Consider the following 57,671-nt stretch of genomic DNA (forward strand, 5'->3'; position numbering starts at 1 on the left):
TTGGGCAGGATAAGCATGGCAACCTGATGGTGTTGGGTGGTAACCAGGGCGATGCGGTCAATATCAAACCGTTTGCCAAGAGCCGCGCAGTGGCCTATCTGTGGCCGAACAAAGGCGGCAAGCCAGCCTACCCTGCCGATGGGCGTTATACGCTGCCGCTGTTGCAGAGTGATGGGAAAGTGAGCAGGAACGAGGCGTAGTTTTAAGAGGAAACTAATCGATACCGCCAATAAATCCTTGTTCTTTCAGCGAACTAATAATACCACGTATAAGATAGGAGTTTATAAAATTGGGTTCATAGGAGCGAAGACCTTTCCCTTTTGGGGAGATAAATTTTTTATCTACTAATTTTTTAATTTGGTATGTTCGTTGATTGGGGGACATGCTTGGGAACAACACCTTAAGATCGCCAGCTTTAATTTCTCCCTTTTTTATCAACATCCGTAATATTTGCTCTTCCTCTACGGTAATATGTTTTCTATCAATGGAGTATCTTAAGGCAGGATAAAGAATTTTTTCACTCAGAAAGCTAAATTGAGTTAGTTGATCTACTTTTTTCAACTCCTGAGAGATACCTGATAACACGTAGATGCACCACTGCTCTAAATCTTGGGGCTTCCCTGAGTCAGCGGCACCAAGCATCGCATAATATTGACTACGATCATTGCAAAAGACCGCGGTTGGGTTCAAAACCCGACCACCTACCTTTACGTTAAACCCGTATTTAACCAGTAAAGCATATGTTAATAATCTGACTGTTCTACCATTGCCATTACAGAAGGGGTGAATCCAACCAAAGCGATGATGAGCCAAAGCTATTTTCATCAGATCATACTTAGGTTTATCTTGTTGGTTGATAAATTTGACAAGTTCCTTCATATAATCAGGAACAAGCAGTTGATCAGGAGGCAGGTGAAAAGATTGGGAAATACTAACAGGTATTTGACGATAGGCACCTGGTGTCTTATCCCCTTCACGCTCTAGATTCTGAACAGCAAGAACATGAAGCTCTCGGATAAAATGTTCGGAAATCATATCCCCTGCCTGCAAATGGTCATCAATATACCGCATGGCTGTTTCAATATTACGTATTTCACTAAGCTGATCCTCTGGCAGAGAAACAGAATCAAGCCTGCTTTCAACATAGTCAGCAAGGGTAGTATGGTTGCCTTCAATCCGCGCAGAGCCGAGGCTCTCAAGCATATGGAATACGGCCTTTAGCTGTAAAAAGATTAAAGGTGGAACATCCCCTTGGAGCTGAAGATGTCTCAACACCTCAAGCTCGTTGAGGACATCAACCAGCTCGGAGTCAAAACTAGGGTTGATCAGTCGAAGGTCAAAATGTTTGAAAGAAGGCGCCATGATCTTGATCGGCTGATTTGTAAAAACTGGAATTTAACATTTTTTTTATGTTGTATTCAATGCTTTTTGCACTATGCCAAGCAGAATATATCTTGAATTGATCTATTGAAACATCTTGAAAAGGGTCTCTATGATGTGGTTTTTTAAATACTGGAAGCCGCTGCTTGGCGGCGTACTGCTGATAGCCGTAATCGGCGGTGAAATCTACTACGGCAAACTGCGCTATCAGGCGGGCTACGATGCGGCCACGTCGGCCATCACCGCCAAGATGATAGAGCAGCATCAGCAGCATCAAAAAACCGCCCGGGCGGCGAGTGTGGAATATCAACAAGGAAAGTCCGAACGGGACGAGAAAGCGAGAGTGCAGCGTGAAGTGGTACAACAAATTATCGAGCGGCCTGTGTTTGCTGGCGATTGTGTGGATGCAAGCGGGGTGTCAGTCCTCAACGCCGCCATTGCCGAGCGCCATTGAGCCGCCCGCAGACTTGGCTACGCCCTGCCCTAGGCTACCTGAATTGTCCGGCACCACGGGCAAGGTCATGCTGCCGTGGGCGCTGGAGGTGGTGCATCTGTATAACGACTGCGCGGCTCGGCATGACGGGTTAATAAAGGCATGGCCAAGGTAGGGAATCCGTTCCGCAAAAAATTTCCAGCCTTTGATTATATTGGATAAAAATTAACTTCAAACGCAACGATTGCGGAACGGAAATATAGCCGAAAGCCTTATAAATGCTTGGTTTGTTATATTCTACCGAATAATAGGCTTCGGCCAGCACTTGTGCGGGGCTGTCGTGGTCGGTATTGCCAATCCGCCATTCGTCAAACGCTTCGCCAAGCAGCTCTGCCGTTTCGTTGTATTCGTCGTCGGGCTCGCCGAAGTGTATTTCTTTAACGGCGGCGAGTGCGGCCAGCAATGCTTCGTCTTCGGCAAAGCGGGCAAATTCTTGCAGGCCGGCCAACAGCTTCTCGCCGGTTTTTTGCGCTTCGGTCTCACTTTGCGCGGGCGGGCAGAAATAGCCGGGGGCATAGCCGCTTTCGAGGATTGCCGAGTTGCGCTCGGAAGTGCTTTGATACACGGGCAGAATACGCGCCAGCAGTTCCTGCCCGCGTTCCAGCGGTTCGAACACGGTAGCCACGCCTTCTCCGCCGGGCATGAAGCTTTGGAACAGGCCGTAGAAGAAATCTTCCCAGCCGTCGTATTGGTCGGGGGGTTGGGGCTCTTCGCCTAAGAGTTTGAACAGATATTCCGCGTATTCTTGTTGCGTCATCATACTTTCCTTTTGGCTGATATTTTTCAGGTAGCCTTTAGGCAGCAGGCTACCTGAAAACTCAATCCTGCCAGCCGCCCAGCAGCGCCACCAGCTCCTGCAACAGCGCCGACAAGCCCTCGGCCATCAGCACCTGCGAAGCGAAAGCCAGGCTGGGCGCATCATCGCCGTGGCTTTCCGCCTCTTCCTGCAACACATCCAAATACTGAATGCGCTTGAGCGTGAAATCCTGAGTGAGCACAAAGGCAATCTGCTCGCGCCACACCAGGCCAAGCTGGGTAACCGTTTTGCCGTTTTTCACGTGCTGCACCACTTCTTCGGCAGTCAAATCCTGCTTCGACACGCGCACCGTGGGCGCCGCGTCGCCCGCGCCCTTGAGTTCGCACATATCGTCCAGCTCGAAGCCGCCGCCGCACGCGCCTTGCAGCAGCCATTCGGTCATCAGCGAAGAGGGCGACTGCTTGGTGTTTGGCAGCTTGGCCTCTAGCCCGCCCAAAGCCTCGCGCAGCTTGGCCAGCAGGTTTTCCGCGCGGGTGGCGGAAGCTTGGTTGACCAACAGGAAGCCGCTGCGCGTGTCGCACACGGCTTCGGTTTTGCTGCTGCGGGTAAAGGCGCGGGGCAGCAGGTCGTCGGTAATCTGCTCTTTCAGTTCCTGCTTTTCCTTGCGCCCCACCGTGCGCGCCTCCGCTTCCTGGATTTCGGCCACTTTCTCTTCCAAAATCTCGCGGATCACGCTGGCCGGCAGCACCTTTTCCGATTTTTTTAGCGCCACGCCCCAAGTGAAATCGGCGGGAAACACCCATTCCGGCGAAAAAACCTGCGGCGGCGCAAAGCCCTCGCCAAACCAGTCCAAGCCCTGCGGCGGCGCAAACGCGGCCTCCTCCAGCTTGGCAGACAGGGTTTCCGCATCCGGCAGTTTGTCTTTATTCAGGGGGTAAAAGCTGACTTGTTTAAACCACATTTTGCTTGCTGCTTCCGTTTGTTTCAAAGCGTGGCATTATACCGCCAATCCCGTCCGTTTGCCGTTTTCGCCCCGCCCGCGCCACCCGTTGCCGCCACAGGCTACCTGAAAGCGCCAGCCGCCGTGCAAGTTTAAGCGCAAGCGCCCCAAGCCGCCGCGCTTGACAGCCTGCCGCGCATCAGTATAATGCGCGCCTCTCATACGAATGCGCCCATCGTCTAGAGGCCTAGGACACTGCCCTTTCACGGCGGCAACCGGGGTTCGAATCCCCCTGGGCGTGCCAATTTTCTGTACTATGAACCCCTGTTGGGTCGTTAATGATTCGTTCGGGGTTGTAGTGAATGACCACTTCGGTGGGATTTATATCAATTTTTCTGATAAAGCTCTGCAATAAAATGCGGAGTTTTTTTTCGTTTGTAGTATTCAAAATGATGTTTTTCAGTGTGTGCAGGGCACTATCGACATCTATCTCCGGTATCGCTTCAACATCGGGCGCGGCAGCCAGTTTGTCGAGTTCAACGAGCAGGGTTTGTTCCCGCTCGTCATAGCTGGCCACGCGCTCGAGTAGAGAGCGGCTGTCCGAACCTGCCTGCCCGGATTCCACTAATTCGAATAGGGCATTGCGCCGGCGACGCAGATCGGCGAGTTCACTTTGCAGCAATTTGCGCTGCTCGGCATCGCTGCTGCGTTTCTCGGTGTATTTTCGGTAGGCTTCGCCGATAAAGTCGCTGACCACTTCTTGGGTGAGCAGTTTATCGACCACGATGTTCAGCAGGTAGCCATCCAATTTTTCAGCCGAAATGCGGCGTGAGATGCAGTTGCAGCCTTTTTTGAAGCCGCTGCAGTTGTAGTAGTTGTAGCGGCGTTTGGTTTTGCTGGTGGCGGTTTCAATGCTCATCGCTTTGCCACAATGGCCGCACCGCAGCAGGCCGGTGAATAGGAAATGGCTGGACGGGCTGCCGGTTTGCTTGTAGTCGGGGCGGTAGCGCTTCTGCACGGCCTCAAAATCCTGTTCCGAAACCAGCGGTTCGTGGGTTTGCCGGATGATCCATTCTTCTGGTGGATTGTTTTTGTTGCCGCTACGCTTGTTGTAGACGGTCTGCCCGATATAAACGCGGTTTTTCAGCATATGTGACAGGCTGGCCGCCTGCCACTCCGCCCCGCGCCGAGTGTAACCGCGGCTGGTAAAACTGCGGGCGATGGCAATGGCGCCTTCACCGGCAGCAAAGCGGCGGAAGGCTTCCTGTACCAGTGTCTTCTCGACATTGTTCGGTACCAGTTTGCGCCGTTTCCCGTGGCTGGCGATTTGGTAGCCGAACGGTGCGCGACCACCGTTAAACCAGCCTTCTTCCGCGTTTTTCAGCATGGCGCGGCGGGTGTCGCGGCTGATTTGGCGCGACACCTGTTCATCCATAATTTCCATAATCGAATCAGTGAACCAGCCTTCGTCGGTATCGCTATCGATATTCATTGAGGCATACACTAGGCGGGTGCCGCTTTCGCGCAGCAGCAGTTTGTAGCTGGCGGCATCCAGTTTGTTGCGGGCGAAGCGCGAGGTGGACCACACAATAAAATAGTCCACATCGTTTACCGCACAGTAATGGATGGCGCGCTGGAACGCCTGGCGTTTCATGGCCGAAGTGCCGGTGACGCCTTCGTCGCGGAATATCTGCAGCACGCTGGCGCCGAGCTCCTTGGCCTTCTTTTTGCATTGGTCGGTTTGGGCATCAATGGAAATGCCCTCGTCGGCTTGGCGGGCGGTACTGACTCGCACGTAGATAATTGCTCGTTTCATAGTTTCCTTCCCTGTGCAGGGTGGATTTTACTGCCTATCCTGTGCCAAAAATACCCCTGTTTTGTTCTTGTCTTTGGTCGTTTAATGCCCGTATGGTCGACCATTCTTCCCAATCCCTCGATACCGTTGTTTTCCGATGCGCCGCCTGCAAGCACACCTTCGAGTGCGCCCCGCAGACGGTGCAGGATGCGCCTGAATGCGAATGGCATCCATTTACCTATCAGGCCGCCTGCCCGAAATGCGGGGAGACCTGCGCCCAGGCGGCCTGGCACCGCAATCTGATGAAGGGCTGGGCAAATGCCACCGGGCCGAAGACGCCGGAAGGCAAAGCGGCGGTGCGCAAGAATCTGGAAGGGCACCCAACGCCGGAGGAAACGCGGCGTACCCGCTTCAACGCGCTCAAGCACGGTATGAATGCCCGCACTGCCACTTATTTCCCCGCCAAGCCGGACGGCTACCCGGCTTGCCGCACCTGCACGGTGGACCGCGAATACTGCCGCAACCAGCCGGCCTGTGTGAAACAGACGCAGCTGTTTATGCTGCACCACGCCGCGTTCGAGCAGCGCGACCCGCGGTATTTGACCGAGATTTATGCCGATATGCAGGCGGCTATCACCGCCATTATCCAGCAGATATTGCAGACGATTGTGGCGGACGGGGTGGCCTTGCGCTCCCCCGCTTGGAAGGTGGATCAGGAAGGCAATGTGGTGATCGGCGAATACCTCGACCCGGCCAGCGGCGAGATGAAGGTGATTTACGAAGTTCACTCCCATCCGCTGATTCGCAGCCTGCAGGATTTCTTGAGCAAAAACGGTCTGTCGTTGGCCGATATGGGTATGACACCGAAAGTCATCGAGCAGGAAGAGCAGGCGTTGGGCCACCTGAAACAGGATGCCGCCACCCAGCAGTCGCTTTTGGAATACTCCGAGCGCAGCGCCAAAGCGCTGGAAAATTTATCGGTACTGGCACAACGCGCTAACGAACGCAAACAGCAAGACCCGGTATTGATTGAATACCGGCAGCAGAACGGGGATAAATCATGAAAGAGTTTGCAATCAGCGCCCTGTTTCTGGGTAGCAAGGTGGCAATCGTGTATTTAGCCTATCTATCGGCGAAAGAACGGGTAGCTGAACGCGGCGGATACGGCAAACGCGGCCGCCAGCACCAAATTGTCTTTCTTGCCTTTGAGCAGCATGCCGGAAATAAAGCCGCTGATTGGCGAGCCGACGGCGAAGGCGATGGCGTAGTAGAACATCAAATCAGCGCCGGCCAGCTGCCCCATGTGCAGCTCGTCGCCGATAAAGCTCGAACCGATGGAGTTCACCGACTGCTGCAGCCAAGTGCCGCCGAAGAAACACAGCCTGCCCAGAATGACCAAAGGCTGAAGCATTTTGAATTTTTCCGGCGGCGGGGAGGCAGCGTCGGGCGCGGCGCCGGTGTGTTGCGCAACAGCCGGTTTCGGGCCGAGCATCACCGCAAAGGTGAGCACGATGCCCAGCGCATTGATGCCGGAAAGAGTAAGATACGACTGCGTCCAGTTGCCGGCAGCGGCTTCCACCAAGCGCGGCACCAGCAGGAAGCCCGCTGCAATCCCCACCGACACCGCCATGCCCTGCAAGCCGGCCACGATGCCGTGTTCGTTTTCCTTAAACCACTGGTGCGAAAGTACGGCCACCGACACCATAATCGGCCCCGTGCCCAAGCCCTGCAAGGCGCGGCTGACAAACAAGCCCACGGGCGAATTGCCCGCCATCAGGCCTACCAGATTGCCGACAATCGCCAGCAGCAGGCCGCCGATATAGATTTTGTTCACGCCGAATTTGTCCACCAGCATCCCGCCGAGCATCACGGCGGCCACAATGAACAGATTGAAGGTGCTCATGGCGATGGTGATGATGGTGGGCGGCGCCATGCCCGAAGACTGCGCGATGCTCCCCACCACCGTTACCGGCGCGATCAAAAGAAGCGAGGTGGACGCGGTAACGATAAACATCACCAAGGCCACAAACCATCTGAAATTCGTATGCATAACAACCTCCTTACCGGATTGCTCCGCAGTTAATCGGGTGCTTCCGAATATAGAGGGGGAGGGGATAGCGGCGGAAATTCTTTATTTAACGACGGTCATGCAATTTGGACATAATCAAAAAAACAAATAGGGATGGATGCCGCTCAAGCAGCCTATCCCGTATCAACAAAGGCTACCTGAAAAAAGTTCAGGTAGCCTTTTGCTGCCGGATTGATGGGTGGAATGATTGCATATCCTTCCGCCATCATTGGCAGGAAACAGACTAGTATTTGCCAGTTAAACAGATCTTGCCGTTCAACTTGTGCGCTTACAAAATATCCATTGCCGCACAGAATCCTTCATAAGTGGCTTCTTTTACCGTTCTAGCCTGCCGGGCATCGCCAACTACAATAAATCTCGGGCAAACGCCTTCCAACCGTTTGACCAAATCTTTATTTGAACGGCTGCCGCAGCAATGCAGCACCAGGTCGGCAGCAATTTGCTGTTGCTTGCCTTCTTTATTGAGATAAATCACACTGTCTTCTGTGATTTCCTGTATTTGCACGGAACAAAGAAGGTTCATCCCTACTTTGGCCATTCGCGGCATCAAGGCAGTGCGTTGGGAAGGCAGGGCATCCAGCATCACATCTTTCCGCCTTTCCAGAATCGAAACATGCGCACCCCATTCGGCGGCAAAGAAATAACCCGACTCACAGCCGATATCGCCGCCGCCGATAATCACCACACGTTTGTTTCTCACCTCATCCGGATGGGTATAGGCATAAAGCGCGTGTTTGGCATGTTCGATACCCTTGATATCGGGCACATAAGCCCGCCCACCCACGGCACAGATCACATAATCCGGCTGCATCTCTGCAAGCAATTCTCTGGTTGCTTCCGTATTTAGCCGAATATCCACATTGTGGTATTTGCAGCGGGCAACCATAGAATCTTTAAACCGCTTCAACGACTCTTTGTCGTTGTCAATATCGGTAAACCACAACACGCCGCCCAAGTTGTTTGATTTTTCCAGCAAAGTTACCTGATGGCCGCGTTCCGCAGCGGTAACGGCCGCATACATGCCGCCAACCCCGCCGCCTACCACGACCACATGGCGGCGGCCTTTCGGCTGTGGTGCATTCCGCCAGCGCAATTCCCGTTGTCCGCGAGGGTTTACTGTGCAATGCCAAAGTGCCGGAATCGGGCGGGCATCGGGGTCAGAGCTCAGCGGGTTGAAGCAAGAACAACGCAGACATGGCGCTATCTGGTCTTCAATGCCGTCGCGGGTTTTGTTGACAAAATCGGGATCGGCAAATTGTTGGCGCCCCATGGCGACAATATCGCATTTCCCCGATGCAATGGCTTTTTCAATCTGTTCCGGCGAATTAAACCCGCCCACTGAAATAACCGGAACATCAACATGTTTTTTAATGGCTTCGGCCAAATCCAAGTTGCAGCCGTGCGGATCAAACATGGAGCTGAAAGCCTTGGTATTGACGTGATCCTGATAAGAACCGGACGTTACATGGATCAAATCCACATGGTGTTGGATAATCTTTGCAAACTCGATGCCGTCCTCCAGCGTCATCCCGCCTTCCATCCGTTCCGAACCGGACAAACGGTATTCGATGAGCAAATCATTGCCGCACACTTCGCGAATCTTTTTACACACCATAATCGGAAATTTCGCCCGGTTTTCCATACTGCCGCCGAATTCGTCGGTACGGTGGTTGAATTTGGGGGAGATAAACTGGTTCAGCAGCCAGCCGTGTCCGCCATGCAGGTTGATGACTTGGAAACCTAAAGATTTGCATACCCAAGCTACTTCTGCCCATTGTGCGGCTGTTTTTTCCATCATTTCCACCGTCATCTCCTCTACCTGCACCCCGTCTTCACGGACAAATGCAGATGGGCCGATGGGATTTTTATGGCCGGGGATGGTATCAGGGTGGTTCATTGCCCCGACGTGGTTGAGCTGAATGGTGGCCACCGCGCCGTGCGCCTTGATTGCTTCGGTCAGTATCATGATAGCTTCCATGTGGATGGTGGACATCGGGTTTTCCCACAGGTTCAAACCATGCTCATGCCGCCAAGAATATTCATGGTCGATGAAGCTTTCGGTGATTGTTACTTCTGCAAAGCCTCCTCTGGCTTTGGTTTCATATACATCAATGGCTTCCGGAGTCGGGTAGCCTTGTTCGGTAACAACACGGTTGGTGGTGATCGGGGAGGCGAACACCCGATTTTTGAAGGTAACGCCTTTGATGGTTAAAGGTTGAAACATGTGGGGGTATTTGCTGTTCATGACATAACTCCTTGCTGGTAGTAGCGGGAATGTATCGGAACCTCTTATGTAGTCAGTGGTAATCCGTCCGACGGATGGGCTGTGCGTTTTGGAAAGCTTGAAATTTTTTGGTATCTGTCCGGATGAAAACAATAGATGCAGATTGCTTTAGAGGCTACCTGAAAACGCAATGCAGCGCAGTTTCTGTGAAGCTGAATTTTTCAGGTAGCCTTTTGTTGATGCCGAACGAGGGAAAAGCATGCGGTTCAATCCGATAGGCCTGCTCGCTCAAATTGTGCGGAGAAAAGTTGGCTGCCGATTGGTGTTTCGGCCGCGAGGATGATTAAGTGCATCTGAATATAGAGAGGGAGGCTCGGCGTTGGAAATTCTTTATTTAGTGGCGGTCATGCATTTTGGGTATAATCAAAAAAACAAACGGGAATATGCTGCTGCCGGTTGAGCAGCATATTCCCGCAAAGTTATACTTTGTCCGCTTGAAACTGGCGCACTACAAGCAGTAAAACTCCAGTTTCAAGCGGCAATACAAAGGAGACAGCACATGAAAATCCACCTGTTCCGCGAGTTCATCACTTTGGCCGAAACCCTCAATTTCACCAAAGCCGCCGAGAAATCCCACATCACCCAGCCGGTATTAAGCCGGCACATCAAAGAATTGGAAGATTTTTTCGGCACGCCGCTGTTTCTGCGCGATACCCACGGCGTGAAGCTCACCAGCGCGGGCGAGATGCTGCTCTCCGAAGCGAGAAAAATCGTTTGGCAGTATGAGCACACCCTTTCCATGATCCGACAATTCACCGGGCAGAGCCGGCGCAGCATCGCCATCGCCTACCTCGGCGAAGCCTTTGCCCAGCTGCTGATCGGCGTGTTGGAGCAATTCAATCTGGATTATCCCGACATCGCCGTGCACTACCGCGACGTGGAATTAGACGAGCTGCTGGAACTCTTGGAAGGCGGCGAGGCCGACATCGGCTTCATCGTCCGCCCCAATCTGATGGAGCAATGGCAGGGTTTCGACACCCTGCCCTTCCACACCGACCCGCTGTGCGTGGCCGTGCACCGCTCGCACGAGCTGGCGCAGAAAGGCGGCAAACCCTCGCTGCACGATATCGCCCGCTATCCGCTCATCCGCGAAAACCCGCAAACCTTCACCCATTCCGACCAATTCAGCACACACTTCCTCTCCGCCTACCGCCTGCAATACACGCTGTATAAGGAATACCCCAACCTGCGCACCTGCTTTTTCAACCTGGAGCGCAACAAAAACACCGTCTTGCTGCTGCCCAAACACCGCGCCCGCTCGCTCGGCAGCGAAACTGTGCTGCTGGAAGTGGCCGAGCAAGACTATTTCTACAATATGGAACTGATTTGGAGCCGGAAAAACAGCAACCCCGCCACCGCGCTGTTTGTGAAAACCTTCCGGCAGCATTGGCAGGATTCGCGCGACAGGCTGGAAGAAGCCATCCCCGTGGCCACATAAGCCCCGTGCCCATCCACCCCCAATTGAGGCTACCTGAAAAAGACATTGCGTTTTTCAGGTAGCCTCTTTCCATTGCCGCGCCTCTCCGGTTATCCCGAAAACACATAGCCCGCCACACAAAAAGCATTTCAGTTCCGCTGTCGCCTGCGCTTTAATCCTTGGCAGAGACGGCATAGCAGGCCGCCATGGAATCGGGAGCAGGCTCCCGCAGCGAACAAATTTTAAGGATACTGGATATGGAAAATGTGGTGATTGTGAGCGCGGCGCGTACCGCCATCGGCAGTTTTAACGGCTCTCTGGCGGATGTGCCCGCCGTGGATTTGGGCGCCACCGTTATCCGCGAAGTGTTGCAGCGCGCCAAAGTGGGCGCGGAGCAGGTAAACGAAGTGATTATGGGCAACGTGTTGCAGGCCGGCCTCGGGCAAAACCCCACCCGCCAGGCCGCGCTGAAAGCCGGCATCGGCGAAGAAGCCGAATCGTTCACCATCAGCAAAGTGTGCGGCTCGGGGCTCAAAAGCGTTGCCTTGGCCGCGCAGGCCATCGTGGCCGGCGATGCCGAAATCGTGGTGGCCGGCGGCATGGAAAACATGAGCCAGGCGCCCTATGTGCTCGATGGCAGGGTGCGGCGCGGCGTGAAAATGGGCAACCTCACCCTGCGCGACACCATGCTGGAAGACGGCCTCACCTGCGCCATGAACCGCTACCACATGGGCATCACCGCCGAAAACGTGGCCGAGCGCTACGGCTTGAGCCGCGAAGAGCAAGACGCCTTTGCCCTGCGCTCGCAAACCCTGGCCGCACAGGCCATCCAATCCGGCGCGTTTGCAAAAGAAATCGTGCCGGTTACCATCCCCACGCGCAAAGGCGACATCGTATTCGCCCAAGACGAACACCCCAAAGCCACTTCCGCCGAATCGCTGGCCAAACTCAAAACCGCCTTCAAGAAAGAAGGCGGCACGGTTACCGCCGGCAATGCCTCCGGTATCAACGACGGCGCGGCCGCCCTGCTGCTGATGAGCGAGGGCAAGGCCAAAGAGCTGGGCTTGGCGCCGCTGGCACGCATCCGCGGCTACGCCAGCGCCGGCGTGGATCCGCAAGTAATGGGCCTGGGGCCGATTCCGGCGGTGAAAAAAGCCTTGAAAAAAGCCGGCCTGGATTTGGCCGACATCGATTTGATCGAGGCTAACGAAGCCTTTGCCGCCCAAGCGCTGGGCGTGAGCAAAGAGCTGGGCTTGGATATGAACAAAGTCAACCTGAACGGCGGCGCCATCGCCCTGGGCCACCCCATCGGCGCCAGCGGCGCCCGCATTCTGGTGAGCCTGCTCTACGGCATGCAGGCGCGCCAAGCCAAAACTGGCCTGGCCACCCTCTGCATCGGCGGCGGGCAGGGCATCGCCATGATTGTGGAACGGGTTTAGCCTGCTTGCCGGCATTAATCAAAACCCCACCGCCCGTGCAGATTGCAGGCGGTGGGGTTTGCTGCTGCTGTAAAGGGCTAAAGGCTACCTGAAAACCATCCGAGCATTTTTCAGGTAGCCTTTGCGCTTGTGCCGAAAGCGTTACGCCGTTGCAGCTTGCGTTTTAGCTTTGCAGAAACTCAGCCTTGCTTCGCAAGACATCGTTTTAACTTCGTTGAAGCTGACGCTTTCAGGTAGCTCCTACCAACGCTTGAATATCAGCGAGGTATTCACGCCGCCGAAGGCGAAGTTGTTGTTCATCACGTATTCGGTGTCGATGCGGCGGCCTTGGCCGGTGAGGTAGTCGGCTTCGCCGCAGCGGGGGTCGATGTTGTCCAGATTCAGCGTGGGGGCAAACCAGCCATTGCGCATCATTTCGACGGCAAACCAGGACTCGAGTGCACCACACGCGCCGAGGGTGTGGCCGAGGTAGCTTTTTTGCGAGCTGAGCGGGATGTGGCCGAACACGGCGGCGGTGGCTTGGGTTTCGGCGATGTCGCCCTGTTCGGTGGCGGTGCCGTGGCCGCTCACATAGCCGACGGCGGAGGGCGGCAGGGCGGCGTCTTCGAGGGCGAGCTCCATGCAGCGCTGCATGGTGCGCATTTCGGGGCGGGTGATGTGGCTGCCGTCGCAGTTGGCGCCGTATCCCACGATTTCGGCGATGATGTGCGCACCGCGCGCTTGGGCGTGTTCCAATTCTTCCAGCACCATCATGCAGCCGCCTTCGCCGAGCACGAGGCCGTCGCGCGCGGCATCATAAGGGCGCGGGGTGAGTTCGGGCTCGCCGTTGCGGAGGCTGGCGGCATAAAGGCTGTCGAACACATAGGCTTCGGAGGGGCAGAGCTGGTCGGCGCCGCCGGCCAGCATCATGGGGATTTTGCCGTATTTGATCGCTTCGTAGGCATAGCCGATGCCTTGGCTGCCGGAGGTGCAGGCGCTGGAAGTGGGGATCAGGCGGCCGGTGAGGCCGAAGAAGATGGCCACGTTGGCAGCGGTGGTGTGCGGCATCATGCGCACATAGGTGTTGGCGCTGAAATTGTTGGGCTGATGGGCGAGCAGCAGGCCGATGTCGAGCACGTCGGCGGTGCTGCCGCTGGACGAGCCGGCGGCCACGCCCATGCTGCCGTTGCGGATGACGGGGTCGCCGAGTAAACCGGCCTGTTTCAGGGCCTGTTCGGCGGCGTCGGTGCAGTATTGCGCCAGCGGGCCCATGCTGCGCAGCTGTTTGCGCGTCCAATGTGCGGGCGGGGCATAGGCGGGCAGCGGCGCGCCGAGGCGGGTTTCCATTTCGGGGAAGGCGTCCCACGCCTCCATGTGGCGCACAGCGTTTTTGCCCGCGCGGAAGGCGGCTTCGATTTCGTGCCACTCGCGGCCGAAGGCGCACACCGCGCCCACGCCGGTAATCACCACCCGTTTCGTTTTCATCAGCACAATCCTCCGTTTACCGCAATCACCTGCCGCGTGATGTAGGCGGCGTGTTCGCTCATTAAGAAGCGCACGGCATGCGCCACTTCTTCCGGCCGCCCCATACGCTGCGCCGGAATCGCCTTCAAAATCTCTTCCACCGGCACGTTTTCATCCAAAATTTCCGTATCAATCAAACCGGGCGCAACGCAGTTTACCGTAATTTTGCGTTTGGCCAGCTCCACCGCCAAAGCCTTGGCCGCGCCGATTAGCCCCGCTTTCGACGCGCTGTAGTTCACCTGCCCGCGGTTGCCGATCAGGCCGGACACGGAGGCCATGCACACAATCCGCCCCGGCGCGCGGCGGCGGATCATCGGCATGATGAGCGGGTGCAGCACGTTGTAGAAGCCGTCGAGATTGGTGCGCAGCACGCGATCCCAATCTTCGTCTTCCAGCGCGGGGAAGGCATTGTCGCGCGTCAGCCCCGCATTGAGCACCACGCCGTAATACGCGCCGTGTGCTTCAATATCCACTTCCAGCACGCGGCGGCATTCGGCGCGGTCGGCCACGTCAAACTGCAACACCCGCGCCTGCCGCCCCAGCGCACGGATTTGTTCCGCTACCGCTTCGGCTTCCGCCATGCGGCTGCGGCCGTGCACCACGATGTCGAAGCCGTCTTGCGCCAAGGCCAAAGCCGCCGCACGGCCGATGCCGCGCGTGGAGCCGGTGATGAGGATGGTTTGGGTCATGATGGGGTTCCTTGTGTAGAAGGCAGCCTGCTCCGGTTGAGGCTACCTGAAAAATAAGAAAGGCTAACTTAGGCGGCTTCATCTTGGCCTAGGCAGGAAAGCTGATAAAACTAGGGAAACTGCCACGCCGCATTTGATGAATATCCATATGTCGTCGCCTGTTGCACTTAATGAAAAAAAGCAAACTAGGGTCGTGCTTAATGTGCCAAGGATGACCATAATACATATGCCGAGCCAATTTCGCTGCAAATTCAAAATCATGATCAATACCCCAACCAATAAAGCAGGCAGGCCGCCGTAAATATAGCTGAATGGTACGGCGAGAGGGAAAAACATTAATGTTATCAACAGCCCTGAAGTATGGCTGCCATCAATGCTCCAACCAATCACACACATCAAAAAGAACAGCCCCAGCGGAGGACCGAGTGCTAGACAAACTGCGGGAAATCCCCAGTCATATGCCGGCTTGGCTGAGCCCCTATTGCGCCTATTTTGTGCCATTGTAATCTCAAATTTTCGCCTATTAGTGAGGCTACCTGAAAAATCGGGGAAAGCAGATTGTGCCACGCCTGCGCCGGTTGGGAAACGGGGAGGGCGCAGGCGGGGCGGTTTAACTTCGTTTTAACTGCGTTGAAGCTGACGCTTTCAGGTAGCCTTTTGGGCTGGAGGCCGCTGGAAAAGGCCTATCGGCAATAATTGACGACAATCCGTGCGCCGCCGTCTTGCGGGTGGTAATACGCCCCTGCGTCGCCCCATGTAAAGCGGCGGCATTGCCCTGCTGCCGATGGGTGAATGGTGCACGGAGTATCGCCCAGCTGCCGATCCAGCCATTGCTCAAACTGCTTTCTGCGCTGCCATTCGTGCGCCTCCGACCATGCCTCCCAGCCCGTGTCTTTGCCTATCGGGCAGAAAAATAGGGATAGCCTGGCCAGCCGCTGCTGCTCGAACCAAGCGGTAAGGGCATATTGTGTGGATTGCTCGGTAAACGACACGCCGAAAGAGGTGATCCCGGCCTGCGGATGATGCGGGCAGGATTCGGGAAACAGGGCAAGCCAGTTATCCAAAGTGGTGTGCGCTGTGATGGCGTGGCCGCCGGGCAGAATGATGCTGCCGTCTTCGGGCTTGATTTTCATATTTGAAGTTCCCCATGCGGTTGGCAGGTAATCTGCAAACAGACTGGCGGATGGGAGAGGCTACCTGAAAAAGAAAGGCTGTGTAATCATCTGGTTGGCGGTTTTTGGGCGTGTCCGTTATGGGTGCAGATAATATTGGTGGCGGGCATTGAGCTGGCGGATGTCGAGTTTGCAGCTGGCTGCGCCGCTGTGGCGGCAGCGGTTCAGGGCTTCCTGCTCCACCCTGCCGCACACGCCGGAAGCGGAGAAGTGGAAATTTGCGCCGCCGGTTGGGTTGGGCGAGGAGGCCATGGCGAGGCAGCCGTTGCGCTGGAAGGCAGCGGCGCGGCATCCGCCCCGGCCGGATTGTTCGCAGTTCATCACGGCGTCAGCCTGCGCGGCTTCTTGGCCGAAAAAGCCGGTAGACCAGCCCCATGCGCCGGTTTGGGCATTGACGGCGATGGCGGCATAATAATCGGTGCGGCGGGAGAAGTCGGGGGCAGGTTTGCTTGCGCTTTGATTGGGTGAGCAATTCGGATTGTAGCCATAGCCGCATAATGCCGGGTTGGTTTGTAACGGCCCTTGTGTCGGGTTTTGGGCATAGGCATGGGCGGACAGCACGGCGGCGAAGGCAAGCAGGTATTGTTTCATGGGGTTTCCTTGTGGTGTGCGGCAGGCTGGGCTTTCAGGCTGCGGCTGTTTTGCCCGCGGATTGTACCTGCGAACCGGTTTGGCCGGAATGGTGTTGGCCGTTTTCAGGTAGCCTCTTCAGGGCTGAAGGCTGCGGGAAAGGCTACCTGAAAAATCATGCGGCCTCCGCAAACCGTTCTGCAGCCGCCGGGGGAAACGTGATAAATTTGAATATATTGTTTGATGGTACAATCATCCCGTTTCATGAACCGTCTGGAGGGGCAAATGCTGAAAGAATTCACCGACCCAAACGAAAACATCCTGTGGCAGGGCAAGCCGCACCGCCTGCTGTATGTGATGGGCAACCCGCTGATTTACCCTTTCGCCCTGTGCTGGGGGCTGTTCGACCTGTTTTTCATCACTAAGTTCAACGCCGCCTCGCACGGGATGTTTCCGCATGCCAACCTCTTTGTGCTGTTGCATATGGCGCCGGTGTGGTATGCGATATTTTCGCCAATCTACCGCTTTTTTAACTGGTACCGCATCGATTACGCGCTCACCGACAAGCGCCTCTATTTCACCGCCGGCGTGATCGGGCTGGATATTGCCAGCCTGGAGCTGCCGGAAGTGCATAATTTGCGGGTGTATGTGGGCGTGCTGGAAGCCTTGTTTAAGCGCGGCACGATACGCTTCGGCAACCGCAATGCCCTGTATGCGATTGAAAAACCATACGAAGTATATAAGCTGATTCAGCAAACCGCGGTGGATATTACCACCGACCGCCAGTTCCCCAACCAGCTGCGCCCCGAAGAAAACCCGGGCTACCATACCCGCTATAAGCCTTAATAGCGGAAGCCGATAAAACAGGCCGTTTGAAAACAGATTTTGCTGCTTTCAAACGGCCTCTTTCTTTCCAAACTAGAGCGGAAACCTAGCTCCCCAGCTGCGTGGTTTTGTTCACAATAATCTCCACGCGGCGGTTTTGGGCACGGCCTTCCGGATTGTCGCTGCCGTCGGGGTGGGTGTTGGGCGCGATGGGGCGCGTGGCGCCGAGGCCTTCGATTTGGTAGTTCTGGTGCAGACCTTGTGCTTCAAACCAGCTTTTCACCGCCTGAGCTCGTGCCAGAGACAAACGCTGGTTGTAGGCATCGGAGCCTTTGCTGTCGGTATGGCCGGTGATCAGAATCAGCCCTTGGCCTTTGCGGCGGATCACTTCGGCGGCTTTTTGCAGCTCGGCATCGGCTTCGGGCTTGAGATCGGCCTTGTCGAAATCAAACAGCACATCGGAAGATAGATTGATTTCGATGTTAAACCCGGTTTCGGTGCCGCTCAAACCGCTGCCTTGCGCCGAGAGGCCGCTGCCCTGGGAAGATAAGCCGCTGCCTTGAGAAGATAGGCCGCTGCCCTGCGCCGACAGGGCAGAAGAGGCGGCTGCGGCAGAAGAGGCGGGCGATGCCTGCTCAGAAGCGGCGGCGGGCGCGGGTTGCTGCAAATCGGCCGCGCTGGCGGCAAGGGTTTGCTCCTGCTGCGATTGCTGGTCGGCGGGAGTAGGCTCCTGCCCGCAGGCGCACAGGGCGGAAACGGCCGCCACACAGGCAAGGAAACGCAATGTTTTCATAAAGCAAGCTCCTTCAGGGGCGGCGGGGCGGCGCTAGGCCGCCCATATGCCGCCGGGTGGAAATCAGCGGCTCACCGGCACCGAATCAAACGAGCCCGCACCGGGGAAATCGATGGTGATGGTGGGCGTGGTGGCGGCCGGGGCGGGGAATTTCAGCGCGATGATTTTGGGCGAACTGCCTGTGAGACTTATTGTATTGCTCACGCCGGGGGTAGGGTCGGTCATGTATTTGCCGCTTTCGTCTTGCAGCAGGCTGATGCGTTTGCTGGTGCTTTCGTCGATATAGGCAAAATCGGCAACCTTGCCAGAATGCTCATTAGTGAATTTATAATTGCCGCTTTCATTTTTGGGCGGAATATACATAAATTCCACATTCAGAATCTGGCCGACCACCTTCACTTTGGTTAAAGCCAGCGTGCCTCCTTCGCCAAACGGTTTGGACTGGATGGCATTTGCTGCCGGGTCTTGCTGCTGCTGCGGGGCGGCCGGCTCGCGGATTAGGCTGGTGCTGGAAGCGGGCTCGGGGGCAGGCGGCGCGGGATTGGGGTTGGGGGCTTGTTCTTGCGCCTGCGGCGGCGGGGTGGGCTCGGGATCTTTTTGGCAGGCGGCGAGCAGGGCCAAAGCAGACAACACAACAAGGGCAGATTGGGAAACACGCATTTTGGATACCTCTTTCAGGGTTGGGATATTTCTAATGAAAACACGATCAGACTGCTGGCCGTGTATACCAAAAATCCCGATAAAATTCAAGTGAGCCGCAGCTGGAACAAACACTCAACTCAAGATATAAACGGCAGCCCGCCCATGCTGTTGCTGCGCAGCCGGTTTGTTGCATCGGTGTTGGCTATTTTCAGGTAGCCTTTGCTCAGAAGAGGCTACCTGAAAATGAGCAAAGCGGCTTTCGCTGCCACGATGTTTTGCACAGCCGAAAAACCCGCCGCCCGCCCGCTCACGCCTTGGGCAGAAACCGCGATAGCACCAAGGCTGCCGCCGCGCCGCAGCCGGCAAATGCCGCCACCGCCAGCAGCCGCATCTGCATATCGACCTGCGGCCAATCCACCAGCACCACAAATGTGCCGAAGGCCGCCGCAATGGCCGCGCCGATCAGCGTCATGGCTGCCGCGCCTTTTTTGTTGCGCCGCAATCCGAGCTGCGACACGGCCAGGCCGGTGAGCGCGCCCGGCACGGCGCCGTAGAGGAAGCCCCACAGCAGCAGGCGGGGCAGCAGCCCGCCGCCCGCCGCTTTGCCCGCGAGCAGCAAATACGCAGCCAAGGGCAGCACGCCGCCGAGCAGGCCGCAAATCAAGGGCATACGCCAGCGCCGCCATTCCGCGCCGAAGGCGGCGGCGGGGGAATGCGGGCGGGGCGGCGGGGGCGTGTGTTGTTGCGTCATGAGGGTTCCTTGGGGTGGTTTGAATTGCGTTGAAGCTTGCGTTTTCAGGTAGCCTTTTGGTGCTTGGGCGTTGGGGCAACGGTTGCCATGCGGCCTGCACGGGCGCTGAGGGCGGCCGTCTTGCCGTGCCAAGCTCCGCTCGCCCTTGCAAGCCGGGCAAGCGGAAGGCTACCTGAAAAAGGCTGCAACGCAGTGGGAACAGGGCACGGCAAAGTTTCTGCGAAGCCGGGATTTTCAGGTAGCCTTTTCGTGCGGCGGCTTAGGCGGCAAACGGGTGTTGCAGCACGATGGTTTCCACGCGGTCGGGGCCGGTGGAAACGATGGCGATGGGGGCGCCGCACACTTCGGCGATGCGTTTCAGGTAGCCTTTGGCGTTGGCCGGCAAGGCGTCGAAGCTTTGCACGCCGAAGGTGGATTCGCTCCAGCCGGGCAGGGTTTCGTAGATGGGGGTGCAGCCGGCCACGGCGTCGCTGCCGAAGGGCAGGATGTCGGTGGTGCTGCCGTCGGGCAGGGTGTAGCCGGTGCAGATTTTGATCTCGGGGATGCCGTCCATCACATCGAGCTTAGTGATGCACAGGCCGCTGATGCCGTTGATTTGGATGGCGCGTTTGAGGGCGGCAGCATCAAACCAGCCGCAGCGGCGGGCGCGACCGGTTACCGAGCCGAATTCATTGCCGCGTTCGGCCAGACCTTTGCCGGTGTCGTCAAACAGTTCGGTGGGGAAGGGGCCGGAGCCGACACGAGTGGTGTAGGCTTTCACGATCCCGAGCACATAATCCAATGCCTGAGGCGGTACGCCTGCACCAGCGGAAGCGGCACCTGCCAAACAGTTGGACGAGGTAACAAAGGGATAAGTGCCGTAGTCGATATCCAGCAGCGTGCCTTGTGCCCCTTCAAACAGCAGGCGTTCACCACGCTGGATGGTGTCATGCAGGCTGCGCGACACATCGGCGAGCATCGGTAGAATACGTTCTTTGAAGGCGTTGATTTTGGCCATCACATCATCAAACTGCACGGGCTCGGCGCCGTGCAGATGCTGCAGCTGCACGTTGTACACTTCGAGATTGGCGCGCAGTTTGTTGGCCAACAGTTTGGCATCGGCTAAATCGCCCAAACGGATGGCGCGGCGGGATACCTTGTCTTCATAAGCCGGGCCGATGCCGCGGCCGGTAGTGCCGATTTTGCCAGCGCCTTTGGAGGCTTCGCGGGCGTGGTCGAGCGCCACGTGGTAGGGCAGGATCATGGGGCAGGTGGGGGCGATGTGCAGGCGGCCAGCCACGTTTTTTACGCTGGCGGCGGTGAGCTCATCAATTTCGCTGAGCAGGGCTTCGGGGGAGACCACCACGCCGGAGCCGATGTAGCAATGCAGGTTTTCATGCAGGATGCCGCTGGGGATGAGGCGCAGCACGGTTTTCTTGCCGTTCACCACCAACGTGTGCCCGGCATTGTGGCCACCTTGGAAACGCACCACGCCGGCGCATTCTTCAGCTAGCCAGTCTACGATTTTGCCTTTGCCTTCGTCGCCCCATTGCGCGCCGATTACTACGATATTTTTTGCCATAATGTTGTTGCCTTTATTTGTTAATTGGTAGAAATGGTTTTTTGTACTTCTGCCTACATTAGCATCTTAATGTGCTCAGGTAGCATGGGCAGGGTCAGAAATGTTAATTCATACATACTGCTGAAAGCCTTAGCCTGTGCTTCGTCTATGTCGGTAACCAGTAAGATAAAGTTTTCGGCAGGAATATTCAGCCGTTTACGTAGGGTAAGGTATTTATCCAAATCACGACGGTATTCACCGGTTTTGCATTCGATTACCAAAGGCTGCCTGCCAGCAGGCAGAAAAACGACATCCAGTTCATGCAGGTCTTCATTCGCGAAACGAATTTCCAAGCTTCTGGCGCAAGAGAAAGAATAAGTTTTCCCCCGTTGTTTGGCTTCTTTTAATATCTGCCCGAGCGCGTACCATTCCAGCCATTCACCGCTAAAAAATTGGCGGATAGGTGAGGCACTTTGTAACTTTAAGTGAATGAGCTTATCCTGCTTCTGGTAAGAATAACGGGAAAACAGAGTATGGCTATAAAACTCGCGGCAGATGTTGTTAATTTGCTGTGCTTCTTTTTGCGAATATTTCTTCAAATCCACATTCAGCCCACTATGGCTGTTGCGGTATGACCAAGTAATTCTGCTGATAATGTCTTTGAATACGTTGTAATGCTGCCCGATACGCTCAGCAGCCTCATCGTAATAGCCACTCATATCTACAGCAGAATAGTCAAAATTTGGGGCAATTTGTTTGTCGGCGAACCATTGTGCCAATCCGAAATGCTGTTGTGCCGTACTTAGAACCTCGGTATCAGACAATTTAATACCATGCAGCGGATTGGTATCACTTGATTGTGTGGATTCATTGACTGAATCAGAGGCCTGTTCGCTTTCCTGCTCTTTCAACGCATTTAGTTCGCGCATAACAGCAGCGTAGCGGTTAATCAACTGACTGATGAAATACACGGTATCGTAAACGGTAACGGGCTGCCCACATTTTTGGCATATGGCTCCTTCTTGTACAGAATGTTCCCCTAGCTGTTTACAATGGTTGCAGCGATAGACGCCCATTGCTTCCCCTTGTTAATCATAATAAATAAGAGATGCTTGGATTTTTCAGGTAGCCTATCCATCCTAACAAATAGGCTACCTGAAACTATTTATGCCACCTGCGTTTGATGTTCGCTTCCCGCGCGTTCGCGGATTATGCCCAGGAGGTATACGGTTTCGCCTTGTTCGGCGAGGAAGGCCTGCGCTGCATCAGCCTGCTCGGCAGGCACGATAACGGCCATGCCGATGCCGCAGTTGAAGGTGCGGTACATTTCCTGTTGCCCCACGTTGCCGGCCTGTTGCAGCCATTGGAACAGCTTGGGCAGCGGCCAGGAGTGAGCGTCGATTTGCGCCACGCAGTTTTCAGGCAGTACGCGCGGGATATTTTCGGTGAGGCCACCGCCGGTAATGTGTGCCATGCCTTTGATTTCAAATTTTTCCAGCGCGGCCAAAATCGGTTTCACATACAGGCGGGTGGGGGCGATAACGGCTTGGCGTAGGGTTTTGCCGCCGTCGAACTCGGCATCCAAATCGGGATTGCTGCGTTCGATGATTTTGCGGATGAGGGAATAGCCGTTGGAGTGCGCGCCGTTAGAGGCAAGGCCGAGCACTACGTCGCCGGGCCGGATGCTGCGGCCGTTGATGACTTTGCTTTTTTCCACCACACCCACGGCGAAACCGGCCAAATCATATTCGCCTTCGGGATACATGCCGGGCATTTCGGCCGTTTCGCCGCCAATCAGGGCGCAGCCGGATTGTTCGCAGCCCGCGGCGATGCCTTTAATCACATCGGTGGCGCGCGCCACGTCGAGCTTGCCGCAGGCGAAATAGTCGAGGAAAAACAGCGGTTCTGCTCCCTGCACCAGGATGTCGTTCACGCTCATGGCCACCAGGTCGATGCCCACAGTGTGGTGAATATCCCATTCAAATGCCAGTTTCAGCTTGGTGCCCACGCCGTCGGTGCCGCTCACCAGCACGGGGTTTTGATACTTCTTGCTGATTTCCACCAGCGCGCCGAAGCCGCCCAAGCCGCCCAACACTTCGGGGCGCAGGGTGCGCTTGGCAAAGGGTTTGATGTTTTCGACCAGTTGGTCGCCCGCATCGATATCGACACCGGCATCGCGGTAGCTGAGGGATTGGGTCATGTTCGGGCTTTCGGGAAAGGGAAACGGAAAGCGCTATTTTACCTGATTTTAAGGCGGCTAACGATTGAATCGGGCAAGCCTAGCCCAGCAGGTCGTCCAGTGCGCTGCCGATATTGGTGAAACAGAAGCGGAAACCCTGCTGCAACAAGGCTTGCGGCAGCACCTGCTGCCCGTCGAGCAGCAAATCGGCCTGCTCGCCCAGCATCAGGCGCAAGGGCTTTTCGGGAATGGGGAACAGCAGCGGGCGGTGCAGCCGTTTGGCGGCGGCGCGGGCGAAATCGAGCTGGCTGGCGGGCTCGGGCGCGGTGAGGTTGTAGGCCTGCCAGCCGCTGTGTTGTTGCCCGGCCAAAAAGCGGATGGCGGCCACCGCGTCGCCCAAATGAATCCACGCCATAGGCTGCCGCCCGCTGCCGATTTTGCCGGCACACCAGCGCACGAGCTGGAGCAGCCGCGGCAAGATGCCGCCGCCTTCGCCCAGCACCACGCCGAAGCGGCACACGGCCACGGGGATGCCGCTGCTCTGCTGCAATTGCCGCGAAGCCGCTTCCCATTGCTGGCACAGCTGCGACACAAACACCTTCTGCGGCGGGCTGGCTTCGGTGCAGGGCGGCCAGCCTTGGGCGCTGCCGTAGCCATAGTAGCCCACGGCGGAGGCTTGGATGATAAGGCGCGGTGGCTGCGGATGCTTGGGCAGCCAGCCGGCCAGCGCGCGCAGGGCTTGCAGGCGGCTGTGCAGCAGCGCTTGTTTGCGTTCGGGCGTCCAGCGGCCTTCGCCTATGGAAGCGCCGGCCAGGTTGACGAGCACGTCGGGGCGGATGGTTTCGTAGAGGTGGTGCAGCGCGGCGATGTATTCGAAGCGCGGGTCTGCTTGGCGGGCGCGGGCGGGATCGCGGCTCACGATGAGCACACGGTCTCCGCTTGCCTGATAGGAAGCGGCCAGCGCGCGGCCGATGAAGCCGCTGCCGCCGATGATAATGATGGTTTGGCGGCTCATGCGCATCTCCGGCGGGTAAAAGAAGGGGCTACCTGAAACATGGTTGATCCTCGGAAAGATTTTTCAGGTAGCCTGCCATGTTCTCGGGCGGCGTGCAACTGTGTGGCCGGGGGCGAAAGATTTTCAGGTAGCCTTTTGCTGTGGAAAGGCTACCTGAAAACGGATAGTTTGAATGGGCAGACAAGCCGGATTATTGATGCCGGCGCAATTCCTGCCGCAGCGAATGCAGGCCGGAGCGGCGGTCGGCGATTTGGATTTGCAGGTTGCCGGCGCGGTCGGCCTGGTTGTGGCGGCGGGCGTTGGCCAGCTCGCGTTCGGCCTGGGCGAGGGCGCGCTCTTCGCGTTGGATGTCGCGGGTGATGATTTGTTTGGGAGTGAGCGGTTTGGCGGCGGCCATCACGGGCGCGGGGCGGATGGCGGCGGCTCGCACGGGCTGCTGGCGCAGGGTAACGCGCATCGGCACGGGCTGGGCGAGCTGCACATCGCTGGCGGCGGCCACGGCTTCCTGCCACACGGCGGGCAGCTCGCCGTTGTCGGCCTGCTCTTTGGCGGGGCGGCCGTTGGGGATGGCCACGGCGTCGGCTGCGGCGGGCGCGGAAGCGGCGGCTTCGGCATATTGGCTGCTGGCGCGGACGGGGCGGCAGCGGCCTTGCGGCAGGGCGGTGCGCACGCTTTGGCCGTTGGGCAGCTGGCAGAGGTAGGCGATATCGGCGGGCGCTTTGGGCTCGGTGCTGGGGGTTTCGGTGGCGGCGCTGATGCCGAAGGCGGCCAGCAGCAGGGCGGGGAGGAGGAAACGGGCGGTTTTTTCAAACATGGTATGGGTGTGGCGTTCGTTCATGCGGGCAGATTATAGCAAGCGGCAGGTAGCCTGCCGTTGGCTTGGGTTTAAACAGGTAAATGGATTTTAAAAGCTGCCTGAAAGCGTTATAGCGAACCAACTTAACTTTCGCTACGGCGTTAGCTCGCCTTGCCGTACTCCTGTATTGCCTGCGGCTCGCTGCCTAGTATCGAAAGCCAATTTGATTCGCTACAGCTTCAGCGCGGTTAAAAAACACCGCCGGCGTGAAGCGTGCCCCAAGCGCAGGGGCGTGTTCTTTCCAGGTAGCCTCCCGCCCGCGCAAAAGCAAGACAAGCCGCCCGCCGAAGGATTAAAATACGCCCTTTCGCACCCACCGATTTGCAGGAGGCCGCCATGGCACAGTTTTTCGCAATCCACCCTGAAAACCCGCAAGAGCGGCTGGTGAAGCAGGCCGCCGAAATCGTGCGCCAGGGCGGCGTTATCGTGTATCCCACCGATTCCTGCTACGCGCTCGGCTGCCAGATGGGCAACAAAGAAGCGATGGAGCGCATCCTCGCCATCCGCCAGATCGACTTGCGCCACCACCTCACCCTGATGTGTGCCGACCTCAGCGAGCTGGGTACCTATGCCAAGGTGGACAACAGCCAATTCCGGCAGCTCAAAGCCGCCACCCCGGGCGCCTACACCTTCATCCTGCCCGCTACCAAAGAAGTGCCCAACCGCACCCTGCACCCCAAGCGCAAAACCATCGGCCTGCGCGTGCCGGATAACCACATCGCCCTCGCGCTCTTGGCCGAGCTGGGCGAGCCCATGCTCTCCTGCACCCTGATGCTGCCCGGCGACACCGAGCCGCAAACCGACCCCTACGAAATCCGCGACCGCCTCGAGCACGCCGTGGATTTGGTGATAGACGGCGGCTGGTGCGGCACCGAGCCCACCACGGTGATCGACATGACCAACGGCACCGAGCTCATCCGCCAGGGCGCGGGCGATACGGGTGTGTTCGGCTTATAAGCCCGGATGCTTGGCACAGCAAAAGGCTACCTGAAAAACGGTTTGCGGTTTTTCAGGTAGCCTTTTCGCCTTCAGCCGACGGCAGCGTGGTTGGATTGGCGCTGGGCGGCGGGCGGTTTGGCGGCGCAGCAATCTTGCCCGGGCTATGCTCGCACGCCGTTTTCAGGTAGGATTTATCATTAATTTTAGGTAAATCAAATATTCATGTTTACTGAACAGGATTTCCTCTTTGTTTATAACCTGCTTCATTGGGGCGGGATAATATTGCTGATCGTGGCCGTGAGTTTTGCCTGTTATCAGATAAACCCCAAATTATTTAATAAAAATCCGCAGTTAATATTTCTGCCTGGGCTAGTTGTGGCCGGGCTGCTTTATGCGGTAGGGCAGGTAGAAAAAATGCAGGAGAGGCAGGAAGCCGAAGCGGCTGAAGCCAAATGGCGCAAACGCTACGACCCTGCCAAAGCCCGCTTCGACCAACTGTGCCAAAACGCCGGCGAGAAGATCTACCGCACCGCAGACAATGTGGACGGCATCCTGCTGCTGAAAGTGCGCGGGGAGGGGGAGAAATACCAAGACAGCTTCTACAACCCGCGGAAAGACCAGATGTGGGAGGATGCGGCGGTGGAGAGTGAATTTGATCGTGAGGCATATATTGAGGAGTTTTTTCTTTGGGCTACAAGTGGGTTACCAAGGTATGCTTATATTGATGTTATACAAAAAGACGGCTCAATTATTCGTTACAGTACGCGAAGAGAAGATCGAAATTGGGTTATGGATAAACAGCCTAATCCCCATCCCCGCGCCCGTTATGCTGTTACCTACGAAAACGATGTTTCTTGGGAAAACCGCAAACATTGGATAGCGGGAACAACCATCAAGGTGATTGACACCCAAACCAATGAATTGATGGCTGAGAAAACCATGTATGCCTTTGTGCCAGAATTAGGCTATTCCAAATTTGAGCAGAATCCAAACCCTTGGGGCAGGGGGATACGCTGCCCTGATGAAAATTCGTATGAACAGAAAACAGTTATTTTTGCGAGTAAAGTTTTAATCCCGCCGCCTCGAGCCAGCGAACCCGCTGCCTCTTCCCAGCCGTAAGCCCAAACCCAAAAGGCTACCTGAAAACTTTTTCAGGTAGCCTTTTGCCAGCCTCGCGCCAATCAGCGAGTGGCTTGGATTAGCCGCAGCCAGCACAGCAAGCAAGTGTAGAGTGTGTGCGGAACGCACGCACGCGTTGTTGAAATTCCCTATCCGCGTGCATGGCTGGCGCCACACACCCTACCTCGCCAAGCCAAACCCAAAAGGCTACCTGAAAGCGTGAGCTCCAACGAAGTTAAAATGCCGCGCAGCAAAGTTCTGCCAAGCGGACATTTTTCAGGTAGCCTTTTCCTTGCCTGCCCTAGCGGATGGCTTCGCCGAATACGGTCTGCCACAGTTCGGCCACTTGGGCATAATGCGCGAGCAGGGCGGCATCCACCTGCACGGCGCCGGCGCCGTGGAGCTGCTGGCGGTGCTGCACTTGGCGGTAGTGGCGGTAGGCGGCGGCGGTGCGCGCGGCGGCTTCGGGGCTCACCAGGCCGCGGCGGGCGGCTATGTCGAGCAGGGCGATGTTGCCGTAGTTTTCCAAAAGCTCGGGATAGCGGCGGGCGTGGAGCAGCACCCAGAATTGCACGATGAATTCCACGTCCACCACGCCGCCGCGCGCGTATTTCACGTTGCTTTCGTGCGCGGGGTGGGTGGGCAGCATTTTGTTGCGCATGTCGGCCACTTCTTGGCGCAGTTGCGCTTCGTCGCGCGGCAGGCTGAGAATTTGGCGGCGGATGGCTTCAAATTTGCGCCCCACTTCGGGGCTGCCGGCCACGAAGCGGGCGCGGCTTAAGGCTTGGTGCTCCCAAATCCAGGCGTTTTCGTGCTGGTATTTGGCGAAGGCTTCGAGGCTGTGGGCTTGGAAGCCGCTGTCGCCGTTGGGGCGCAGGCGCAGATCGGTTTGGTAGAGCGTGCCGGCGCCGGTGCTGCCGGAGAGCCAGGTGGTGAGGCGGCGGGCGAATTTGCTGTATACGTCGGCGGCTTCGGGCGCGCTGTCGTCATACAGATACACCAAATCCAAATCGGAGGCATAGGCCAGCTCTTTGCCGCCGAGCTTGCCGTAGCCGATGATGGCGAATTGCGGCATGGGGCGGTGCACTTTGGGCATGGCCTGCCATACGTGTTGCAGGGTGTGCTCGAGCAGGATGTCGGCCAGGTAGGAGAGCTGGTCGCTGAGGGCTTCGAGCGGCCAGAGCCCGGCCAAATCCTGCACGGTCAGCCGGAAGGTTTGCGCGTGTTTGAAGCGGCGCAGCACGTCCATTTTGGCTTCGGGGTCGCCGGCGGCTTGCAGGCTACCTGAAAGCGCGCCGATGAATTGCGGCCAGTTGGGGCGCTCCATGAGCTGGGCCGACAATAATTCGTCGAGCAGCACGGGGTGTTGCTGCAAATATTCGGCCAGCCAGGGGCTTTGCGCCATCAGCTCGGCCACTTGCTTTAAGGCGGCGGGGTATTTCTGCAAAAAGGCGAGATAGGCGGAGCGGCGGCTGATGCTGTCGAGGAAGTCGAGCAGGCGCGGCAGGGCGTCGGCGGGGCGGCTGCTTTCGGCGGCGGCGGCAATCACGCGCGGCAGCACGGCATCGAAACGCTGCTGGCCGCGCACGGACAAATGCCGATAGCGGCTGCTGCTGCGGATTTGCGCCAGCCTTTCGGCAGCGGCTTGGGCGTGCTCGAAGCCGAGGCCGGCCAGCTCGCCCGCCCATTCGGCGGCATCGGCTTCGCCCTGCCACAGCTCGTCGAGCGGCTGCCCGGCGGCGCTTTCGGCTTCTTCGGGGCTGCTGAGGATGTGGTTGAACTGTTCGGCCACATGGCTGCGGTGTTCGTTGAGGCTACCTGAAAAGACTTCGTAGCTGGCAAAGCCCATGCTTTCGGCCAGCAGGGCTTGCTGCTCGGGGCTTTCTGGCAGGGTTTGGGTTTGCTGGTCGTCCCAGTATTGCAGGCGGTGTTCGAGGCGGCGCAGGAAGCGGTAGGCTTCGAGCAGGCGCGCGGCGGCTTCGGGCGCGAGGATGCCGGCTTCGGCCAGCGCGGCGAGCGTTTCCTGTGTGCCTTTGAGCTGGAGGCTGCGGTTTTGCCCGCCGCGTATCATTTGGAAAATCTGCGCCACAAACTCCACTTCGCGGATGCCGCCGGCGCCGAGCTTGATGTTGCCCTGCATGCCCTTTTTGCTCACTTCGCTGCGGATTTGGCGGTGCAGGCCGCGCAGGGCTTCGTAGGCGCTGTAATCCAGATATTTGCGGAACACGAAGGGCTGCACCACGCTGCGGATGCCGTTTTCATAAGGCGTGATCACGCGGCCTTTGCACCAGGCATAGCGCTCCCACTCGCGCCCCTGCACAATCAGATATTGCTCCAGCGCGGTTTCGCTGAGCACCAGCGCGCCGCTGTCGCCATCCGGCCGCAGGCGCATATCCACGCGAAACACCTGGCCGTCGGCGGTGATGTCGTTTAAGAGCGCAATCAGCTTCTGCCCCACCTTGGTGAAAAACTCCTGATTGCTGCGGCTGCGCCGGCCGTCGGTTTCGCCCGCTTCGGGATAGACGAAAATCAAATCGATGTCGGACGACACATTCAGCTCGAAGCCGCCGGCCTTGCCCATGGCCACCACGCTCAAATGCTGCGCCGCGCCGCTATAGCGCCCGATGGGCGTGCCGTAGAGCGCGGCGTAGTGCGCCTCGGCGAAAGCGAGCGCGGTGTTCACGGCGAAATCGGCCAGGCGGGTGATCGATTCGGTTACCTCCGCCAGCGGCGCGGCGCCGCACAAATCGCGCACCATAATCTGCGCCAGCACATAGCGGCGCAACAGGCGCAGCTGCCGCGCCAGCTCGGCTTCGTCTGCCGCTGCGGCGATGCTGGCCCACGGCGCGAAGCCGGCAAAATCCTGCGGGCGCAAGGGCGCTTCGAGCAGGGGCTGCAAACGCGCGGTATCGAGTTGGCCGCTGTCGAGCTGGCGCGACAGCCAAAGGGAAAAACGGCGGGCTTGGGTGAGCATATCGGCGGGCATAGGGAATCCGTGAAAATAGTTTGCGGGAAGGGAAACGGGCGGATTATAGGCTACCTGAAAGCGTGAGCTTCAACGAAGTTAAAAATGTTTGGGCGAAGCCGAAGCGGAGTTGCTGCGCGGCGAAATTTTCAGGTAGCCTCAACGCAGGCAAAGGCTACCTGAAAAATTATTCCGCCGGCTTGGGCAGGCATGCCGACAACACGAAAGCCGCTGCCGCGCCGCTGGCGGTAAAGGCCAATCCGCTGAATATGTCCATCACTAACCAACACATGCCCGACAGCAGCGCGCCGATGGCCGTGACGGCAGCGATGCCAGGCAGGTTGCGCTTCAGGCGCAGCAGCATGGCCAGCAATCCGGTGAGGGTGGCGGGGATGCCGCCCGCCATGTAGCCGAGCAAAACGGCGATGGGAATCAGCCGGAAAGCCTGCTCCGGATGAGGGTCGGTTAAACCGAGGCCGAGCAGCAGCAATACCGATCCCAAAGGCGAGCCGAACAGGCTGTAAATAATCAGCACCCGCCACGAATACGGCGGTTTGGCGGTGGGGTTGTTGTGCTGATTTTGTTTGGGTTCTTCCATCATGTTTTCCTCGGCAGGCTACCTGAAAAATGATACGGTTATTTTAACTGATGTTGAAGCTATGCCTTAACAAGCGTTGCTTGAACCTCCCTATCTGCGTACGTGGCTGCGCCACACACCTACCGTGTTTCGCCCAAATAGTTTTCAGGTAGCCTCAACGCAGATGAGCCGCCTGCCCCGTTCGTTTGACTGAAAAGGCTACCTGAAAACGTGAGCTTCAACGAAGTTAAAAATGCCGCGGCACATTTCAGGTAGCCTCGATCGTGTGCGGGAAGCCCGTTATTTGCCGGGCGCGGCAGGCTTTTTCTCGGCGTCGGCTTCGGGCGCGTCGGGCGGGGGAAAGAACAGGCTTTTGGGCTTCTGCTTCACCAGCGCGACGGTGCTGCCGACGATTTGCCGCGGGTCGTCCACCACGGCGTCGCGCGAGCGCAGCGCCACCCACAGGGTGATGGAGAAGCTCACCAGCAGGTTTACCGCACCAATCATCAGCACCATCAGCAGGTTGGCGGCGAAGGAGAAGGGGCCGATGTGGCCGCTCACGGCGGCGTAGCCCAAGTTGGCGGAGGAGAAGGCCACGTGGCGGATGTCGAGCGGCAGGCCGGTGAGGTGGCCGAGGTAGCCGGTCATGCCCAGGAGCCAGCCGAAGCAGAAGTTGCCCATCATGGCGCCGTAGTGGTTGTGGATGTAGTCGGCCAGCTTTTGCCGCCAGGCGGCGGGCAAGATGCGCTTGAGCAGGGGGTGTTCGCGCAGGCGCATTTTGAGGTTGAGATAGTCGGCGCGGTTGTCGAAGAAGCCGGCGATGATGCCGGAGCAAAACAGCCACACGCCGGCAATGGCGGCAAACAGGAGCGCGGGCGTGGTGAACACGGCCATGGATTTGAGCTGGTAGGCGGTGGTGGCTTCATCCAGCAGCGGCGCGCCGAAGCGGTGGGCGAAACCCCAGCTGATGAGGCAGGCCAGCAGCACGGCCACCAGCACGTTGCCAAACACGGCCACGCCCTGCGAGCGCACCACGTCGATCAGCAATTGCGCCAGCTTCTGGCTCACGGCGCGGCCGCTGCTGCTGCGCTCTACGGCTTGGGCGAAGCTGGCGGCGGTCATGGCGGGCTGTTTGGTGGCCACGGTGAAATGCAGCATGTGGATCAGCACGAAGCCGATGCCATAGTTCAGGCTCACCAGCACGGCGTGCCAGAAGTGATCCTGCACCAGGCTGCCGATGTGGATTTTGAGCAGCGCCATCAGGGCGATGAGCACGCCGCCGCCGGCTGCGGAGCGCAGCATGCCCCAGTATTCGCTGCGGTTGCGCGTGATGTAGTGCTCGCCGTGGCGGCTGGAATTTTGGCTGATGCTGCGGGCGAGCATTTTCACGCTGCCGCGCCACAGCGGGGCAATCCGCCGCTGCGCCACCACGGCCACGGCGATGTCGCGCGAGAGCAGCAGGGTGCGCAGCATGCATTGCAGGTAGCTGCGGGCGGTAAACAGCGCCATCAGCTGCTCCATGCGGTTGAGCGTTTGTTTGAGTCGCTCCAGGAGGTGTGCCACGTGCATGGAGGAGCCGGCACCGGCGCCGGTGCCTTTGCGTTGCAGGCGGTCGATGAGCTTGCGGCTTTGGCTCATCATCACTTTGAGGTGGCTGTCGTCGTAGGCGGGCGGCTGGTGTTCCGCGCTGTGGTCAAACCATTCGCCCAGCTCGGGTTTCATGCCGGCGAAGGGGGTTTGGCGGTAGTGCGCCAGCCAGTCGGACACTTCGCGCATCAGCCCCACGAAGGGCGAATCCACATCCAGCAGCTTGGGCTCGAGGCGGATGAGGTCGGGGTCGAGGTCTTCGGCGGCCACCCACACCGAGAGCATTTCCACGGCATACAGGCTTTCGTTGCGCAGGTGGCGGCCGCAGGTGTCGGACACGGCGGGGTCGGTGTGGCGGCGCATCAAGGCCAGGAGGCGCAGCCAGCAGGGCAGGGGGATGGCGGCGAGCCATTCGGCGTCGTGGCGGCCGTGAAACAGCATGGCGAGCACGTCGCGCAGGTCGTGGCGGTCTTTATAGGCCGGGTTGAGCCGCTCGTAGAGGCGGTGGCGGAATTCGTGGCCGAAGCCGGAGCGGGAGAAAATGCCGATGGTGATGAGCGTGGGATAAATGCGCACGCTGGAGAGCCAGCGGCACAGCAGGTTGGTAACGGTTTGGCAGGCGGCCGTATCTTGCTGCAAATGGCGGCACAGCATGCGGAAACGCACGGGTGCGCCCGCTGCGCCGCCCTGCCGCAGCCACACCACCGCAGCCTGCATCATGCCCAGCGCGTCGCCTTGGGCGGCGGCTTGGAACAGGGCTTCGGGCAGGATGTGCTGTGGTTTGCGTTTGAACATGGGCTTCCTTGTGCGTGTGGGCGGGCGGAGGGCTACCTGAAAAAGGGGCGGCGATTATAACAGCTCGGCGCTTGATGCAAAAAGGCTACCTGAAAACCGATTTTCCGTTTCAGGTAGCCTGATTCTTTGCGCCAACTTTTTCAGGTAGCCTTTTGAGGCTGCGCGGAACATTCCACACAAATTTATAGTGAATTAACAAAAAACGCTACTGCGTTAGCTCGCCTTGCCGTACTACCTGTACTGTCTTCGGCTCGCCGCCTTGTCCCGTTTTTTGTTAATCCACTATACCGAGCTTGCCCCCTCTGCCGGTGTGGAGCCAGCAAAGCAAAGGCTACCTGAAAACGCTTCTGCCATTTTTAGGTAGCCTTTGTCTTGCCCGCAGCGCCTAGCGGCTTCTGGCCTTAAACTCCTGCAAATGCCGGCTGCCGGCCAGCCACGCGCCGGCCATGCCCAGCCCGCACACCACCGCCACAATCACCGCCATCTCCCAGCCGTGGAAGAAGCGCCAATCCAAATTCAGGCCGTAGGGGCGGAAAATCTGGTCGGCCAGCGGGCGGGCGCTGCGCATCAGCCAGCCGCACAAGAGCAGGCTCAGGGCGGAAGACAGCACGCCCTGCCACAGCGCCTGATAGAGGAAAGGCCGGCGGATAAACGAAGCGGGCGCACCCAAAAGCTTGGTGATTTCGATTTCCTCGCGCCGGCTGAGGATTTGCAGGCGGCTGGTGTTATACGCCACCAACACCAGCGCCGCGCCCAGCGTGCACACCAGGAAATAGAAAATCCGGTGCACGAATTCATTGATTTGAAACAGCGTCTGCATCCATTCGGCGTCCATCTGCACGCTCTCGGCCTTGGGCAGCGCCGCCAAATCGGTGCGCAGCGCGGTTTGCTCCTGCGGCGTGGCGCCCGCTTTGGGCGTGACCACAAAGGCATCTGGCAGCGGGTTGCCGTCCAGCATCGACACCAAATCCTGCCCGTCGAAGGCCTGTTGCAGCTCGGCCATGCCCTGCTGCTTGCTCACGTATTCGGCGGTGGCGATGCGGCTGTCTTCCGCCAACTTGGCGCGGATGGCGGCCACGTCGCCCTCGCCCGCTTCGGGCGCGAGGTAGATAGTCATCTGCGGGGCTTGGTTGAGCCGGCCGAGCACCTGCGTGCTGCTTTGCACGCCGAGGTACAGCATCAGCGGCAGGGTCATGGCGGCGGCCAGCATCAGCAGCACCAGCAATGTGCCCAAGGGCTGGCGCAAAAGGCGGGCGAAGGCTTGGGCGGCGGCTTCGAAATGCAGCGAGAGATAGTGTTTCATGCGGCAAACCTGCCTTCCTGCAAACGCAAAATGCGGTGGCCGTAGTCGGCCATCAGGGTTTCGTCGTGCGCGGCCACAATCACGGTGGTGCCGGCTTCGTGGAAGGTTTTGAAGAGCTCCATGATGTCGAGCGCGTAGGCGCGGTCGAGGTTGGCGGAGGGCTCGTCGGCAATCAAGAGGCCGGGCTGGTGCACCACGGCGCGGGCAATGCACAAGCGCTGCTGCTCGCCGCCGGAAAGGGTGATGGGGTCGGCCAGCTCGCGCCCGCCCAGGCCGACTTTCTCGATGGCGATGCGGGCGCGCTTGTCGGCGGTTTTGCGGTCGTAGCCGATGATGCGCAGCGGCAGCAGCACGTTTTGCAGCACGTTGCGGTCGAACAGGATTTTGTGGTCTTGAAACACCAGCCCGATGTGCTGGCGCAGGTAGCCTAAGCGGCTGTCGTTGAGCGTGCCGAGGTCTTGGCTGTTCATCCACACTTTGCCGGAAGTGGGCTTGGTGATGCCGGCAATCAGCTTGAGCACGGTGGATTTGCCGGCGCCGGAATGCCCGGCCACGAAAATCATCTCGCCCTTGCTGATTTTGAAGCTCACGTTTTGCAGGGCGCGGAAGCCGCCGGGGTAGGTTTTGGAAACTTGTTCGAAACGGATCATGATGTGGGGTTGGAATGTGGACAAAGATTTTTCAGGTAGCCTGTATGCCGGCTCAGGCGCGCCGGAGGCTACCTGAAAAACATCTTGCGGATTATACGGCAATTCCCGCTCGCCCAACACCAAGCCCGCGCGCAGAAATGGTATCATCCGCGCTTTAATTACCCCGAAGAGAGCGCCATGACTGCCTGGCCCACCCCCGATTTCGAACGCAAAATCTGCCCGCCCGAAGCCTTGGCCGAAAGGCTTGCCGAACTGCCGCGCCCGCTGGTGTTCACCAACGGCTGCTTCGACATCCTGCACCGCGGCCACGTAAGCTACCTCGCCCAGGCCCGCACCCTCGGCGCCGCACTGGTGCTCGCGCTGAACACCGACGATTCCGTGCGCCGACAGGGCAAAGGCAGCGACCGCCCCATCAACCCGCTGGCCAACCGTGCCGCCGTGGCCGCCGCGCTCGCGAGCGTGGATGTGGTTACCTGGTTCGACAGCGACACCCCCGCCGCGCTGATTGAGCAAGTTCGGCCCGACATTCTGGTGAAGGGCGGCGACTGGCTACCTGAAAACATCGTCGGCGCCGCCGAAACCCTCGCGCGCGGCGGCCAAGTGTATTCCATCCCCTTCCTGCACCAAACCTCCACCACCCAAACCCTGGCCAAAATCCGCGCCTCGGAGCCCGCCGCATGATGCAGGAAATCCACTGGCAGCTCCTCGCCGCCCTCGCCGACGGCCAGGCGCACCATGTTACCGAGCTGGCGCGCCGCATCGGTCTCAAGCCGCCGCAGCTCAACGCCCTCTGGCAGCAGATGCCGCCGCACATCCGCGGCCTTCTGCGCCAGCAAGATGGCCGCTGGCGGCTGGTGCGCCCCCTGGCGATTTTGGACGAAGCCCTGTTGCGGCAGCAGGCGCAGGCCGCCGGCTGGCAGGCCGAGCTGTTGCCCGAACACCCTTCCAGCAACAGCTACCTCATCGCCCAGGCCAAAGAGCAGGGCGCCGACATCCACCGCCGCATTGTGTTTGTCCACCACCAAACCCAAGGCCGCGGCCGGCAGGGGCGCAGCTGGCAGAGCCGAATCGGCGAATGCCTGATGTTTAGCGCCGGTTGGCGTTTTGCCCGCGCGCAGGCCGAATTGGGCGGGCTCACGCTCGTGGCCGCGCTGGTGTGCTGCCGTGCCCTGCGCGGTTTGGGCGTGCCGGCGCAGATTAAGTGGCCGAACGATTTGGTGATCGGCGGCGAAAAGCTCGGCGGCATCCTCACCGAAACCGCCCGCCGCAACAGCCAAACCGCCATCGTGGTGGGCATCGGCATCAATTTTGTGCAGCCCAAGGCGGTGGAAGCTGCCGAAGCCGTGCAGGGCAGCGCGCCGCATGCCAGCGTTGCCCGCCTCACCGAGCGCCTGCTGCCCGATTTGGCTGTCGCCTTCGAACAGTTTGACCGCGAAGGCCTCGCCCCCTTCCTTGCCGACTACCACGCCTGCCACCGCGACCAAAACCAGCCGGTGCGCCTGCTACGCGACGGGCAAACCCTGCTGCAAGGCACCGCGCTGGGCGTGGACAACAGCGGCGCGCTGCACATCCTCGATGCCGACGGCGTGGAGCACAGCATCGTGAGCGGCGAAATCAGCCTGCGCCCGCTGCACGGCCACACCGCGCCCGCGGCGAAGCCTGCCGACAGCAAAATGCTGCTGCTGGATGCCGGCAACAGCAAGCTCAAATGGGCCTGGGTGGAGCACGGCCGCATGGTGGCGGTGGACAAAACTTCTTATTGGAACTTGGAGCCCTTTACCCACAGCTGGCGCCAGCACAGCGGGGAAAACGTGCGCATCATCGGCTCGGCGGTGTGCGGCGCGGCCAAGCAGCAGGCCGTGGCCGAGCAGCTCGGCCGCGAGCCCGAATGGCTGGGCTCCATGCCGCAGGCCTTGGGCATCCGCAACCACTACCGCCGCGTGAGCGAGCATGGTGCCGACCGCTGGTTCAATATCCTCGGCAGCCGCCTCTTCACGCCGCATGCCTGCGTGGTGGTGAGCTGCGGCACGGCCGTCACCATCGACGCGCTCACCGCCGACAACCACTATTTGGGCGGCAACATCATGCCCGGCTTCAACCTGATGAAGGAAGCCATGGCGCAACACACCGCCAACCTCAACCGCCCCGCCGGCCGACCCTACCCCTTCGGCACCACCACCGCCAATGCCATGGCCGGCGGCATGATCGATGCCGTGTGCGGCGCGGTGATGCTGATGCACGAACGTTTGCGGCAGAAACAGCCCGACGCGCCCACCGCCGTGATCATCACCGGCGGCGGCGCGGCCAAAATCAAACAGGGGCTACCTGAAAAATTTGCTTTGGACAACCCCATTCAAATTGTGGATAATCTCGTGCTTCACGGATTACTCAACTGGGCTGTACAAACATGAAGTGGCTGTTTGCCATTCTGGTGGCGTTAAACATCATCGTTTTCGGCGGCATGCTGGTTACGCGCATGGCGCAGCCGCAGCCTGCGCCCGTGGTGCAGCAACAGCCGCAGCAGCCCACCACCGTGGTGGTGCATGCCGCGCCCGCTCAAAGCACCGCGCCGCAGCAGGCGCAGCAGGGCGTGCCCGTATTGCCGGTGGATGCCGCCCGCCCGCGCCAGAGCGCCTCGCCCGCCCGCGGCAACGCCCCTGCCCAAAGCAAACCCGCCGAAGGCCAACCCAAGCCCACGCCCGAAAGCGGCATCCGCGCCCCCAGCACCGCCTGCACCGCCACCGCGCTCTTGCCCGAAGACGACTACCACCGCATCAAAGGCTTGCTCGCCCGTTGGCCGCACGCCGCCACCCGCGTGGTCGAGCGCCGCCGCGACGGCGGCCGTGCCCAGCGCGGCGGCGAACGCTACCAGGTGAGCGTGGCCATCGAAGGCGACGTGCAGGAATTCACTGCCAAGCTGCGCGCGCAGGGCTTCCGCGGCGCCAGCGTATCCGGCGGCCGCATGAGCCTGGGTTCCTTTGTCAACGAGCGCCAGGCCGAGCAAACCGCCGTGAAAGCGCGCCAAGCCGGGCTGAACCCGCAAATCGCCCGCACCGGCTCCGGCGGCGGCGAGCAATCCGCCGAATTGGGCGAATCCAAAATGCAGGTAACCTTCATGAATGTGGACGACAACGCCGCCGCCGGCATCAGCAGCGTGATCGGCCGCTATTCCAGCCTGCGCCGCGCCCCCTGCCGCCGCTAAATACGCCCTGAATACACGGAAGGCTACCTGAAAACCAATTTTCAGGTAGCCTTTATCCTTTTTGCCCTATTGCTTGATTAGGCTACCTGAAAGCCCCCGCCCGTTTCGCTATAATGCCGCCATCCTCCTTTTCCTCCAGCGGCCAGCCATGCTCCACCTCTACCAATCCAACCGCCTCGAATTCCTCGCCGAAACCGCCGTTGCCCTAATGCAGACCAGCCCGCCTGCCTCCGCCTTCGCGCCCGAAGAAATCATCGTGCAGAGCCAGGGCATGCGCCGCTATCTCAATCACTATTTGGCCGAACGCAGCGGCATCGCCGCCAACCTCAAGTTCAGCCTGCCCGCCGCCCTTAGCTGGCAGCTCACCCGCCGTTTCCTGCCGCACGCCCCCCGGCTGAACCCCTTCGCCCCCGAAGTGTTGCGCTGGCGCCTGCTGCCCCTGCTTGATCCCGCCGGAGAGCATGCCGCCGCGCTGCCGCCCGTGTTGCAGGGCTACCTGAACAGCAGTCCCACCGCCGCCTACCACCTCGCCGGCCGCCTGGCCGACGTATTCGACCAATACCTCGTGTATCGCCCGCAATGGCTCGACCAATGGGAACGCGGCCGCCTCAACGATTTGGGCAGCGACGAAGCCTGGCAGGCCGAATTGTGGCGCATCCTCGCCGCGCAAAGCCCTGCCGCCCACCGCGCCGCCCAGCATCAGCAGCTGCTCGCCGCCCTCCGAGCCGAAAGCCTGCCGCAACGCTACCTCGCCTTCGGCATCTCCACCCTCGCCCCCGTGTATCTCGACCTGCTCGAAGCTCTGGCCGAACACACCGAAATCCACCTCTTCGCCGTCAATCCCAGCCAGCAATACTGGGGCGACCTGCCCAGCCCCAAGCGCCTGGCCAAGCGCCCCCACCCCGCCGCCGCCGAAGCCGGCCACCCCCTGCTCGCCTCGCTGGGCAAGCAGGGCCGCGACTTCTTCGACCACCTTGCCGCCAGCAGCCGCCCCGTGGCAGAAATCGAGCTTTATCCCGCCCCGCCCGAATCCCCCAGCCTGCTGCAACGCCTGCAAACCGACATCCAGCTCTTGAGGCTACCTGAAAAAATGCCCGAAGCCGGTGGCAATCCCGCAGACGGCAGCATCACCATCCAAGCCGCCCACAGCCCCCTGCGCGAGCTGCAAATCCTCAAAGACCACCTCCTGCGCCGCCTAGCCGAACAGCCCGATTTGCAGCCGCACCACATCGCCGTGCTCACCCCCGCCATCGAAGACTACCTGCCCTTCATCCAAGCTGTCTTCGGCGAAGCCGCCCCCGGCAGCCGCGCCTTGCCCTACAACATTGCCGACGTGCGCCTCAGCCGCAGCCAGCCCCTCATGCTCCTGGCCGAGCAGCTCATTGCCCTCATGCAGAGCCGTTTCGAAACCGAACGCCTGCCGCCCCTGCTCGACCACGACACCGTGCGCCGCCAATGGCAAATCGGCGCCGACGATGCCGACTTCCTGCGCCACAGCAGCGCCGAGCTCAACATCCGCTGGGGCGCCGATGCCGCCATGCGCGCCCAATACGGCGGCAGCGGCCAAGCCTTCACCTGGCAGCAGGGCGAAGAGCGCAGCGTGCTCGGCTGGCTGCTGCCCGCCGGCCGGGGCGAACTGTGGCAGGGCGTGCACCCCTATGCCGCCGATTTGGCGCAGCAGCCCGCTCAAGCCGCCTGGTTCGTCCTGCTGCACCACCTGCGCGCCCACCACCGCCAATGGCAAAACCCCGCCGATGTGGCCGGCTGGATCGAGCGCTTCCGCAGCCTCCTGGCCGACGCCACCGGCGATGCCTCCGCCGAAGCCGACCAGGCCGCCCACCAGCAAATCATGCAGGCGCTGGCCGACTGGCAAGCCGAAGCCGAGCTGGCCGGCTACCGCGCCCCGCTCCCGCCCGACACCGCCTGCGAACACCTGCGCCTCTTCCTCGACCAAAGCAGCGAAGCTGGCTTTTTGCGCGGCGGCATCACCTTTTGCAGCATGGTGCCCATGCGCAGCCTGCCGTTCCCCACCCTCTGCCTGCTCGGCCTCAACGACGGCAAGTTCCCCCGCCAAACCAAAGCCCCCGCCTTCGACCTCATCGCCCGCCATCCCCAGGCCGGCGACCGTTCCCGCCGCGACGACGACCGCTACCTCTTCCTCGAATCCCTCATCAGCGCCCGCCGCGAGCTCTACCTCTCCTACATCGGCCGCGACTACCACAAAGACGAAGCCCAAGCTCCCTCCCCGCTGTTGAGCGAGCTGGTGGACACCCTTGCCCAAATGACCGGCCAAAGCAGCGCCGACTTCGCCGCCGCCCACATCCGCCAACACCCCCTGCAAGCCTTCTCTGCCCGCTATTTTTCAGGTAGCCCCCATGCCGGGCAGGCCGATTTTTCAGGTAGCCTTTCCAGCACCCGTCAAGACTACGCCCAAGCCCTCAACCAGCCCCCCACAGAGCCGCCCCCCTTTATCGGCGATACCCCGCCCGCTGCCGAATCCCCCGCCGCAATCCCGCTCGGCAGCTTCCTCTATTTCTGGAAAAACCCCGTGCGCTATTGGCTGCGCCACGCCCTGCAATGGCGGCGCCCCTATGCCGAAGCCCCCGCCGACTCCGCCGAGCCCTACGCCATCGCCGACCCCGCCGCCGTCAAACAACACTACCTCGACGCCCGCCGACATCACGAAAACTTCGCCCACACCGAAGCGCGACTGCGCGCCGAAAGCCTGCTGCCCGCCGGCCTGCTTGGCCAGTTGCTGCAAGAGCCGGAGCGCACCGCCGTCAAACAGCTCGATTCCGCCCTGCTCACCAGCCCCCGCCGGCCCGACTTCCCCTTCCGTTTTGTGCACCGCGGCATCGTGCTCGCCGGCAGCCTCAGCCACCTGCACCAACACGGCCAAATCTTCTACCGCGCCCAAGACCTCAACGCCCCCGACACCATCGAGCTCTGGCTGCAACACCTCGTTTATTGCGCTGTCGCCCCCCAGCCGCAGGCCACCCACCTCGTTTGCCCCGCCAGCCCGCAAACCCTGCCCCCGCTGCCGGGCAACGAAGCCGCCGAGCTGCTCGGCCGCTGGCTCGACTACTACGCCCTCGGCCAACGGCAGCCGCTGCCCTTCTTCCCCCGCACCTCGCTTGCCGCCGCCCAAGCCTGCACCGCCGACGACCTTACCGCCGGCAGGCTACCTGAAGCAGCCCTCAAAGCTGCCCGCAGCAAATACCGTGATGGCTACAATTACTCCGGCCAAAACCAAGACCGCGAAGTCGCCCAAGTGTTCAGCCGCAACGATGACGAGCCCATCGAGAGCCCCCTGTTTGCCAACATCGTGCTCGAGCTGCTCGCCCCGCTGGCTCTGCACCTGACCCCCAAAGCCGGCAAGGGCAAAAAGGCTACCTGAAAAATCCGGCCAGCTGCTGGAAGCAGAATTTTCAGATAGCCTCTCAAGCGCGCCTGCAAATGCTGAAAAATACAAACATATGTATTAAAAGAATTTTCTAGGATATTCGTGTGGCGGTGCGATTTTTTTTACCACTTTCGGCAAAATTTTTATTGACAACTCCCGCGCCCATCCCTAAAATGCGCGTCTTCCTTTCCCCGATAGCTCAGTCGGTAGAGCGACGGACTGTTAATCCGCAGGTCGCTGGTTCGAGCCCAGCTCGGGGAGCCAAAGGGTCGTTAGCTCAGTCGGTAGAGCAGCGGACTTTTAATCCGTTGGTCGAGCGTTCGAATCGCTCACGACCCACCAAATTCCAGAAAGCCTAAACATCCCGTTTAGGCTTTTTCTCTATCCGCATTCGGCCAAACCATCATGCCCGCCACCGCCTCCCTCCCCGCCCGCCGCCTTTCCGTTGCCCCCATGCTGGATTGGACGGACAGGCATTACCGCTACCTCGCCCGCCAAATCAGCCGCCATGCCTGGCTCTACACCGAAATGATTCATGCCGGCGCCATCATCCACGGCGATGCCGAACGCTTTCTCGGCAAAGACGAGGGTGAAAACCCGGTGTCGCTGCAACTGGGCGGCAGCCACCCCGCCGATTTGGCCCGAGCCGCCAAAAAAGCCGCGCAATACGGCTACGACGAAATCAACCTCAACTGCGGCTGCCCCAGCCCGCGCGTGCAGAAAGGCGCGTTCGGTGCCTGCCTGATGAACGAAGTCGGCTTGGTGGCCGACTGCCTCAACGCCATGCAGGATGCCGCGCCCGACTGCGCCGTCACCATCAAGCACCGCATCGGCATCGACCGCCAGACCGACTATCACACCGTGCGCGATTTCGTCGGCACCCTCGCCGGGCAAACCGCCTGCCGCACCTACATCGTCCACGCCCGCAACGCCTGGCTGGAAGGCCTTTCGCCCAAAGAAAACCGCGACGTGCCGCCGCTGAAATACGACTACGTTTACCGCCTCAAGCAAGACTTCCCCGAGCTGGAAATCATCATCAACGGCGGCATCAAAACCAACGCCGAAATCGCCGAACACCTGCGGCACGTAGACGGCGTGATGATCGGGCGCGAGGCCTACCACAACCCCATGCTCATGCAAGCGTGGGACAGGTTGTTTTACGGCGAAAGGCTACCTGAAACCGATTTCGACACCCTGATTCCCGCGCTCTACCGCTACATGCAGCGCATGCTCGCCGCCGACCCCGGGCTCTCCGTCCGCCACATGCTGCGCCACTACCTCGGCCTGTTGCACGGCCGCCCCAACGCCCGCCTGTGGCGCCAGATGCTCTCCGATGCCAAATTGCTCCAAAGCAACCGACCCGAGCTGATTCTGGAAACCTGGGCCAAAGTCTCCGCCGCGCCGGAAGCCTGAGCCACGGCAAATCGCGCGCCCAAAGCAAACAGCAGCCCGTTAAGCTGCTGTTTTTGCCTGTCAGGCTACCTGAAAATTGATCGATTATTTTTCAGGTAGCCTTTCCCAAAGCTTCCGGCCTCAGCCGAAAAAGCCGATGCGCACCTGAATCAGTTTTTCCAACTCGCTCACCACGCGGCGTCGCGCCACGAAAAGGATGATGTGGTCGCCGTCGGCCAGCTCCACGTCTTGGTGCCCCATAAACACTTCCTTGCCGCGCACCACGGCCGCCACGTGGCAGCCGCTGGGCCAGCGCACCGAGCGCACGCGCCTGCCCACCAGCTTGGAGGTGTCGCGGTCGCCGTGGGCGATGATTTCGATGGCTTCCGAGCTGCCGCCGCGCAAGGGGTGTACCGCTTCCACGTCGCCGCGCCGGATGTGCGCCAGAATCGAACCGATGGTGACCAAATGGGGCGACACCACGATGTCGATGGTGTTGCCTTGCAGCAGGTCCACGTAGCTGGAGCGGTTGACGATGGCGATCACGCGTTTGGCGCCGAGGCTTTTGGCCAGCATGCCGGCCATGATGTTGTTTTCGTCGTCGTTGGTGAGCGCGCAAAACACGTCGATTTCGTCGATGTATTCGCCTTCGAGCAGGCCTTCGTCTACTGCCGAGCCGTGCAGCACCAGCGCGCTGTTGAGGTTTTCCGACAGCCATTCGGCACGTTTTTCGTTGTTTTCGATGATTTTCACGTCGAAATGCTGCTCGAGCTGGCGGCTGAGGCGGAAGCCGATCTGGCCGCCGCCGGCAATCATCACGCGCCGCGTGGGCTGCTGTTTCGGGCGCAGTTCGCGCAGCACTTCGGCCACCTGCGAGGTGGGCGCGGCCACAAACACTTCGTCGTCTTGCTGAATCACGGTTTGCGGCGTGGGCATGATGAGCTTGTTGTTGCGGTATACGGCGCAGATTTGGCAGTTGGTGCCTTCGGGCAGGTGTTCGTGGATGACGTGGATGGGCTTGCCCAGGAGCCGCCCGCCGCTTTGCGCGCGCACCACCAGCATGCGCACTTTGTCTTCGGCGAAGGTGAGTACTTGCAGGGCGCTGGGGTGGCAGAGCAGGTCGGCCAGCCGCTCGGTAACCAGTTGCTCGGGGCAGATGGATTCGCTCACGTCGAACAAATCGAGCGTGCCGCGGCTCACGGGCTCGTCTTCTCCTTCGCGGCCGGTGTATTCGAGATAGTCGGAAAGGCGCACGCGGGCGATGCGGTTGGGAATGTTGAACAAGCTGGCGGCGAGCTTGCAGGCGGCGAGGTTGGTTTCGTCGTGGCGAGTGAGGGCGAGCAGCAGGTCGGTGTCGTAGGCGCCGCCTTCGGCCATCACGGCGGGGGAGGAGCCGTTGCCGAGCAGGGTTTGCACGTCGAGCTTGCCGCCGATGTTGCGCAGGGCGTCGGGGTCGTTGTCGATAACGGTTACGTCGTGGTTGGGGATTTCAACCAGATTCTGCGCCACGGCGGTGCCGACTTGACCGCTGCCTAATATTAGGATTTTCATGGTGGATGGCCGGATGGGAAAGGGGAGGGCGGCGGTGCCGCCGAATATGGGGCATTATACAAGGCAGCAGGCGCTCAAAATAGTGAGGCTACCTTTTTCAGGTAGCCTTCTTTTTCAGGTAGCCTTTACGGCTGGGGAAATAAGCGCTTCCGCTGTCGCTAGGCCGTTATCGTTTGCAGGCCGGAGGCCAGCTGCTTGAGCCGTTCGGGTTTGATCAGGCGGATGTGTTTGTATTCCACTTCGATGATGCCCTCCTGGCTGAATTTCGACAAAGTGCGGCTCACCGTTTCCAGCTTCAGCCCCAGATAGCTGCCGATTTCCTCGCGCGACATGCGCAGGATGAAATCATTGGCCGCCAGGCCGCGTTTTTTCAGGCGCTGCGAGAGGTTGAGCAGGAAGGCTGCCAGCCGCTCTTCGGCGCGCATATTGCCCAACAGCAACATCACGTTTTGGTCGCGCACGATTTCTTCGCTAAACAAGCGGTAGAAATGCAGTTGCAATTGGGGCACGGCCAGGCACAATTCTTCCATATTGCGGTAGGGCAGCTCGCACACTTCGGTGTCTTCCAGCGCCACCGCGTCGCAGTGGTGCATTTGGTTGCACATGCCGTCCATGCCCACCAATTCGCCCGACATGAAAAAACCGGTTACCTGATCGCGCCCGTCTTGGCTGGCAATCACCGTTTTCAGGAAACCGGTACGGATCACATACAGCGAAGCGAATTCGTCGCCGTTGTGAAACAGGAAATCGCCCTTTTTCAGGCGGCGGCTGCGTTTAACGACGGCATCAATCCGCCCCACCTCCGCCGCCATCGACGGGGCGGGATGGCACAGTTCCTTGAAAACGCATCGGGAACAGGTTGTGGCGCTATGCAATACTTTCATGTGTGTGCTGGCTTTCAAACTAAAGGCGGCTGCATCATCTTTACCCTCGGCAAACGGCTAAATTCCAGCCGGTTGCAGCAATTATCGTTTATACTCGCCGCTGCGGCGAATCGGCACAGGCAGGCCGCCGAACGGCTTGTATTGTACCCGATTTCCCCGCCAAAGCATACACTACAAAATTACCAAAAATAACATACCCATGAACACCAGCCACAGCCAAGAAATCATCTTCGACCGCAAGCTTATTGCCTCGCTGCCCGCCAACGGCCCGCGCTACACCTCCTACCCCACCGCCGACCGCTTCCATGCCGGCTTCACCGCCGCCGACTACGCCCAAGCCGTGCAACAGCGCGCCCCCGGCCCGCTCTCGCTCTACATCCACATCCCCTTCTGCAACACCATCTGCTACTACTGCGGCTGCAACAAAATCATCACCAAAGACACCAGCCGCGCCGACCAATACCTAGGCTACCTGAAAAAAGAATTCGCCCTGCAGGCCGAACTCCTGCAAGGCAAGCCCGAGCTGGCCCAGCTCCACTTCGGCGGCGGCACCCCCACCTTCCTCTCCGACGCCCAGCTCGATTTCGTATTCGACACCATCCGCCGCCACTTCACCCTGACGCCCCAAGGCGAATACTCCATCGAAATCGACCCGCGCAAAGTGAGCCGCCAAACCGTATTGTTCCTCGGCTCGCTCGGATTCAACCGCATGAGCGTGGGCATACAGGATTTCGACCCGCAAGTGCAGCAGGCGGTAAACCGCATCCAGAGCGAAGAAGAAACCCGCATCGTGATTGATGCCGCCCGCGAAGCCGGTTTCCAATCCGTGAGCGTCGATTTGATTTACGGCCTGCCGCACCAAACCCCCGCCACCATGCAGCAAACGCTGGATAAAGTGCTCGCCCTTGCCCCCGACCGCCTCGCCGTGTACCACTATGCCCACCTGCCGCACATCTTCAAGCCGCAGCGCCGCATCGACACCAACGCCGTGCCCGACAGCAACACCAAGCTCGACATGCTCCAGCAAATCGTTCAGCGGCTGGGCAGCGAAGGCTACGTTTTCATCGGCATGGATCACTTCGCCAAACCGCAAGACGAGCTCGCCGTCGCCCTGCGCGAAGGCCGCCTGCAACGCAACTTCCAAGGCTATTCCACCCATGCCGACTGCGACCTTATCGCCGTCGGCCTCTCCTCCATCGGCAAAATCGGCCGCATCTACAGCCAAAACCAGCGCCATCTCGACGACTACTACGCCGACCTCGACGCCGGCCGCCTGCCCGTTTTCCGCGGCTACAGCCTCAATGATGACGACCTGCTGCGCCGCCGCCTGATCCAAGATCTTATGTGCCGCTTCGGCCTCAATTTTGCTGATTACGAAGCCGAATGCCGCCAGCCCTTCGCCCAATATTTCGCCGCCGAGCTTGCCGACCTGGCCCAGCTTGCCGCCAAAGGCCTGGTCGAGCTAAACAACGCCGGCTTGCGCGTTACCCCCAAAGGCCGCTTCCTCATCCGCAACATCGCCATGGTGTTCGACCACCACCTGCGCCACCGCGACACCGTCGCCAAATATTCACAAACCGTGTGAGCAGAGTTTCCACCCCGCAGCCCAAACGGGCAAACAAATTTTCAGGTAGCCTCCCGCAACAGGCTACCTGAAAATGATATCTTGCCAAGCAAGGCTGGGTTTCTGCGAAGCGAAAATTTTCAGGTAGCCTTCTGCCGCTCCAGATGGAGGCTACCTGTAAAGCGCAGCTGCAACGAAGTTGAAACGCGCAAAGCGGATTTCGCTAAAACGTGAGCCGCAGCTCGGGCATTGATGCCCGGCTGTTTTATAATGCGCGGCTGAACATATCGGGCATTGATGCTCTGCCGTTTTGTTTTTCAGGTAGCCCGAACCGATGGCGGTACAGCAACGCCGCCCGCCCATCCAACCAAACCCAAACCCGACGCCATGCCCATCCTCTCCCTGCTCAACCGTTCTCCCGATTCCCCGCTGGCCGACAATTGGACAGCCGCGCAGTTTTCCGCCGCCACGCTCTCTTTGGCCGCGCGTTTGCGCGCGCACAATATTCAGGCCGCCGCGCTGTGGTTCGATGATGCGGCGCGGTTTGCCTCCGCGCTGCTGGCCGCGTGGCTGGCGGGGGCGGAGGTGTATCTGCCGCCCAATCTGGCCGAGGAAAACCGCCGCTGGGCGGAGGCGCGGGGCGCGGTGTGGCTGAGCGACGTGCCCGAGGTTTCAGACGGCCTCTGGCTGTACGACGAAGCGGCGGAGCAGGCGGCTGCGCCTTCGGAAGCGTTTGCATGGCCGCATGAAAACGTGCTGTATCTGAAAACCTCCGGCTCTTCGGGCGAGGCGAAAACCATTGTGAAAACGCGCGCGCAGATGCTGGCGGAAGCGGCGGCGGTGGCGCAGAGGCTACCTGAAAACTGGCGCGGCCTCTCCGCCGTGGGCAGCGTCAGCCCGCAGCATTTGTACGGGCTGACTTTCCGCGTGTTCGTACCGCTGGCGGCGGGCTGGGCCATCGGGCGGCGGCAGTGCGTGTATCCCGAGCTGCTGCTGGCCGATTCGCGCCGCGAATGCCTGTGGATTGCCAGCCCCGCGCTGCTAAACCGTTTGGGCGAAGGGCGCGATTGGGCGCGGCTGCGCGGGCGGGTGTGCGGCATCGTCAGCGCGGGCGGGCTGCTGCCCGAAGCGACCGCCGCACTGCTGCAAGAGAAGCTGGGCTTTGCGCCGCACGATGTGTACGGCAGCACGGAAACCGGCGTGATTGCGCTGCGGCAGGGCGGGGAATGGGAACTGTTGCCCGAAGTGGAAGCCGCCGTGGATGAGCAAAATCGTTTTCAGGTAGCCTCACCGTGGAGCGGCGGGGTGCAGCAAACCGCCGATGCAGTGCGGCTGCACGGGCGGCGGCTAGAGCTGCTCGGCCGCCAAGACCGCATCATCAAGCTGGAAGACAAGCGCGTGTCGCTGGCGCAGTTGGAGCACGACCTGCTGGCGCACGCTTGGGTTGCCGACGCGCATTGCGCCCGCCACCCGCAGCACGGCCGGATTGCGGCGTGGACGGCCTTGAACGAAGCGGGCATCGCCGCATTGCGCGAACAGGGCCGTGCCGCCGTGGCGCAAAGCCTGAAGCGGCATCTGGCCAAAACGCAGGACACCGCCGCATTGCCGCGCTATTGGCGGTTTGCCGCCGAACTGCCGCGCAACCCGCAGGCGAAAATCCGCGAACAGGATTTTCAGACGGCCTTTACCGTGCCGCAAACCGCGCCGCAGTGGGTTTTGGTGTCGCAAAACGACGAGGCGCGCGAATATGCGTTTGAAGGCGTTGTGCCGCTGGATTTGGCCTGGTTCGGCGGCCATTTTGCCGATTTCCCGCTGGTGCCCGGCGTGATCGAAATCCAGTGGGCGATGGATTTGGCGGCGCGTTTCGACTGGGGCAGGAAACAAGTGAAGCAGATGGAAAACCTGAAATACCAACACTTTGTGCGCCCGCACGACACGGTGCGGCTCACGCTGCGCCACGATGCGGCGAAAAACAAAATCCATTTCGCCATCGCGCAGGGCGACACGCCTTGCGCCTCGGGCAGGGTGGCGCTGCATGACTAGGCTCGCGTGGCTGTATGCCCTGCTGCTGGCCTTTGCCGCCGCGTGGCTGGGCTGGGGGATAGCGCAGGGTGGCCGCCTGCAAACCGACCTCACCGCGCTGTTGCCCGCCGACGCGCAGGTGGACGAAGTGTGGCGCGCGGCCGACGAAGCAGGCGAGAAACAGCTCAACGGCCAAATCCTGCTCCTGGTGGGCAGCAGCGATGCCGACCGCGCCTTCGCCGCCGCCGAGCAGGTGGCCGCCGCGTGGCAGCAAAGCGGCCTGTTCGCAGCGGTGGACAGCCGTCTGGATCCCGATTTGGCGCAACTGCGGCAAGACATCCGCAGTCTCGGCGCAAACGCCCTGCCGCGCGAACAGCAGCAGCTTCTGTTGCACGACCCCACAGCCTATTTCCAGCAACGCGCTGAAGACGCGGCCAACCCGTTTGCCGCGCAAATCGTGCCGCTGGAAGACGACTGGCTCGGCTTCGCCCGCTTCGTACAGCAAAAACAGCCCGCCAGCCGCCTGCAATGGCACAGCGGCAACGGCATGCTGTATAGCGAGCAGGACGGCCTCACTTGGGTGTGGCTGCGCGCGAGGCTACCTGAAAAAGCGGCTGCCGACCAAGCCGAACGCCTGCTGCCGCTTCTGGCCGATTCCCGCGCCCAAGCCGAACGCGGCGGCTACCGCCTGTTGGCGGCGGGCGGCGCGTTGTTTGCCGCCGAAGCCAAAGTGCAGTCGGAGCGCGAAAGCGGGCTGATGTCCGCCGTCGGCCTGTCGCTCACCTTCGCCCTGCTGCTGGCCGTGTTCCGCAGCCCGCGCGTGTTTGCGCTGGCCTTGCCGCTGGGCGCGGGTATGCTGCTGGGCGCGGCGGCGGTGGTGGCCGTGTTTGGGCAGATGCACATCCTCGCCGTGGTCATCGGCACGAGTTTGGTCGGGATGCTGGTGGACTTTCCGCTGCACTGGCTCACGCCCTCGGTGTTTTCGCCCCACTGGCAGGCCGCGCCCGCCATGCGCCGCGTTTTGCCCGCCTTCTTGGCCGGGCTGGGCATCACCGCCACGGGCTATCTGCTGCTCGCCTTCACGCCGCTGCCCGTGCTGCGCCAAACCGCCGTGTTTTCCGTGGCCGCGCTCACGGGCGCATTTGCCGCCACCGTGCTCCTGCTGCCGCCGCTGTTTCGCGGCTACCGCCCCCGCGCCGCCTGGTTTGCCGCCGCCATGCACAAGCTCGCCACCGCACGGTTGCACTGGCTGCTTGTCCCGCTGTTGCCGCTGGCCGCCGCAGGCTACCTGAAAACCGATTGGCGCGACGACATCCGCGATTGGGCGGCACTTTCCCCGCAGCGTATCGCCGAAATGCGCCAAGTGGCCGACATCAGCGGCAGCGACAGCGGCGGCCGCAGCATCCTCGTGCAGGCCGATGATGCAGACGAACTCTTGCGCCGCAGCGCGCAAGTGGAAACCGCCCTGCGGCCATTGGTCGGCAAAGGCGGTCTCGGCGGCGTGCAGTCGCTCAACCAATGGCTGCTGCCCGCCGACGAACAACAAGCCCTGCGCCAGCAGTTGCAACGCCTCGCCGCGCAGCCTTCCCCCGCCGCCGACCCCATGCTCCAGCTCGGCCTGCATCCCGACACCATCCAAACTGCCCTGCACCAAGCCGCCGAACAGCCGCCCGTGTCCCTCGCGCAAGCCCTGCGCCCGCAGATGGCCGAAGCCTGGCGCAGCCTGTATCTGGGCAACATCGGCGGGCAGGAAGCCGCCCTCGTGCGCGTGCAGGGTTTGAACGATGCCGCCGCCGTGCAAACCGCGCTCGCCGCCCTGCCGTGCAATCAAGGCCGAACCTGCGCCCGCCTGGTGGACAAACGCGCCCGGCTGAACGAACTCTTCCGCCACACCCGCAACCACGCCGCCTGGCTCAAACTCGCCTCCTTCGCCCTGGCCTGGCTCGTGCTGTGGCGCATCTTCGGCGCACGGCGCGGCAGCCTCATCCTCGCCGTACCGCTGATTTCCGCCGCCGCCACCGTCGGCCTGCTCGGCTGGCTCGGCCTGCCCATCGGCCTATTCGCCATGTTCGGCCTGCTCTTGGTGGCCGCCGTGGGCGCGGACTACGCCGTCTACGCCCTCACCGCCCGCGAAACCCCCGCCGCCAAACTCGGCGGCATCCTCCTCGCCGCCCTCACCACCGCCATCTCCTTCCTGCTGCTCGCCATCAGCACCACCCCCGCCGTCGCCGCCTTCGGCATCACCGTATCGCTCGGCGTGGGGCTGAACGTGCTGCTCTCCGCGTGGCTGTTGAAGAGGGAAGGGGCGGGGGAGGCCGTCTGAAAAGGCTACCTGAAAACCTATCTTATGCCTTACTACCCCATCTTTATTTCTGTGCAGGCGGGAAACAAGGCAGGCTCACCCCAGCCGATGGCGAAGCGGATTCGCCCGAACCGGCAACAGCATTTTCAAACGGTTTTCCCTTATATTAGAAAAGCACGTCCGCAAATCAGGCTGGCCAGCTGTAGGCGGCGCGCCGTTTTGCTATAATCCTGCCACCTTTCCGGCACCTTATCCGATGGCGGATGCTCCGCCGCTTTTTTATAATCTACAAACAAAGGAAAACTATGCTTATACAAAAATCTCCCCCGCCCCGCCTTTTAATCCTCGCCTCCCTGCTGGCCGCGCTGCCCGCCGCCGCCGCACCGGACAACATTACCGACCTCGGCACACTGAGCGCCGGCAATTCGGGTTACTCAATGGCAACCGCCATCAGTGCCAACGGGCGCGCCGTGGTCGGCGAATCGGATAACGACAACGGCGCCCGCCGTGCCGTCGTCTGGTCGGGCAGCGGCTGGGGCAGCAAAACCGATCTCGGCACGCACCGCACCGACAATTTGGGCGCTTCTGCTGCAACCGCCGTCAGTACCGATAGCTCGGTGGTGGTTGGGGAGGCGAGCGGCGACACCTTCTCACAACACGCCACTGTCTGGTCGGGCAGCGGCTGGGGTAGCAAAACCGACCTCGGTACGCTGAGCAGCGGCAATGCGGGCAACTCGGTTGCAAGAGCCGTCAGCGGCGACGGCTCGGTAGTGGCCGGATGGGCGGAAGACGATAACGGCTACCAACGCGCCATCGTCTGGTCGGGCAGCGGCTGGCAGACCAAAACCGACCTCGGCACGTACCGCACCGACACTTTGGGCAACTCGTTTGCAAGAGCCGTCAGCCGCGACGGTTCGGTGGTGGTTGGGGAGGCGAGCGGCGACACCTTCTCACAACACGCCACTGTCTGGTCGGGCAGCGGCTGGGGTAGCAAAACCGACCTCGGTACGCTGAGAACCAATAATTCGGGTGATTCGGTTGCACAAGCCGCCAGCTCCGACGGTTCGGTGGTGGCCGGATTTGCGCAAAACGACAACCTTGAGCAACGCGCCACCGTCTGGTCGGGCAGCGGCTGGCAGACCAAAACCGACCTCGGCACGCTGAGAACCAATAATTCGGGTAATTCGGTTGCACAAGCCGCCAGCTCCGACGGTTCGGTGGTGGGCGGATTTGCGCAAAACGACAACCTTGAGCAACGCGCCACCGTCTGGTCGGGCAGCGGCTGGCAGACCAAAACCGACCTCGGCACGCTGAAAACCGACAATTCGGGATTTTCTCAGTTATACGGCTTCAGTGCCGACGGTAACATTGCGGTCGGCGGTGCGGACAACGACAACGGCGACTTCCGCGCCGTCGTCTGGAACCTGCGCGGTGGCCGCGCGGTCGATACCGCCAACACCCGAGCCGCCATGTCGCTGCTCTCCGCCGATACCGCCGCCATGCTCGCGCAGCGCGGCCGTGCGGCGGAAACCTTGCTGGAAGGCTGCCGTGCCGACGGCGGAAAATTCTGTTACAGCGCAGGCTATACCCACGATGTCGGCCACGGCGCGCGCTCACGCGGTGTGGGCTTCGCTTTCGGCTACGGCTTCTCCGACAATTTCGATGCGGGCTTCTCCTTTGCCGTGCCGCTGCCTACCGATGAAAACGGCAGTCATCGCCTGAAATCTGGCGCAGGTTTGGGCTTGTCCGCCCGCTTCCATAACGGCACAGGCTGGTATGCCGTACCCGCCGTGGCTTTCGAATCAGATAAAACCCGCATCCGCCGTCCGCATTTGAGCGGCACGGAAGCCCCCGAAAACAACGTGCGGGTAAAAAGCCGCGCATACAGCCTGACCTTGGGTCGGGACTTCGGTGTGCCTGCGGGGAAATCCTTCGGCTGGTATGCCGCACTGCGCCGCACCGAAGCCGAACGCCCCGCCTATGCGGAAAATGGCGGTCTGTCCTTTCCGTTTTCCTACGGCGAAGCGGAATTGAAGGAAACCACCTTGGCGGCAGGCGCGAAAGGCAGGCTGCCTTTGGGTGGCGGGCTGTCGTGGTACGGTAGTGCCGAAATCGCCCAACGCATGGGTGGCGGCAAAACCCGTTTCTCTGCCTCCGCCCCGTTCTTCGGCTCGTTTGAGGAAGAGCACGAAACCTCGCGTACCCGTCCGAGTGTGCAGACCGGCGTGGACTACGCCTTCAGCCCAGCTGCCGTGTTGTCTGTGGGCGGCTACGTCGGTCGCAACGCCTTCTCCGGCACCGACAAAGGAATGTTCTTGAGGCTGAACGGCAGCTTCTAATCGTTTTGACGCGATGTAAAAAGCAGAGAGCGTGATATGTTTTGCATCGCAAGGCAAGGAACGAAAAATGGCCGCAACCCTTTAAATATAGGGCTGCGGCCATTTCCTTGCCTAGAAACTGTGGCGCTTTACTTTTCCAGGAAGTGGATAAAAAGCGGGGAAAGAACGTGGGCCAAAAGCTCAGCTAACCCATGTTACCCGACTAGTGCCATGGCTGCTATTTTGCAGCAACACCGGCTTGGATAAGTTTTGGCATAACGGGCAAGAGAAAACCCGCTTAACAGGTCGTTCAACGGGGGTTAAAATCAGGGTATACAAAGTTTTCTGTCGGTTTTGTGTTTTTCTTTTCCATCATCCCTAAGGAGACCAAACATGCCCCAATCCTGCGATGTCGCCGTTATCGGCGGCGGCCCGTCCGGCGCGATTGCCGCCGCCCTGCTGCTGAAACACGGCTTTTCCGTGTGCGTGCTCGAAAAGCAGCACTTCCCCCGCTTCGTGATCGGCGAGAGCCTGCTGCCGCACTGCATGGAATTTTTGGCAGAAGCCGGTTTCCTGCCCGCCGTAGGGGCCGAGCCGAGCTTCCAGTTTAAAGACGGCGCAGCCTTCACTTGGGGCAGCCGCTACACCTATTTCGATTTCACCGACAAATTCAGCCCCGGCCCGGGCACGACCTACCAAGTGCGGCGCGGCATCTTCGATAAAATCTTAATCGACGAAGCCGCCAAGCAGGGCGCGGACGTGCGCTTCGGCCACGCCGTTACCGCCTTCGACAATAGCGGCAGTGTTGCCCGCCTGTCCGTGCAGCCCGAAGACGGCGCGGCGTATGAACTGCACGCCTGCTTCGTGCTGGATGCCAGCGGCTACGGCCGCGTGCTGCCGCGCCTGCTCGATTTGGAAACCCCGTCCGAGCTGCCCGTGCGCGAAGCCCATTTCACCCACATCAACGACAACATCGCCGACCCCGATTTCGACCGCAACAAAATCCTCATTTCCACCCACCCCGTGCACCGCGACGTGTGGCTGTGGCTCATCCCCTTCGGCGACAATCGCTGCTCCATCGGCGTGGTCGGCTTGCCCGAACGCTTCGGCGGGCTGGGAGATTCCGAAGCCATCCTGCGCTGCTACGCCGCCGAAGTGCCCATGCTCGCCCGCATTTTGGCCGACGCGCAATGGGAAAACGACTTCCCCTTCCGCCACATCAAAGGCTATTCCGCCAACGTCAAAACCCTGCACGGCCGCCACTTCTCCCTCTTGGGCAACGCCGCCGAGTTCCTCGACCCCGTGTTCTCCTCCGGCGTAACCATCGCCATGCACTCGGCCAAACTCGCCGCCGACCTGCTCGCCCGCCAGCTGAAGGGCGAAGAGGCAGACTGGCAGCGCGACTTCGCCGAACCGCTGATGGTGGGCGTGAACGCCTTCCGCACCTATGTGAACGGCTGGTACGACGGCAGCTTCCAAGACGCCATCTACGCCCCGCAGCGCACGCCCGAAATCAGCAATATGATCAGCTCCATCCTCGCCGGCTACGCCTGGGACACCGCCAACCCCTATGTGGCCAAATCCGAACGCAGGCTCAGGGCTTTGGCGGAAACCGTGGGCGTGCAGCGCTGCGAATAAAGTTTTCAGGTAGCCTCAAGATGTATAGGCTACCTGAAAATTTTTGGCCATTGGGCATTCAATGTTTTTTGGAAAGACTGGTTGCGCCGCAACCTTGCCGGCCAAGTTTTCAGGTAGCCTCTTGATCTGCCGCCATCCTTCGGTAAAGCCTTGCCAACAAAGCCGGGCGGCGGGGTAAGGAAAGGTTAATCAGATAGCGCGGGGGGCGGGGCTTTCCTAAAATAGCCGCATTTTCCAACAGCTGCCGGCAAACGGCAGGCGGAGCAAGATGAAAAAACCGTTGAAATGGGCATTGTGGGCGGCAGCCGCCCTGGCCGTGGGCGCGGCGGGCTATGCCTTTTTGAAGCCGAGTAAGCCGCAAACCACCTACCTCACCGAAGAAGTGAAACGCGCCGACGTGCGCCAAACCATATCCGCCACTGGCGAGATTTCCGCCGCGCAATTGGTGGACGTGGGCGCGCAGGCTTCCGGCCAAATCAAGCATTTGTATGTGAAGCTCGGGCAGCACGTGGAAAAGGGCGACCTCATTGCCGAAATCGATTCCACCACCCAGCTCAACGCGCTGAACACCAACAAAGCCCGCCTGGAAACCTATCAGGCGCAGCTCGTGTCTGCCCGCGTGGCGCTGCAAAACGCCGAGCGCAAATACCGCCGCGAGCAGGCCTTGTGGGCGGAAAACGCCACTTCCAAAGAAGAGCTGGAAAGCGCACAGGGCGCCTATGCCGCCGCCAAGGCGCAGGTGGGCGAGCTGCAATCTTCCATCCGCCAAACCCGCATCGCCATCAACACTTCCGAAGCCGATTTGGGCTACACCCGCATCACCGCGCCGATTAGCGGCACCATGGTGTCGGTGAAAGTGGAAGAAGGGCAAACCGTGAATGCGGCGCAGAGCACGCCCGCCATCGGCCAGGTGGCCGATTTGAGCCGCATGCTGAACAAAATGCAGATTGCCGAAGGCGACGTGACCCGCGTGAAAGCCGGGCAAACCCTGCTCTTCACCACCCTAGCCGACCCCGACAGCGAGCGTGAAGCCAAGCTCGACAGTATCGACCCCGGCCTCACCACCCTCTCACAAGGCAGCTACACCACCAGCACAGACACCACCAGCACCGCCATCTATTATTACGCCCGCGCCCTCGTGCCCAACGAAGACGGCAAGCTCGCCATCGGCATGACCACGCAAAACAACATCGTGATCGGTGAAGCGAAAAACGTGCTCACCGTGCCTTCCGCCGCCGTGAAGCAGCGCGGCCGCGAACGCTATGTGCGCGTGCTGCTGGGCGAAGGCAAAGTGGAGGAGCGCACCATCACCGTGGGCATCAGCGACGGCACGCGCACCGAAGTGAAATCGGGCGTGAAAGAGGGCGAAAAAGTGATTGTGTCGGAGAGCGACGGCACGGTGAAGGATTGGCAGGGCGGCCCGCCGATGTAAATTTAGCCGACCCACCCTCAAACCATTACCGCGTTGGCTCGCCTTGCCGTATTGCCCATACTGTCTGCGGCTCGCCGTCTTGTACTGGTTTGAGATTGGCCCGGCTAAATGATGGCAGCAAGCCGGATTGGCTGAGGCCGAGCCCGTTCCATAGCTAGGGCTACCTGAAATTTGAGGCTACCTGAAAAACGTAAGCTTCGCAGAAACCTTGCCGCGCCCGTTTTTAGCTTCGCAGAAACTCAACTTTGCTTCGCAAAACATCGTTTTCAGGTAGCCTCCCCGCCGCAACGAAAGCCGTATCTATATGAACCTAATCGAATGCCGCAACATCAACCGCTATTTCGGTGAGGGCGAAAACCGCGTCCACATCCTGAAAGACATCAGCCTGAGCATCCAAAAAGGCGACTTCATCGCCATCATCGGCCAATCCGGCTCCGGCAAATCCACGCTGATGAACATCCTCGGCTGCCTCGACAGCGCCACTTCCGGCTCCTACCGCATCGACGGCGTGGAAACCGCGCAGATGAGCGGCGACGAGCTGGCCGCGCTGCGCCGGCGCAAGTTCGGATTCATCTTTCAGCGCTACAACCTGCTCGGTGCGCTCAGCGCCCGCGACAACGTGGCCCTGCCCGCCGTGTATGCCGGCATGGATCAGAAAGACAGGCAGGAACGTGCCGATATGCTGCTGGCCGATTTAGGCCTGGCCGGCAAAGAAGCCAACCGCCCCAACGAGCTTTCCGGCGGGCAGCAGCAGCGCGTTTCCATCGCCCGCGCCCTGATGAACGGCGGCGAAATCATCCTCGCCGACGAGCCCACCGGCGCGCTCGATTCCGGCAGCGGCGAAATGGTGATGGAAATCATCCGCGGCCTGCGCGCCAAAGGCCACACCATCATCTTGG

General features: G+C 60.1%; 46 protein-coding genes, 3 tRNA genes and 2 pseudogenes (1 of these 51 running past the window's edge). 24 read left to right on the forward strand and 27 right to left on the reverse strand.

What is annotated here, in order from left to right; translation table 11 throughout:
* Positions 1-200, forward strand: a pseudogene (locus tag A7P95_RS11890) (TIGR02594 family protein); the annotation flags it as partial.
* Positions 201-213: 13 nt separating this feature from the next.
* Here the strand turns inward: A7P95_RS11890 and A7P95_RS02620 are convergent.
* Together A7P95_RS02620 and A7P95_RS12540 are read right to left on the reverse strand one after the other, a co-directional pair.
* Positions 214-1,362 (reverse strand): Fic family protein, encoded by a 1,149-nt coding sequence (locus A7P95_RS02620; protein ID WP_067590742.1) that lies wholly within the window; start codon positions 1,360-1,362, stop codon positions 214-216.
* Positions 1,337-1,693, reverse strand: coding sequence for a hypothetical protein (locus A7P95_RS12540; protein WP_483782933.1), 357 nt, complete (start codon positions 1,691-1,693; stop codon positions 1,337-1,339). The genes A7P95_RS02620 and A7P95_RS12540 overlap by 26 nt, the downstream gene beginning before the upstream one ends.
* Before the next feature lie 91 nt (positions 1,694-1,784).
* Here A7P95_RS12540 and lysC point away from each other — a divergent pair, with 91 nt between their 5' ends.
* A complete protein-coding gene (gene lysC / locus A7P95_RS12545; RefSeq protein WP_483782934.1) occupies positions 1,785-1,988 on the forward strand; it encodes an Rz1-like lysis system protein LysC in 204 nt (67 codons plus the stop codon).
* Here the strand turns inward: lysC and A7P95_RS02630 are convergent.
* Both A7P95_RS02630 and A7P95_RS02635 read right to left on the reverse strand, forming a co-directional pair.
* Positions 1,965-2,633 carry a hypothetical protein gene (locus A7P95_RS02630; RefSeq protein ID WP_245636549.1) on the reverse strand — a complete coding sequence of 223 codons (669 nt, stop codon included), beginning with the start codon at positions 2,631-2,633 and terminating at the stop codon, positions 1,965-1,967. The two genes, lysC and A7P95_RS02630, sit on opposite strands and share 24 nt — an antisense overlap.
* A 58-nt stretch (positions 2,634-2,691) precedes the next feature.
* Entirely contained in the window at positions 2,692-3,591 is a 900-nt protein-coding gene (locus A7P95_RS02635; protein ID WP_067590747.1) for a recombination-associated protein RdgC, read from the reverse strand.
* A 207-nt stretch (positions 3,592-3,798) separates the two neighbouring features.
* Between A7P95_RS02635 and A7P95_RS02640 the strand changes: the two genes are divergently transcribed.
* A tRNA-Glu gene (locus A7P95_RS02640) sits at positions 3,799-3,874 on the forward strand.
* Between the two features lie 369 nt (positions 3,875-4,243).
* A complete protein-coding gene (locus A7P95_RS11465; protein WP_156503474.1) occupies positions 4,244-4,402 on the forward strand; it encodes a hypothetical protein in 159 nt (52 codons plus the stop codon).
* Positions 4,403-4,420: 18 nt separating this feature from the next.
* Here A7P95_RS11465 and A7P95_RS12450 read toward each other — a convergent pair.
* Positions 4,421-5,386, reverse strand: a pseudogene (locus tag A7P95_RS12450) (recombinase family protein); the annotation flags it as partial.
* A 92-nt stretch (positions 5,387-5,478) separates the two neighbouring features.
* Between A7P95_RS12450 and A7P95_RS02650 the strand changes: the two are divergent.
* On the forward strand, positions 5,479-6,429 hold the full coding sequence (locus A7P95_RS02650; RefSeq protein WP_067590752.1) for an FmdB family zinc ribbon protein: 951 nt from the start codon (positions 5,479-5,481) through the stop codon (positions 6,427-6,429).
* A 62-nt stretch (positions 6,430-6,491) separates the two neighbouring features.
* Here the strand turns inward: A7P95_RS02650 and A7P95_RS02655 are convergent, their stop codons facing one another.
* Positions 6,492-7,415 (reverse strand): MFS transporter, encoded by a 924-nt coding sequence (locus A7P95_RS02655; RefSeq protein WP_067590755.1) that lies wholly within the window; start codon positions 7,413-7,415, stop codon positions 6,492-6,494.
* A 307-nt stretch (positions 7,416-7,722) separates the two neighbouring features.
* Positions 7,723-9,699: an NAD(P)/FAD-dependent oxidoreductase gene (locus A7P95_RS02660; protein ID WP_067590759.1), complete on the reverse strand. Its 1,977-nt coding sequence runs from the start codon at positions 9,697-9,699 to the stop codon at positions 7,723-7,725.
* A gap of 538 nt (positions 9,700-10,237) precedes the next feature.
* On the opposite strand from A7P95_RS02660, the gene A7P95_RS02665 reads away from it, so the two are divergent.
* Complete coding sequence (locus tag A7P95_RS02665) at positions 10,238-11,176, forward strand: LysR family transcriptional regulator (RefSeq protein ID WP_067590762.1); 939 nt, start codon at positions 10,238-10,240, stop codon at positions 11,174-11,176.
* 236 nt (positions 11,177-11,412) lie between these two features.
* Positions 11,413-12,594: an acetyl-CoA C-acetyltransferase gene (locus A7P95_RS02670; protein ID WP_067590765.1), complete on the forward strand. Its 1,182-nt coding sequence runs from the start codon at positions 11,413-11,415 to the stop codon at positions 12,592-12,594.
* Positions 12,595-12,834: 240 nt separating this feature from the next.
* Here the strand turns inward: A7P95_RS02670 and A7P95_RS02675 are convergent, their stop codons facing one another.
* The 5 genes from A7P95_RS02675 to A7P95_RS02690 form a co-directional block, all read right to left on the reverse strand.
* Positions 12,835-14,058 carry a beta-ketoacyl-ACP synthase gene (locus A7P95_RS02675; RefSeq protein ID WP_067590768.1) on the reverse strand — a complete coding sequence of 408 codons (1,224 nt, stop codon included), beginning with the start codon at positions 14,056-14,058 and terminating at the stop codon, positions 12,835-12,837.
* Positions 14,058-14,786 (reverse strand): 3-oxoacyl-ACP reductase FabG, encoded by a 729-nt coding sequence (fabG, locus tag A7P95_RS02680; RefSeq protein WP_067590771.1) that lies wholly within the window; start codon positions 14,784-14,786, stop codon positions 14,058-14,060. Before fabG ends, A7P95_RS02675 begins: the two co-directional genes overlap by 1 nt.
* Positions 14,787-14,864: 78 nt before the next feature.
* Complete coding sequence (locus tag A7P95_RS11470) at positions 14,865-15,353, reverse strand: hypothetical protein (RefSeq protein ID WP_156503475.1); 489 nt, start codon at positions 15,351-15,353, stop codon at positions 14,865-14,867.
* A gap of 116 nt (positions 15,354-15,469) precedes the next feature.
* Complete coding sequence (locus A7P95_RS02685) at positions 15,470-15,919, reverse strand: hypothetical protein (protein ID WP_067590774.1); 450 nt, start codon at positions 15,917-15,919, stop codon at positions 15,470-15,472.
* Positions 15,920-16,036: 117 nt separating this feature from the next.
* Positions 16,037-16,549, reverse strand: coding sequence for a DUF4189 domain-containing protein (locus A7P95_RS02690; protein WP_067590777.1), 513 nt, complete (start codon positions 16,547-16,549; stop codon positions 16,037-16,039).
* A 264-nt stretch (positions 16,550-16,813) separates the two neighbouring features.
* Between A7P95_RS02690 and A7P95_RS02695 the strand changes: the two genes are divergently transcribed.
* Entirely contained in the window at positions 16,814-17,374 is a 561-nt protein-coding gene (locus A7P95_RS02695; RefSeq protein WP_067590779.1) for a PH domain-containing protein, read from the forward strand.
* A gap of 85 nt (positions 17,375-17,459) precedes the next feature.
* On the opposite strand, the gene A7P95_RS02700 is transcribed toward A7P95_RS02695, so the two are convergent.
* The 8 genes from A7P95_RS02700 to A7P95_RS02735 all read right to left on the reverse strand — a co-directional run bounded on the left by A7P95_RS02700 (position 17,460) and on the right by A7P95_RS02735 (position 25,111).
* On the reverse strand, positions 17,460-18,146 hold the full coding sequence (locus tag A7P95_RS02700) for an OmpA family protein (protein WP_082890697.1): 687 nt from the start codon (positions 18,144-18,146) through the stop codon (positions 17,460-17,462).
* A 63-nt stretch (positions 18,147-18,209) separates the two neighbouring features.
* Positions 18,210-18,806, reverse strand: a complete 597-nt coding sequence (locus A7P95_RS02705) for a phosphoribosylglycinamide synthetase (protein ID WP_067590782.1) — start codon at positions 18,804-18,806, stop codon at positions 18,210-18,212.
* Positions 18,807-19,095: 289 nt separating this feature from the next.
* A complete protein-coding gene (locus A7P95_RS02710) occupies positions 19,096-19,539 on the reverse strand; it encodes a hypothetical protein (RefSeq protein ID WP_067590785.1) in 444 nt (147 codons plus the stop codon).
* Between the two features lie 259 nt (positions 19,540-19,798).
* Positions 19,799-21,100 (reverse strand): adenylosuccinate synthase, encoded by a 1,302-nt coding sequence (locus A7P95_RS02715; protein ID WP_067590788.1) that lies wholly within the window; start codon positions 21,098-21,100, stop codon positions 19,799-19,801.
* 53 nt (positions 21,101-21,153) lie between these two features.
* Entirely contained in the window at positions 21,154-22,155 is a 1,002-nt protein-coding gene (locus A7P95_RS02720) for a hypothetical protein (RefSeq protein ID WP_067590791.1), read from the reverse strand.
* A gap of 89 nt (positions 22,156-22,244) precedes the next feature.
* Positions 22,245-23,279 carry a phosphoribosylformylglycinamidine cyclo-ligase gene (gene purM / locus A7P95_RS02725; RefSeq protein ID WP_067590795.1) on the reverse strand — a complete coding sequence of 345 codons (1,035 nt, stop codon included), beginning with the start codon at positions 23,277-23,279 and terminating at the stop codon, positions 22,245-22,247.
* Positions 23,280-23,358: 79 nt separating this feature from the next.
* Positions 23,359-24,273 carry a TIGR01777 family oxidoreductase gene (locus A7P95_RS02730; RefSeq protein WP_082890707.1) on the reverse strand — a complete coding sequence of 305 codons (915 nt, stop codon included), beginning with the start codon at positions 24,271-24,273 and terminating at the stop codon, positions 23,359-23,361.
* Positions 24,274-24,463: 190 nt separating this feature from the next.
* Positions 24,464-25,111, reverse strand: a complete 648-nt coding sequence (locus tag A7P95_RS02735) for a hypothetical protein (RefSeq protein WP_067590801.1) — start codon at positions 25,109-25,111, stop codon at positions 24,464-24,466.
* Between the two features lie 354 nt (positions 25,112-25,465).
* Here A7P95_RS02735 and A7P95_RS02740 point away from each other — a divergent pair, with 354 nt between their 5' ends.
* Positions 25,466-26,086, forward strand: a complete 621-nt coding sequence (locus tag A7P95_RS02740; RefSeq protein ID WP_067590804.1) for an L-threonylcarbamoyladenylate synthase — start codon at positions 25,466-25,468, stop codon at positions 26,084-26,086.
* Positions 26,087-26,290: 204 nt separating this feature from the next.
* A complete protein-coding gene (locus A7P95_RS02745) occupies positions 26,291-27,187 on the forward strand; it encodes a hypothetical protein (RefSeq protein ID WP_067590806.1) in 897 nt (298 codons plus the stop codon).
* 301 nt (positions 27,188-27,488) lie between these two features.
* Here A7P95_RS02745 and glnE read toward each other — a convergent pair whose 3' ends face one another.
* The 5 genes from glnE to A7P95_RS02770 form a co-directional block, all read right to left on the reverse strand.
* Positions 27,489-30,173, reverse strand: coding sequence for a bifunctional [glutamate--ammonia ligase]-adenylyl-L-tyrosine phosphorylase/[glutamate--ammonia-ligase] adenylyltransferase (gene glnE, locus A7P95_RS02750; RefSeq protein WP_067590809.1), 2,685 nt, complete (start codon positions 30,171-30,173; stop codon positions 27,489-27,491).
* A 166-nt stretch (positions 30,174-30,339) separates the two neighbouring features.
* On the reverse strand, positions 30,340-30,753 hold the full coding sequence (locus A7P95_RS02755; RefSeq protein ID WP_156503476.1) for a hypothetical protein: 414 nt from the start codon (positions 30,751-30,753) through the stop codon (positions 30,340-30,342).
* A 276-nt stretch (positions 30,754-31,029) separates the two neighbouring features.
* Positions 31,030-33,111 (reverse strand): site-specific recombinase, encoded by a 2,082-nt coding sequence (locus A7P95_RS02760; RefSeq protein WP_067590815.1) that lies wholly within the window; start codon positions 33,109-33,111, stop codon positions 31,030-31,032.
* A 385-nt stretch (positions 33,112-33,496) separates the two neighbouring features.
* The gene (ftsX, locus tag A7P95_RS02765; protein WP_067590818.1) at positions 33,497-34,414 is read right to left on the reverse strand and encodes a permease-like cell division protein FtsX; all 918 of its coding nucleotides are present in this window, start codon (positions 34,412-34,414) and stop codon (positions 33,497-33,499) included.
* On the reverse strand, positions 34,411-35,064 hold the full coding sequence (locus A7P95_RS02770) for a cell division ATP-binding protein FtsE (protein WP_067590821.1): 654 nt from the start codon (positions 35,062-35,064) through the stop codon (positions 34,411-34,413). Before A7P95_RS02770 ends, ftsX begins: the two co-directional genes overlap by 4 nt.
* A gap of 177 nt (positions 35,065-35,241) precedes the next feature.
* On the opposite strand from A7P95_RS02770, the gene A7P95_RS02775 reads away from it, so the two are divergent.
* The 7 genes from A7P95_RS02775 to dusA all read left to right on the forward strand — a co-directional run bounded on the left by A7P95_RS02775 (position 35,242) and on the right by dusA (position 43,082).
* Positions 35,242-35,745, forward strand: coding sequence for an adenylyltransferase/cytidyltransferase family protein (locus tag A7P95_RS02775; protein WP_067591134.1), 504 nt, complete (start codon positions 35,242-35,244; stop codon positions 35,743-35,745).
* Positions 35,742-37,475 carry a biotin--[acetyl-CoA-carboxylase] ligase gene (locus tag A7P95_RS02780; RefSeq protein WP_156503477.1) on the forward strand — a complete coding sequence of 578 codons (1,734 nt, stop codon included), beginning with the start codon at positions 35,742-35,744 and terminating at the stop codon, positions 37,473-37,475. Before A7P95_RS02775 ends, A7P95_RS02780 begins: the two co-directional genes overlap by 4 nt.
* Positions 37,472-38,266: a cell division protein gene (locus A7P95_RS02785; RefSeq protein ID WP_067590824.1), complete on the forward strand. Its 795-nt coding sequence runs from the start codon at positions 37,472-37,474 to the stop codon at positions 38,264-38,266. Before A7P95_RS02780 ends, A7P95_RS02785 begins: the two co-directional genes overlap by 4 nt.
* Positions 38,267-38,414: 148 nt before the next feature.
* Positions 38,415-41,663 (forward strand): exodeoxyribonuclease V subunit gamma, encoded by a 3,249-nt coding sequence (gene recC, locus A7P95_RS02790; protein WP_067590827.1) that lies wholly within the window; start codon positions 38,415-38,417, stop codon positions 41,661-41,663.
* A gap of 194 nt (positions 41,664-41,857) precedes the next feature.
* A tRNA-Asn gene (locus A7P95_RS02795) sits at positions 41,858-41,933 on the forward strand.
* Between the two features lie 2 nt (positions 41,934-41,935).
* Positions 41,936-42,011 (forward strand) — tRNA-Lys (locus A7P95_RS02800).
* Positions 42,012-42,074: 63 nt separating this feature from the next.
* Complete coding sequence (gene dusA / locus A7P95_RS02805; RefSeq protein ID WP_067590830.1) at positions 42,075-43,082, forward strand: tRNA dihydrouridine(20/20a) synthase DusA; 1,008 nt, start codon at positions 42,075-42,077, stop codon at positions 43,080-43,082.
* 120 nt (positions 43,083-43,202) lie between these two features.
* On the opposite strand, the gene trkA is transcribed toward dusA, so the two are convergent.
* Together trkA and fnr are read right to left on the reverse strand one after the other, a co-directional pair.
* Positions 43,203-44,612: a Trk system potassium transporter TrkA gene (gene trkA / locus A7P95_RS02810; protein ID WP_067590834.1), complete on the reverse strand. Its 1,410-nt coding sequence runs from the start codon at positions 44,610-44,612 to the stop codon at positions 43,203-43,205.
* Between the two features lie 158 nt (positions 44,613-44,770).
* On the reverse strand, positions 44,771-45,496 hold the full coding sequence (gene fnr, locus A7P95_RS02815) for a fumarate/nitrate reduction transcriptional regulator Fnr (protein WP_067590838.1): 726 nt from the start codon (positions 45,494-45,496) through the stop codon (positions 44,771-44,773).
* A 199-nt stretch (positions 45,497-45,695) separates the two neighbouring features.
* Between fnr and hemN the strand changes: the two genes are divergently transcribed.
* The 7 genes from hemN to A7P95_RS02850 form a co-directional block, all read left to right on the forward strand.
* Complete coding sequence (gene hemN, locus A7P95_RS02820; protein WP_067590841.1) at positions 45,696-47,081, forward strand: oxygen-independent coproporphyrinogen III oxidase; 1,386 nt, start codon at positions 45,696-45,698, stop codon at positions 47,079-47,081.
* Between the two features lie 366 nt (positions 47,082-47,447).
* Positions 47,448-49,103 (forward strand): ApeI family dehydratase, encoded by a 1,656-nt coding sequence (locus A7P95_RS02825; protein ID WP_067590844.1) that lies wholly within the window; start codon positions 47,448-47,450, stop codon positions 49,101-49,103.
* The gene (locus A7P95_RS02830; RefSeq protein WP_067590847.1) at positions 49,096-51,405 is read left to right on the forward strand and encodes an MMPL family transporter; all 2,310 of its coding nucleotides are present in this window, start codon (positions 49,096-49,098) and stop codon (positions 51,403-51,405) included. The genes A7P95_RS02825 and A7P95_RS02830 overlap by 8 nt, the downstream gene beginning before the upstream one ends.
* Positions 51,406-51,689: 284 nt before the next feature.
* Positions 51,690-53,723 carry an HAF repeat-containing protein gene (locus tag A7P95_RS02835; RefSeq protein WP_067590850.1) on the forward strand — a complete coding sequence of 678 codons (2,034 nt, stop codon included), beginning with the start codon at positions 51,690-51,692 and terminating at the stop codon, positions 53,721-53,723.
* Positions 53,724-54,095: 372 nt separating this feature from the next.
* Positions 54,096-55,340, forward strand: coding sequence for an NAD(P)/FAD-dependent oxidoreductase (locus A7P95_RS02840; protein WP_067590853.1), 1,245 nt, complete (start codon positions 54,096-54,098; stop codon positions 55,338-55,340).
* Positions 55,341-55,608: 268 nt separating this feature from the next.
* On the forward strand, positions 55,609-56,772 hold the full coding sequence (locus A7P95_RS02845; protein ID WP_067590856.1) for an efflux RND transporter periplasmic adaptor subunit: 1,164 nt from the start codon (positions 55,609-55,611) through the stop codon (positions 56,770-56,772).
* Between the two features lie 304 nt (positions 56,773-57,076).
* On the forward strand, positions 57,077-57,671 hold the 5' portion of the coding sequence (locus A7P95_RS02850; RefSeq protein WP_067590859.1) for a MacB family efflux pump subunit. The gene runs 1,343 nt beyond the window's last position; 595 of the gene's 1,938 nt are visible here — the first part of the coding sequence; its start codon is at positions 57,077-57,079; its stop codon lies off the right edge, out of view.

The sequence above is a fragment of the Eikenella longinqua genome (assembly GCF_001648355.1).
In the GTDB taxonomy this organism is placed as follows: domain Bacteria; phylum Pseudomonadota; class Gammaproteobacteria; order Burkholderiales; family Neisseriaceae; genus Eikenella; species Eikenella longinqua.

Bases quoted from the DNA above. Each gene is read 5' to 3' on its own strand.
- A7P95_RS02620 (WP_067590742.1), bottom strand. From the start codon at position 1,362: ATGGCGCCTTCTTTCAAACATTTTGACCTTCGACTGATCAACCCTAGT.
- lysC (WP_483782934.1), top strand. From the start codon at position 1,785: ATGCAAGCGGGGTGTCAGTCCTCAACGCCGCCATTGCCGAGCGCCATT.
- A7P95_RS02630 (WP_245636549.1), bottom strand. From the start codon at position 2,633: ATGATGACGCAACAAGAATACGCGGAATATCTGTTCAAACTCTTAGGC.
- A7P95_RS02635 (WP_067590747.1), bottom strand. From the start codon at position 3,591: ATGTGGTTTAAACAAGTCAGCTTTTACCCCCTGAATAAAGACAAACTG.
- A7P95_RS02650 (WP_067590752.1), top strand. From the start codon at position 5,479: ATGGTCGACCATTCTTCCCAATCCCTCGATACCGTTGTTTTCCGATGC.
- A7P95_RS02655 (WP_067590755.1), bottom strand. From the start codon at position 7,415: ATGCATACGAATTTCAGATGGTTTGTGGCCTTGGTGATGTTTATCGTT.
- A7P95_RS02660 (WP_067590759.1), bottom strand. From the start codon at position 9,699: ATGAACAGCAAATACCCCCACATGTTTCAACCTTTAACCATCAAAGGC.
- A7P95_RS02665 (WP_067590762.1), top strand. From the start codon at position 10,238: ATGAAAATCCACCTGTTCCGCGAGTTCATCACTTTGGCCGAAACCCTC.
- A7P95_RS02670 (WP_067590765.1), top strand. From the start codon at position 11,413: ATGGAAAATGTGGTGATTGTGAGCGCGGCGCGTACCGCCATCGGCAGT.
- A7P95_RS02675 (WP_067590768.1), bottom strand. From the start codon at position 14,058: ATGAAAACGAAACGGGTGGTGATTACCGGCGTGGGCGCGGTGTGCGCC.
- fabG (WP_067590771.1), bottom strand. From the start codon at position 14,786: ATGACCCAAACCATCCTCATCACCGGCTCCACGCGCGGCATCGGCCGT.
- A7P95_RS02685 (WP_067590774.1), bottom strand. From the start codon at position 15,919: ATGAAAATCAAGCCCGAAGACGGCAGCATCATTCTGCCCGGCGGCCAC.
- A7P95_RS02690 (WP_067590777.1), bottom strand. From the start codon at position 16,549: ATGAAACAATACCTGCTTGCCTTCGCCGCCGTGCTGTCCGCCCATGCC.
- A7P95_RS02695 (WP_067590779.1), top strand. From the start codon at position 16,814: ATGCTGAAAGAATTCACCGACCCAAACGAAAACATCCTGTGGCAGGGC.
- A7P95_RS02700 (WP_082890697.1), bottom strand. From the start codon at position 18,146: ATGAAAACATTGCGTTTCCTTGCCTGTGTGGCGGCCGTTTCCGCCCTG.
- A7P95_RS02705 (WP_067590782.1), bottom strand. From the start codon at position 18,806: ATGCGTGTTTCCCAATCTGCCCTTGTTGTGTTGTCTGCTTTGGCCCTG.
- A7P95_RS02710 (WP_067590785.1), bottom strand. From the start codon at position 19,539: ATGACGCAACAACACACGCCCCCGCCGCCCCGCCCGCATTCCCCCGCC.
- A7P95_RS02715 (WP_067590788.1), bottom strand. From the start codon at position 21,100: ATGGCAAAAAATATCGTAGTAATCGGCGCGCAATGGGGCGACGAAGGC.
- A7P95_RS02720 (WP_067590791.1), bottom strand. From the start codon at position 22,155: ATGGGCGTCTATCGCTGCAACCATTGTAAACAGCTAGGGGAACATTCT.
- purM (WP_067590795.1), bottom strand. From the start codon at position 23,279: ATGACCCAATCCCTCAGCTACCGCGATGCCGGTGTCGATATCGATGCG.
- A7P95_RS02730 (WP_082890707.1), bottom strand. From the start codon at position 24,273: ATGAGCCGCCAAACCATCATTATCATCGGCGGCAGCGGCTTCATCGGC.
- A7P95_RS02735 (WP_067590801.1), bottom strand. From the start codon at position 25,111: ATGAACGAACGCCACACCCATACCATGTTTGAAAAAACCGCCCGTTTC.
- A7P95_RS02740 (WP_067590804.1), top strand. From the start codon at position 25,466: ATGGCACAGTTTTTCGCAATCCACCCTGAAAACCCGCAAGAGCGGCTG.
- A7P95_RS02745 (WP_067590806.1), top strand. From the start codon at position 26,291: ATGTTTACTGAACAGGATTTCCTCTTTGTTTATAACCTGCTTCATTGG.
- glnE (WP_067590809.1), bottom strand. From the start codon at position 30,173: ATGCCCGCCGATATGCTCACCCAAGCCCGCCGTTTTTCCCTTTGGCTG.
- A7P95_RS02755 (WP_156503476.1), bottom strand. From the start codon at position 30,753: ATGATGGAAGAACCCAAACAAAATCAGCACAACAACCCCACCGCCAAA.
- A7P95_RS02760 (WP_067590815.1), bottom strand. From the start codon at position 33,111: ATGTTCAAACGCAAACCACAGCACATCCTGCCCGAAGCCCTGTTCCAA.
- ftsX (WP_067590818.1), bottom strand. From the start codon at position 34,414: ATGAAACACTATCTCTCGCTGCATTTCGAAGCCGCCGCCCAAGCCTTC.
- A7P95_RS02770 (WP_067590821.1), bottom strand. From the start codon at position 35,064: ATGATCCGTTTCGAACAAGTTTCCAAAACCTACCCCGGCGGCTTCCGC.
- A7P95_RS02775 (WP_067591134.1), top strand. From the start codon at position 35,242: ATGACTGCCTGGCCCACCCCCGATTTCGAACGCAAAATCTGCCCGCCC.
- A7P95_RS02780 (WP_156503477.1), top strand. From the start codon at position 35,742: ATGATGCAGGAAATCCACTGGCAGCTCCTCGCCGCCCTCGCCGACGGC.
- A7P95_RS02785 (WP_067590824.1), top strand. From the start codon at position 37,472: ATGAAGTGGCTGTTTGCCATTCTGGTGGCGTTAAACATCATCGTTTTC.
- recC (WP_067590827.1), top strand. From the start codon at position 38,415: ATGCTCCACCTCTACCAATCCAACCGCCTCGAATTCCTCGCCGAAACC.
- dusA (WP_067590830.1), top strand. From the start codon at position 42,075: ATGCCCGCCACCGCCTCCCTCCCCGCCCGCCGCCTTTCCGTTGCCCCC.
- trkA (WP_067590834.1), bottom strand. From the start codon at position 44,612: ATGAAAATCCTAATATTAGGCAGCGGTCAAGTCGGCACCGCCGTGGCG.
- fnr (WP_067590838.1), bottom strand. From the start codon at position 45,496: ATGAAAGTATTGCATAGCGCCACAACCTGTTCCCGATGCGTTTTCAAG.
- hemN (WP_067590841.1), top strand. From the start codon at position 45,696: ATGAACACCAGCCACAGCCAAGAAATCATCTTCGACCGCAAGCTTATT.
- A7P95_RS02825 (WP_067590844.1), top strand. From the start codon at position 47,448: ATGCCCATCCTCTCCCTGCTCAACCGTTCTCCCGATTCCCCGCTGGCC.
- A7P95_RS02830 (WP_067590847.1), top strand. From the start codon at position 49,096: ATGACTAGGCTCGCGTGGCTGTATGCCCTGCTGCTGGCCTTTGCCGCC.
- A7P95_RS02835 (WP_067590850.1), top strand. From the start codon at position 51,690: ATGCTTATACAAAAATCTCCCCCGCCCCGCCTTTTAATCCTCGCCTCC.
- A7P95_RS02840 (WP_067590853.1), top strand. From the start codon at position 54,096: ATGCCCCAATCCTGCGATGTCGCCGTTATCGGCGGCGGCCCGTCCGGC.
- A7P95_RS02845 (WP_067590856.1), top strand. From the start codon at position 55,609: ATGAAAAAACCGTTGAAATGGGCATTGTGGGCGGCAGCCGCCCTGGCC.